Raw genomic sequence first — 57,671 nt, 5'->3', positions numbered from 1 at the left:
CGAAATGAGATTTGACAACTTCCAGACCTTTCTGTTTATATTCCGGAGTGGCGTAAAGCTCGTCAACATGCTGTTTATATTTTGATTCCAGCTGATTGATAATCTCGTTGGCACCTTCCGGATTCTTCTTGTACAGATAGTCGGAAATCTCTACCAATGTATTTGTCGTACCTGCCATAGCCGAAAGGACAACAATCTTTCTTTCACCATCGGTAATCAATTTGGCTACTTCCTTCATCCGCTTTGCAGACCCTACGGAAGTTCCTCCAAACTTTAAAACTTTCATTTTCGTTACTGTGTTAAAATTAGTATGTATATTAATTATTTATCTTTTGAAAATTCATGGGTCACATCTGTAATATGATGCTCGGCACAACGGTAAACACGACCGGGAAATTGATTCAGGATGTGCAGGTTATGTGTGGTCATCACCACAGACGAACCTGATTCACAAATCCCGTGCAAGAGTTCCACGATAGCCCTTCCGGTTTCCACATCGAGATTGCCTGTCGGCTCGTCTGCCAGAATAATAGCAGGAGAATTGAGTACGGCACGTGCTATGACGATGCGTTGCTGTTCACCTCCCGAAAGTTCATTGGGTAGTTTATATCCTTTGTTGCTCATGCCCACCAATTGAAGCACCTCTTCAATCCGGTCTTTGATCTCTTGCTTATTCTTCCAGCCGGTAGCCCGGAGAACGAACTCGAGATTGTTGTATACCGTTCGGTCGGTCAGCAACTGGAAATCCTGGAAAACAATGCCGAGCTTCCGTCTTAATTGCGGGATATACTTGCGTTTGATCGTTCGCATATTATACCCTAACACTTCAGCTTCGCCATCCACCACATCAAGTTCGCCATAGAAGGTTTTCAAAAGGCTCGTTTTGCCGGAACCCACTTTCCCTATCAGATAGACAAATTCTCCCTTTTGCAATTCCAACGTAACATCACTCAACACACAGAGGTCTTGCTGATGAATCTCTACTTTATTATATTTAATCAGTGCTTCGTCCATGAGTCACTATGTCTTATCTGCAATTCACGTGCCAGATCTTCAATGCGATATCCTTTTGATGTCAACAGCACAATGAGATGATATAACAAATCGGATCCTTCATAAATCAGACGTTCGTCCGTACCGTTGGTCGCTTCAATAACTGTTTCTACAGCTTCTTCACCGACTTTCTGGGCAATCTTGTTAATACCGGACTCGAACAGGCTGGTGGTATAAGATTTTTCGGGCATGTCCTGATGACGTTTGTCTATAAAGTCCTGAAGCAATTTAAGAAACATGACCGGTTCTTCGTTCTTTTCCCCCCAGCAAGTATCCGTACCGGTATGGCAAACCGGACCGGCAGGATTCACCTGGATCAATAACGTATCATTGTCACAATCCGCCTTGACAGAAACTACATGAAGAAAATTTCCACTCTCCTCTCCTTTTGTCCAAAGACGGTTCTTTGTACGGCTGAAAAAAGTCACTTTCCCGGTTTCCACGGTCTTTTCATATGCTTCCTTATTCATAAAACCAAGCATCAACACTTTACGGGTGTCGTTATCTTGTATGATGGCGGGAACAAGCCCGTTCATTTTTCTGAAATCCAATTCCATTTATATACTATTTTTCTATTTTTATTCCTCAATCAGATTCTCACCGTTATTCCTTGGGCGCAAAGATACGATTTTAAATCGGGAATTTTAATTTCTCCGAAATGAAAAACGCTGGCTGCCAGTGCCGCATCCGCTTTGCCTGAAGTAAAAGCATCCCGGAAATGCTCCATCGTACCCGCTCCACCGGACGCAATGATAGGTATAGATAATTGACCGGACAATTCCGCAAGTGCTTCATTGGCAAACCCGGCTTTTACCCCGTCGTGGTTCATACTGGTAAAAAGTATCTCTCCCGCTCCACGCTCCTGGGCCTCTTTAGCCCATGCCAGCAGTTCTTTATCGGTCTCGATACGTCCCCCGTTCAGATAACATTTCCAACCTTTCTCCGTTTGTCTGGCATCTACAGCCAGCACACAGACCTGCGAACCGAAATGCTTGGCAATATCGTCTATCAGCCGGGGATTGCGGATGGCAGCGGAATTAATGGAAATCTTATCCGCTCCGGCATTCAAGAGACGATCCACATCGGACAGTTCATTGATTCCACCTCCGACCGTAAAAGGAATGCTGATATTGACAGCAATGCGCCTGACCAATTCCGTAAAAGTCTTCCGGCCTTCATGGCTGGCAGTGATATCGAGAAAGGTCAACTCATCTGCCCCTTGCTCGCTGTATGTTCGTCCCAGTTCGACCGGATCTCCAGCGTGGCGTAGGTTCACGAAATTCATACCTTTCACGGTTTGTCCGTCTTTTATGTCAAGACAGGGTATAATTCTTTTTGCTAACACAATGCACTAGAGTTTACAATTAAAAATCCTATAAAAACGTCCGAAGATCTTTCAGAGTGATATGACCTTCATAAAGAGCTTTGCCAAAAATCACAGCAGGTACACCTGCCTCGTGTAAAGCTTCGATATCATTCACACTGCTCACTCCACCGCTTGCTATCAAATAAAGAGTAGGGTATTGTTCAAGAATCTCCTTATACAATTCAACAGACGGCCCTTTCAACATACCATCACAGCTAATATCCGTACAAATCACCTTCTCAACTCCCTTGGCAATATATTCTTTCAAGAAAGGAGAAAGTTCGCACGCACTTTCATCTTTCCAACCGTTGACCGCAATTTTATGATCCTTCACATCGGCACCGAGAATAATCTTTTGACTCCCGTAACGATCCAACCAACGGGTGAATAAATCGGGATTTTTCACGGCAATGCTTCCCCCGGTCACCATCTGCGCTCCACTCTCAAAAGCAATCAGCAGGTCTTCATCGCTTTTTACTCCTCCACCGAAATCAATAAGTAGGGAAGTACGTGATGCGATCTGTTCCAAAGTACGATAATTCACCACATGGTGTGAAGCAGCCCCATCAAGGTCGACTACATGCAGACGGCGAATCCCGTTGGCTTCAAATTCTTTGGCCACTTCCACAGGATTCTCATTATATACTTTTTTACTGTCATAATCTCCTTGTGAAAGCCTGACACACTTTCCATCAATAATGTCTATAGCCGGAATAAGTTCTATCATTTGCAATATTTTTATTTTGTCAGCTGACTGTTCCTTTACATAACGATTCTGTTTCTTTCGTATCAGAATTTATATAGAACAAACAGTTATACTGAATTTTCCTCAATTTAATCCCCGTCCGGAATACGATCTATTACAATTCCAGAAAGTTCTTTAAAATCCTTTCCCCGGTACTCCCACTCTTTTCCGGATGGAACTGGGTAGCATAAAAATTATCTTTATGCAACGCAGCACTAAAAGGATGGATATAAGCTGTCTCTGCAATAGTAAATTCGCATACAGGCACATAGAAACTATGCACAAAATAAACGAACTCTTCGGCTAAGCACCCTTTAAAAAGATCACTTTTCACATTTCCAATCGTATTCCACCCCATGTGCGGCACTTTATCTTCCTGTTGTCGTGGGACAAAACGTTTCACAGCCGTATCGAAGATACTCAGACAGTCTACCCCTCCTTCTTCCGAATAACGACACATCAGTTGCATTCCCAAACAGATGCCTAATACCGGCTGACGAAGATTCTTGATAAACAAATCCATCCCATTACTTTTCAGATGCTGCATCGTCGTCTCAGCCTCACCCACTCCGGGAAATATAACCTTATCAGCCGATTTCAATATTTCCTTGTCATCCGTGATCACGGCTTCCACTCCCAAGCGTTTCAGCGCGTAGTCCACGGAACGGATATTACCGGCATTGTATTTGATAACTGCTACTTTCAATGTTATGATTCTAATTAACTAAATATTACCGTTTTATTCTTATATGCCAACACTTTCCGTTCAATATGCTTTTGTACGGCACGCGACAGCACAATCTTCTCCAAGTCCTTCCCCTTATTTACCAAATCCTGGATAGAATCTTTATGTGTGATACGCACCACATCCTGCTCGATAATAGGTCCGGCATCCAATTCCGTAGTCACATAATGACTGGTAGCACCGATGATCTTCACCCCACGTTCAAAAGCCGCATGATAGGGTTTTGCCCCTACAAAAGCGGGTAAAAAAGAGTGATGGATATTGATGATTTTATTCGGATAAGCCTGAATCATCTGTTCTGAAATCACCTGCATGTAACGGGCCAATACTATAAAAGTGATCTTATGCTTGGCAAGTAGTTCCATTTCCAACCGTTCCTGTTCCTCCTTTGTTTCTTTTGTAATAGGGAAAAGATAAAATGGAATGCCAAATCGTTCGGCTACATGTTGCAGATCAGGATGGTTACTGACTATAAGCGGTATTTCCACATTCCATTCTCCTGCCGTATAGCGAGCCAGCATATCAAAGAGGCAATGCGACATTTTCGACACAAAAATAGCCATTCGTGGCTTTACGTCCGAAAAATAGAGGCGGAAATGCATATCATACTTCTGTGCATATAGTGTTGCAAAATAATCTTCTATCTTTTCCTTAGGAATCAGAAAACCTTCCAATTCCCACTCGATACGCATGAAGAAAATATCCTCCACATGATCCACATGCTGATCCAGATAGATAATATTTCCCTTGTTTACAGTGATAAAGTCAGTCACCTCGGCAAGAATTCCCGGTTTGTCAGGACAGTGCAATAACAGTTTGGCTGTTGTCATCATTTTATGTTACTAATTTACAAATTCAAACGGCATAGTTTCACCATCTGCGATTTTAGCAGGCAAAAATAGCGAATTATTGCAAAATAGCGAATAATTAGAGCAAAAAGTTTATTTTAAAAGCTAAAATTATAACAGATAGAAAGAATAAAACAGCTTCCGCCCCTTCTCTCCCATCCTACTTCTTCACTTTTCCAACTTTCCTTTCTCCTGATTTTTTTTCATATAGAAATTACTCAGTATGAACAACTAAGCATAATTCACACTTTTTTATTCGCAAAAAATATATCAAAACTATTGCAGATTCCACAAAAACAACTACCTTTGCACCCGCAATCGAGAGAGAAAGCTGATTAAGAAAATGAAATTCTGGTGCGCTAGTTCAGTTGGTTAGAATACATGCCTGTCACGCATGGGGTCACGAGTTCGAGCCTCGTGCGCACCGCTTCTTAAAAGAGGAAAAGAATAAAAGCTTAATCAAAATAAAATTTGGTGCGCTAGTTCAGTTGGTTAGAATACATGCCTGTCACGCATGGGGTCACGAGTTCGAGCCTCGTGCGCACCGCAAATACATTATTGAAAATAAGTAAAACAGTTCTAAATTCTAATTTAGAACTGTTTTTTTGTTGTACCTCATGAATATTGATACCCATAAAAAAGCTCCCGTTTCATGTTCCTTGGAACATGAAACGGGAGCTTTTTATATCTCTAGTATCCGGCAACTTTAAAGCCAATTCATTCCATCATAAAAATATCAGCAAGGTAGTATCAACTATTCTTTTGAGGCTTTAAGAACCTTTTCACCAAATACTTCCGAACAGGAATATCATAGAACTTCAAGCAGATATATGCCAGAATAATACTTCCTATGACAACACCTGCTGCACCCGGAAATGATTGCATAAATGTAAGTTTTTCATTCTTTACCCAAGCATAATATAGGTAGATGAAAGGATAATGAACCATATACAAAGGATAAGAAATCTCACCCAAAAAGTTACATATCCGAATCGTATGCTTGTCGGTGCATTTTCCCGAAGCTCCAAGATAGACAAGTAAAGGGAAAAACATAGCAAAACAGACCGTATCATATAATCCGTTCATCCATAAATGTTCGGCTCCTCCCAAACGCGGTACAGCCAAGAGGATTACGATTGACAAGCTACATATCCAAAAAGCTCCTTTTATATTAACTGGTTTGAAAAGGCGGAAAAGGAGTAATCCGGCAGAAAAGGAAAATAATAGTCTTAGAGATCCTGCCATAAACTCAATGCCGGTCATCGTAAAACCAGCGCATATGTCTCCATACGGTCCCCATATGGCAAATGCCGACAAACCGCATCCCGCAAGGAAAACAAACCATGCAAGCACTTTGGTAGAAAATCTATGAATAAACAAGGCATAGAGAATATTCCCAATATATTCAAAGAACAGAGACCAACTCGGTCCATTCAAAGGATACATCTCCCCCAACCCCCGAATCTCGGTTCCGGGAGTTGCCGGAATCAAAAGCGCATTAATAAATGTAGCAATAAATAAAGCAAGAATAGTCACTTTCGACACATCCCATACGGGACATCCTTGAAAATAGAACATGATTGCTCCTATGATGGCTCCCATTACTACCATCGGCTGCAGACGAATGACTCTTCGCTTAATGAAGTCTTTTATTTTCATTGTTTTCCATCGATCATCATAAGCATAACCTATAACAAATCCCGACAGTATAAAGAAAAAGTCAACAGCCAAATATCCATGATTAATGTTTTGATCTAAATGACTGGTTGCGTATGCTTCGAATATGTGGAAACATACCACCATGATAGCTGCTACTCCGCGCAGTCCGTCAAGAATCTCATAATGTGGTTTTGTGTTTGGTAAAACAGAAATGGGGGTTTGTGTTTTCATTAAAAATAAATTAATATATTAATATTCCGATTAATTCAAAAGGGAGTTGCAAAAATAGGAAATATTTTATAATTAACACCGGAATCGATAGAATCTCTTACAATATATCCAAATGAAATATTTGTGATATGCCTGTCACACTGATCTGAATGCCTATGCAGAATGTAAAAAAAGCTACAAGTTTATTAATAATCTGATTGCCTACAGGACCTATTTTCTGTATAATCCTCTGTCCCTGCGAAAGAAATATGTAAAGTATGGCAGCCATGCAGATAATGACCAACCCTATGACCGCATAATTGACTCCCGTTTGCAGAAGTTTCCCCTTAATACTTGCCGAAGCCATCAAAGTGAAGATAACGGAAATACTACCGGGACCGATGCTTATTGGAAATGTGATAGGATAGAATATTTTCTGTTCTATATTCTTCCATTTGGAACTATCTATTTTCCTGTCAGCTTCCTCATTATCAGAGGAACCGGAATCACCCAATAATTCCATTGCTGTTTTACAAATAAGCATCCCACCCCCCAATTGGATGACAGGTATTGCCAGTCCAAAGATCAACAAAAACAGATGACCTATCACCAAAGTGCCTATACCAATGAGAACATAATTGAAAATCAATTTTTGAATAGCTGTTTTTCGTTGATGGGGATCCAAATCAATAAAAAAGCCATTCACAACGAAACCGTTCCCCAAAGGATTTATCACTGGGAACAAAGCCATAAATGAGGATGAAAATATAATTAAAAGACTACTCAAAGACATGATTCATATTTTTTTAATACTTCAATAATATTCATATACAACGTAACGCAAGAGTTATTGAGTTGAATCGAATCCATGCAAAATTTCCATATACAACTGAACTCAATTCATCCTAACAGTGACATTGATAACGAATTCCAAACAAAATAAGTTCAGCATTTTTAAACCCACTCCTTTTTATTTCTAAACAGACAACTCTGGAAAACATTTGCATATAACTATTGTTATAACGGCAAACAGGAAAAAGCAATGCTTTAAAGTCCTGTCGAATCAAAAAAATCCACTTAAAAAACCTTGATGTATGAAGAAATTTATGTTTTTGGCAATGGTCGCTTCCCTAATGTATGGGTGTAGCTCCGATGAGGACGAATGCAGTCCTCCTACCGATACTTCACGTGTAGAAATCAAATTAAATGCAGATATATTTGAAATAAAAACGAAAGCTCCGGTCAATACCGGACAAGCTATTACTGCAAAGTTTGTAGCTTCTGCAACTACAGGTGATTACAGCACGAATCTATGGAATGCTACTGCCAACTTTACAGCTTCCACAACCGCATCTCCTACCTTCTCTTTCACCCCACAGCAATATTATCCAACAAACGGCAGTACGGTTTATATCAAAGGATACTACCCAGCAGGGACTCTTTCTGGTAACACAGTTACTTTTACTGAAACAGACGGATCGAATGACGTAATGATTACTGCAGAAGCGAGTGGCAGTAAAACCACCAGTAATCCTCTGGCATTTACTTTTAATCACTTACTGACTCAATTGCAATTCACATTCAAGGCAGGTGCAGGTTTTCCTACATCCGGCAAGAATGTCACCAGTATTAGCGTGAAAGACCAACAAACCCCGGCTTCGCTTAATCTCAATGATGGCTCTCTCACTTATAATCCTGTGGGAAGTGGTTTTACACTGACCGGAACTTTTCCTATCAGTGCCGATCCAGGTACCACGGCTACGGTTTATCCGATGGTGAAAAGCGGAGCTACAAGTGTAAAACTGGGCATCATCGCTGATGGCGTGACCTATCCCGATGTAACAGTTACTCTTACTACCGAAACAGGGAAGGCGCACAACATTATATTGACCTTTACACCTAAAGAAATTACAGCTACTGCCATTATCACTGCATGGGTCACCGGTGGTAGTGGAACCGCCACTATCCAGTAAATCTCATTCAAAGTATGAATCGAGGCAATGAAGCTGTCCATCCGATTACTGACAGGCATAGCATTACTGTCGCTGACAAGCTGTGGTAATGATTTGGAAGAGGAGTTTCCCGCTTGCGGGGAACTTCCTGTTCCGGTTCGGCTCGCTGTTGCAGAAATGAATCCAAAGACACGTGCCATCGTCAATACTATAAGCGATATCACAGCCAGTTCATTGGGAATCTACGAAGTAGCGGAAGGGACGACTTCCGGAACATTTCCCTGGACTCCCTCTCCTTTACAAACCAATATTGCTCCCAGTGGCATAAGTGGGAATCAGTTGACTTTTTCACCCAAACTATACTATCCGATGGGAGGAAAAAGAGTCGTCTTCTACGGTTATTATCCACGTACTACCGCTTCTAGCGGAGCCAACTACATCACTGCACCGGGAAACGGAATTGCCCCAACTTATAATTTCACCCTTAGTGGACAGGAAGACATTATGTATGCTGCCAGCACTCCTAATGGCAGTTATACCCCCGGAGGTACTGCTATTCTGACATTCAATCATAAGTTAACGCAAATCCAACTGAATACTTCTCTGTTGGGTTCATTGCTTACAAGCGTGAAAATATTGGGGGTCAGAAACACAGGTTCCATGAATATGGAAACAGGCATCATCACTTATGGCAGCAGTACGATCGATATTACTTTCACCAAAGCAAGTTTGACTGCCACCAATCCTTTGATGGTTCCCGCTGATGTACCAAGTTATATACTGGAAGCATCCATTTTGGGAGCATTGCTTCCACGTAAATATCTGATTAAACCTACATCCGGAAACTTCCTTGCCGGCACAGTCTATACGATATCGATTAATTAAATTATAAAGCAAATCAATTCATTGCAATAGCCAATCCCCTACTCTCCCTTATCTCCTCCGATATTATTTATTCACAAATTTAAATTCAGATTCATTGTAACGATCACCCACATTTGGAAATTTCTTTAGAAGAGATTCGATACATGCCACATCTCCGGGAGATAAATGCATATCGGCAGCCTTAGCATTTTCTTCCAGATATTTGATTCTTTTCGTTCCCGGTATCGGTATGATGTTTTCACTTTTTGCCAATATCCAAGCTAAAGCAAGTTGAGCCGGAGTCATGTTTCTGCTTTCAGCAAGTACGGCAAATTCAGTAGCCAGGTTACGATTATTGTCCCAATGCGCACCTTTATAACGCGGTAATTGTTTTCGGAAATCATCATCCCCTAATGCGTCTACATTTACTGTATTAGTCATCAATCCCCTAGCCAATGGGGAAAAAGGGACAAAAGTAACCCCCAATTCCTTGGTCAATGGCAATATATCATTTTCCACATCACGTGTCAGCAAAGAATATTCACTTTCAACGGTAGCTATCGGATGGACGGCATAAGCCTTTCGCAAGGTTTCGGCAGAACATTCGCTCAAGCCCAAATAGCGCACCTTACCCTCCTTCACCAAATCAGCCATTGCACCAATCGTTTCTTCAATAGGAATTAAGGGATCTATCCGATGGGCATAATACAAATCAATAGTCTCTATTTTCAATCGTTTCAAACTTGCCTCCACAGCTTGCCGGACATATCCGGGAGAGCAGTCTACATAACTTTCCCCACCGGCAAAAACACTCCCCCGGTTCTTTCGTAATCGGAAGCCGAATTTTGTAGCAATAAAAATATCGTTCCGCTTCTCAAGCAATACTTTGGATAATAACTCTTCATTTGCACCGTTTCCATACACATCGGCAGTATCCCAAAAATTGACCCCTATCTCCAATGCACGATACAGTGTAGCCATATTTTCTTTTTCATCGGAATTGCCGTATGCAGCACTCATACCCATACACCCCAAACCGATAGCGGAAAGCCGCACATCCGTTTTACCTAATTTTCTGTACTTCATAATCCTTCTTTTTTATTCGGTACAAAATTAGATGATAGCACACGGGGAGATTGGCACTATTCAAACTATCATTTGAACAAATCAAATAATCATTCGTATCCCACTTCCAATCTAATTTTGGAAGGTGCATTTCCCATCTGTTTACGATAGAACTTACTGAAATAAGAAACTGTTTCAAATCCTAAACCATAAGCGATTTCTGAAATAGAAAGTTTAGTATGCATGAGATATTGGGTAGCTTCCCTGGTTATTCTCTCTGCAATCCAATCGGAGGTCGTTTTTCCCGTTATCTCTTTAACTACTTTATTTAAATGGTTGATATGTATCGACAAACGGCTTGCATAATCAGAAGGTGTACGTAAAACAAGTATGGTATTGGGATAATCGACAGGGAACTGCCTTTCCAACAATTCCATAAACAATTCAACAATACGTTGGGAAGCATTCGGATGGGCTTCATACCGATTAGTATCCTGCATCTTCATTGCCATATGAATCAACAGATGAAGATAACAGCGCAATACATCCTGTTTTCCGAAGTAATCAGAGTTGATTTCTTCTTGCATCCGTGCATAGATATCCAGAATTCCAGAGAGTTGCAGATCATCCAAAAAGAAAACTTTATCCCCCGAAATCTTAAACAATGGGGTTTCGGATAAAGAATTATTCTTTTCTTCCGCCTTGACAAATGGCTCATTAAAGATGCAGAACCTTCCTTCTTGTTCCTCACTTATAGATTCCCAGGCATAAGGGACCAGAGGATTGGAAAACAATAAAGCGGGACGGTCTACCAAAATCCACTTATCAGCATAGTACAATTTCCCTATACCCATTATCACAGTAACTTTGTAAAAATCCCTATAACTAAACTGTACCGTACCGAAATTACATTGCCGGGAGAAAATATTAAAATAGGGTTTCTCCCGTGAATAACCACCATCTAACGTGGGGTCATTACGTTGTATTCTTTTATAAAACTGAGTAATAGTTTCAGGCATGACTTATTATTATGAAGTAGAACATATGAAGGCATATATACTATAACTTCGGAACTCCCCCAAAAGTATTCTTCAGACAATAAAATCTTCTGATTTAAAATTGCTGTAATATCTTCCGGAGAATGCAGTAAACCGCAACACACAATAATCGGGATCGGCCACTCCTTCCTTGTAATACATCTCATCACCTTCCCTCCATACCAATTCTTTACTTTTTGCATCTGTCAGCACTTCCATTTCTCCTTTCAGCATATGTCACTTTCTCGAGATTATAGAGGCGTGAGAAGCACTAAAAACGGATCAAAACCTATTTCGGAAGATATTTTAGAAAAGACTTTAAGCCGAGATCAATAAAAGTATATACTCTTAATATGTAAAATAACTATTTCTTGCATTTAAGGTATCTATATTAACATGTAGTTAAAATACTAGTTTTGCAAGATACAAGAAACATGCATTCCTATCCGTGTCGATCGTTCTTTATTTTGCTAAAAGGCTCTCAACACATGCATGTCATTTTGTTTGTATAAGCTTATCTCTGTCTTCATATGTTCCAGAAACAAGAGAATCTGTCGATGCAATTCACCCGGCAGGTGCAGACAGGAAGAGGACTTTTGCCAATCGAAAAAGGAGAGATGCTGGATAAACAACGTATCTTTGAATACGGAAGAATACATTCCACGGAGCCGCTTCATAATCCCCATACTTCATTTCATAAAAAGTATAGCGAGGAATCCGGCTCTTCATCACTCCGGTCGCTTTAATGTGATGACATTTATTTCCGGCCATGCACCGAAACGGAAAGGAACCGTCCCACCGATACCCAGACTGACATACAACATGTGCTTATCTTCCTGATACGCACCGCCCCATTCACGATAGGCCCATTGAGCCGGAGAAAAGTTTCCGATCATCAACTGCATGGCATGAGTATGTCCCGACAAAGTCAACTGTATATCCGTTTCCGGCAGCACTTCTCGCCTCCAATGGGAAGGGTCATGGCTCAACAATATCTTATAAACATCATCGGACACCCCTTTCATAGCCTTAGGCAGATCAGCAAAAGAAGGGAAAGGTGGCTTCCCCTCATTCTCAACGCCTATGATAGCGATGCTGTCCGTTCCCCGGTGGATAAAGCGGTGTTCATTCAACAATACGTCCCATCCGAATCCCCGTTCACGCCTTATCACTTCGCGCAAATTGCTCCGTGCCCCATCGGGAGTATCATAATGATGGTATTCGCAATAATCGTGATTGCCGAGAATGGAATATACACCATCCTTTGCCCGTAACTGCGGCAGGATTTCCATAAAATTATCCAATTCATCCGCTGAAGAATTTACCAAATCGCCCGTAAAAACAATCAAGTCGGGATGGAGGTCGTTCACTTCCTTCACCAAACGCTGTACAAACTCTTCATTCCCGATGAACGTTCCGATATGAATATCCGACAGTTGTACCAGACGGTAGCCATTGAAAGCTTCCGGCACATCTGCCGATGTTACCGTTATTTCTTTTGTTACCAGTTCCTTCCATCCGGAAGTCAGCCCATAGATAAATATGCCGATGGAAACGAACGACACGGCAACTCCCGTCCAATTACCAATTTTAGCAGCCGCAGGAAGCAACAATCCGACACCGCGTCCCGCAAGCGAAACCACGGTAAAGAGTAATTTAGGAATTGCTATACAAAGCAATAGCATAAAAAAGAGTTTCAACAACAAAGGCTGATGAACTCCCATCAAGGCAAAACCAATGCACATCAACGTAGCGAGCAAAGGTACCCAGTAAAGAATCTTCCAGACCAAACCGACATTTCCACGTACAAAAGAGAACCAAATATAAAGATCCGGCAACGTCAGAATCAAAATGGCCAATACTATAAATTTCATAATTATCTCGTTAAAATAAGCATATTATCCAATGGTATAAATGAACCTACTCAAGTAAAGTTCGCAAAAATAGTAATATCTTTGCACCTTAATCGAAAGCAGGTGATAAATTCATTAAAATCTTTGTCAAAAACAGATAAAGACAAATGACAGGCAAGGATATAGAAAGTAAAATAACGGATAATAACAGGAAGCAAATGATTCGTAACCCTAGCAACAAACTAAAAGGTATCTTATATGCAGCGGTGTCCTCTTCAACTTTCGGACTGGCACCCTTCTTCTCCATCCTGCTTCTCAGCATCGGTTTCTCATCATTCGAGGTGTTGAGTTACCGTTGGGGAGTGGCTTCGGCAACCTTGGTAATCTTCGGTTTGCTGACCGGCTGTAATTTTCGTTTAAGCGGTAAAGCGTTCATCACCGTCTTCTGGCTCAGCCTGTTCCGGGCGGCTACTTCACTGAGTCTGGTGATCGCCTACCAGAACATTTCAAGCGGTGTCGCCTCCATCATCCACTTTATGTATCCGCTGGCGGTAGCCATGACGATGATGATATTCTTCAAAGAAAAAAGATCGGGATGGGTCATCACAGCCATCCTGATGTCCATCATCGGAGCTGTTTTACTTTCTACCGGAAATATCGATCATACAGGTGGTAATTCCACATTAGGCATCCTTACAGCGTGCATCTCCATCTTTGCCTATGCCGGCTATATCATCGGAGTCAGGAAAAGCCGTGCAGTAGAAATCAATTCAACCGTACTGACTTGCTACGTGATGGCGATCGGGGCACTCCTTTTCATTGTCTGCGGATGTTTCACAAGCGGCATCCGGCTAGTAACGGACGGTCATGCCTGGTTGTACATTCTCGGACTGGCTTTACCGGCAACAGCCATCTCGAATATGACATTGGTGAAAGCTGTGAAATACATCGGACCCACACTTACTTCCATATTCGGAGCCATGGAACCTTTAACGGCAGTAGTCATCGGGGCATTGGCATTCAAGGAACGGTTTACCATAGAAGGAATGGTGGGTATCCTGCTGATTGTTTCCGCTGTGAGCATCGTCATACTCAGAGAAAAACGATCCTCTAGATAAAAAGCTGCCAGACTACACCTCCTTATAAATAACAATATATGTAACGCCCCTTCACATCTATTGTTACGGGTCATTACATATATTGATAATGCGGTTAAGATGAAACGGAAATTATTCTACCACCATAATCCGGTCGTTCAGTCCCACTTTCATGTTTTCTTCTACGAAAATCTCTTTCACCACTCCGTCCGTTGTCGAACGGATTTCGTTTTCCATTTTCATGGCCACCAATACACAGAGTGGATCACCTTTCTTCACTTCATCCCCTTTCTTCACATATGTCTTGAGGATCACACCCGGCATAGGGGCTTCCACTACCTGTCTGCCGATGCTATCGGAACCACTGTGGGCATTGTGAATCTTCTCCATCTCACTTTTCAGTTCAATCTGGAAAAGTTCTCCTTTATTCATGATGGTATAGGATGAATGAGAATTGGGAGAAATCTGTACACCGTGCGAATGATTATCTATGATGATGGAATAGATGGAGTCGCCCCCTACATTATAATCCACCTCATAAATCTTCCCATTCACAGCCACTTTCTTGATAGGCCCGTCTTCCAGAATTTCCACCTTGTATTCACTGCCGGGTACATCCTGTATATGGGCATAATAGGTTGCTAATATTGTATTCATAAACATTCCATATTTTAATAGTTATTGGCAGTCATCTGCAACTTGCCATAATATTTCCAAAGAGAATCGCCCACTACGGGAAGCGTGGTTGCCCTCGAAGCCGCCTCCTTCTCTTGCTCGTAATGCTTCAGGGTAGCAGCAATCACCGCCACCGTAGGATCGGTGTTCTGCCTACGCTTTAAATCCTCCTTGTCAAAACGGGTGTCAATAAATGTAGTATCGTACTCCCCTTTCAGGAAAGCGGCATTCTTCAACACACGTTGGTGGAAAGGGATGGTAGTCTTGATGCCGAGAATCTTATACTCCCGAAGGGCACGAGCCATATTCGAGATGGCAGATTCACGGGTACGTCCCCAGCAACAGAGCTTCGCAATCATCGGGTCATAATGGAGCGATACCTCGAAACCGGCATAGGCGGCACTATCCAGACGAAGATTACGTCCTTCGGGAGCCTCGCGTACCGTGATGACACCGGGTGAAGGCATAAAATTATTCTCCGGATCTTCCGCATAAATACGGCATTCGATGGAAGCCCCGCGAAATTCGATGTTTTCCTGTTTGTAAGGCAAAGGATTGCCGGCAGCTACCTGTATCATATCGCGAACCAAGTCCACACCCGTACACGCTTCCGTCACAGGATGTTCCACCTGAAGACGGGTATTCATCTCGAGGAAATAGAAATTCTGATCCTTATCCATCATGAACTCAAGCGTCCCCGCGCTGTAATAACCGATCTTCTTGCAAGCTTCCACGGCTACCTTAAACATCTTGGCACGGGTTTCATCCTTTACAAAAGGCGACGGTGATTCCTCGATAACCTTCTGATTACGCCTCTGAATAGAACATTCGCGTTCATACAGATGGACTACATTTCCATATTTATCTCCTAAAATCTGCACCTCTATATGATGCGGATTCTCAATATACTTCTCGATATAAACGGCATTATTGCCGAACGAACTTCCGGCCTCGGACTGTGACAAGCGCAATGCCTCTTCCACCTCTTCTTCCGAATGTACCAGACGCATCCCTTTTCCTCCACCTCCGGCCAAGGCCTTCAGCATGATCGGGTATCCTACCTCGGCAGCCACTTTCTTTGCTTCCTCGATACCTTTCACGGGATTCTCCGTCCCGGGCACAATGGGCAATCCGGCTTCCCTCATGATCTTTCGTGCCTCCGTCTTAATACCCATTTTGGCAATTATATCGGCACTCGGCCCGATAAAGATCACCCCTTCTTCCTCACAGCGGCGTGCGAAATCCGCATTCTCCGAAAGGAATCCGTATCCCGGATGAATGGCAGCTCCCGTCTTCTTGGCGATGGCAAGTATCTTCTCCGGTTTCAGGTAGGAAGTATCTTCGGGTGAGTCTGAAATGCAATAAGCTTCTTCGGCATACCGTACATGGAGTGCCCCCCGGTCTACACGGGTATATATGGCCACCGTGGCAATATTCATCACCCGGCAAGTACGGAAAATACGCATGGCAATCTCGCCACGGTTAGCAACTAATATCTTTTTTATCATAACGATGTCCTCCTCGGCATTAAAGTGGGATGTTAGAGTGTTTCTTAGGCGGATTGGACTGGCGTTTGTTAGCCAGCATTTCGAAACTGCGTATCAGGCGCAAGCGCGTAATGGCAGGATCGATCACTTCATCCACATAGCCCAGTTCGGCAGCACGGTACGGATTGGCAAATTTACCACGATAATCGTCCTGCAACTCCTTGCGCTTGGTTTCGGCATTCTGCGCCTTGTCTATTTCCTTACGGAAAAGTATATTCACGGCACCGTCCGGTCCCATCACAGCAATTTCGGCAGTCGGGAATGCCAGATTGATATCTCCCCGGATATGTTTGGAACTCATCACGTCATAAGCACCTCCATAAGCCTTACGAGTGATGACGGTCACTTTCGGGACGGTCGCTTCACAATAAGCATACAGCAGTTTGGCTCCATTGCGGATGATGCCTCCGTATTCTTGGTCTACGCCCGGAAGGAATCCCGGCACATCGACCAATGTCAAAAGCGGAATGTTGAAAGCATCGCAGAAACGGACGAAACGAGCAGCTTTCACGGAAGCATTGATATCGAGTGTCCCGGCAAGCACCATAGGCTGGTTTGCCACCACTCCGACCGTCTTTCCGTTCAAACGGATATACCCGATCACAATATTCTTCGCATACTCTTCCTGCAACTCGAAGAAACTGTTGTCATCGGCTACGGAACGGATCATTTCCTTGATGTCGTAAGGTTGGTTCGGATTCGTGGGAACCAAGGCGGAAAGCTCCGGAGTCAGTCGTGTAGGCGAGTCACTGGTTGCTACAAACGGGGGTTCTTCCATGTTGTTGCCGGGAAGGTAAGAAATCAATTCCCGGATGTAATTGATACATTCTATATCGTTCTCAGCGGAAAGATGGGCAACTCCGGATATCGTAGTATGTACCCCTGCTCCTCCCAGGTCATCCTTGCTTACCTCTTCCTGGGTAACGCTCTTTACTACGTCGGGTCCCGTGATAAACATGTAACCGGAGTTCTTCACCATCAGGATAAAATCGGTCAATGCAGGTGAATAAACAGCACCTCCGGCACACGGCCCCATGATGGCACTTATCTGCGGTATCACTCCCGAAGCGAGGGAGTTGCGAAGGAATATCTCCGCGTAACCCGCCAAAGACCGCACACCTTCCTGAATACGGGCACCTCCCGAGTCATTCAGTCCGATGATGGGTGCCCCCATCTGCATTGCCATATCCATTACCTTACATATTTTCTTGGCATACGTTTCGGAAAGTGCCCCTCCGAAAACCGTAAAGTCCTGTGCAAATACATATACCAGCCGTTTGCCGATCATTCCGTATCCGGTCACGACACCGTCTCCGGGTATTTTTTGCTTCTCCATGCCAAAGTCCGTGCAACGATGAGTTACCAGTTTATCAAGTTCGATAAACGACCCCTTTTCCAGAAGCATATCAATGCGTTCGCGTGCTGTCAGCTTACCAGCTGCATGTTGTTTCTCGATGCGTGCGTCTCCGCCGCCTTTTTCAGCTTTCCGGTTCATCTCTTCCAGCCGAGTTATAAGCTCTTTCATAGGCTATAATATTTCTAAATTGTATATTCTGTCCTTTATAATCAGTCTTCTTTTAAATTATAACACATAAGTCCCTTAAAAGTTAACAGTTCTGTCGTTAAACATAAATTTAATAACAAATAGAACTTTGATTCTACGAAAACAAATTTGTCATCGCAAATGTTGTAGCATATCATTAATAGTAAAACCTATACCAAAACGAAAATGAAAAGATTCAGATTATTTTTAGCAGTAGGATTCCTACTCGTTTTTGCTACAGGCGCGTATGCCCAGAGAATGGGAGATCAGACTTATCTACCCAAATTTGCTATCAAGACAAATGCCCTCTATTGGGCTACCAGTACCCCCAACCTCGGAATAGAGCTTGGCTTGGCAAAGAAACTGACACTCGACATTTCGGGCAATTACAACCCTTGGAAGTTCTCCGACAACAAACAATTCAAACATTGGCTCGTACAACCGGAGTTGCGTTACTGGCTCTGCGAACGTTTCAACGGCAGCTTCTTTGGACTCCACGGACATTACGCTGATGTGGATGTCAGCAACCTCGACATGTTCGGCTTGGGACACGACCGTTACGACGGTAAGCTCTATGGTGCCGGCATTTCCTATGGTTATCAATGGATACTGAAACATAGATGGAGCATGGAAGCCACTATCGGCATCGGATACGCCCGTATCAAATACGATAAGTATGAACCGGGCGATAATGGAAAGAAGCTCGGGCATAATACCAAAGATTACTTCGGTCCTACCAAGATAGGTCTTAGCTTCATTTATACTATCAAATAAAAAACAATCTCTAAACCCTCATTAACAATGAAAACAAAAATTGTATATTTATTACTGGCTCTGGTGATTGCGCTACCTGCAGGTGCCCAGAAACTTTACAATGATGCCCTCAGCCTTTCCGACGTGTCGCTTTGGCAACAAGGGAACTCCCTTTATATCGATATGAAAATCGATATGTCGAACCTCGCAGTAAGCCCTCAACGTTCGCTTACGCTTACTCCGCTATTGACGGACGGACAGCACAACGTTGCACTGGAAAATATCATCATTAACGGTCGTCGCCGTCAAAAAGCTTATATTCGCGGCATAGCCATCAAACAGGAACTTCCCGCAGGAATCGTGATCCCTTACGAAAAAAGAGGTGTACTGGACTATACCCAAGTGATCCCTTACGAACCGTGGATGGAAAACGCCTCCCTGAATTTGGTGGAAAACCTATGCGGATGCGGTAACAATGAAGAAATGATTGCTCAGGAACTCATCAGTAACGATGTCTCTACCGAGGCCAAACGTCTTGCAGCTATGGCACCGATAGTAGCCTACATCCAACCGGCCGTGGAAGTGGTTAAGGAACGTAGCGAACAATACGAAGCACATCTGGATTTCCCGGTAAACAAAGCAGTGATCCTCCCTGAATTCATGAACAACCATAAGGAATTGACGAATATCCAAACGATGTTCGACAAAATCCAAAACGATAAGAACCTTACGGTTACGGGTATAAGCATCGAAGGATTCGCTTCACCGGAAGGCCCGCTGAAACTGAATGAAAAACTTTCTCAGAACCGCGCTGAAGCCCTGAAGAAATATCTCACAACCAATGAGAAGATTCCGGCTAACCTTTACAAGGTATCTTTCGGTGGTGAGAACTGGGACGGATTAGTGAAAGCATTGGAAACTTCTTCCATGAAAGATAAAGAAACATTTATCAGTATCATAAAGAATACTTCCGATGATGCTTTGCGCAAAAAAGAGATTATGCGTGTAGGCGGTGGCGCTCCATACCGCACCATGTTGAAGGAGATTTACCCGGGACTTCGTAAAGTGAACTTGAAATTAGAGTATACGGTTGCCAACTTCGATGTTCAACAAGGCCGTATCGTTATCAAGACAAATCCGAAATATCTGAGTTTGAATGAAATGTATCAGGTAGCCAACAGCTATCCGAAAGGCAGTGACGATTTTGTCAATGTATTCGATATCGCTGTGCGCATGTATCCGAATGATCCGGTAGCCAACCTCAACTCGGCAGCTGTAGCATTAAGCAGAAAAGACATAAAGACTGCCATGCGATTCATGGAAAAAGCCAACAAGCAGACAGCTGAATACCTCAACAACAGTGGTGTATACTATTTCCTCAACGGAGACATCAACCAAGCCATCGCTAACTTCAGCCAAGCAGCCCAAATGGGTAATGAAGCGGCTAAAGGAAATATGAAACAGTTACAGAAAATATTGAATGCAAAGAAAAAATAAGAAGAACTGAAGAATAAGCACACTGATCTTTGTGATTAAAATAAATAAGTATATAGGCTGCCCATAATAAAAGATGAGGCAGCCTTACTTATAATTAATCCACCGGATTATAGAAAAAAAATCCTTTCCCAACCATCAAAACCATCGTTAGTTTTGTTATAGAATTACTAACCATAAAAGCTGACGATTATGACACTCTTCCTTGCGATTATTCCAGTTTTGCTCCTGATAGTATTAATGGCATTTTTAAAAATGTCCGGTGATAAAAGTAGTGTCATATCACTGATAGTAACAATGGTCATCGCCTTTTTGGGCTTTCATTTCTCCTTGGGGAACTTAGCCTTCTCTTTCCTTTACGGTGCGCTAAAAGCCATATCACCGATATTGATCATTATCCTGATGGCAATTTTCAGTTACAATGTTTTGCTGAAAACCCAAAAGATGGAAACCATCAAACAGCAATTCTCCTCCATCTCTACCGACAAGAGCATACAGGTGTTACTGTTGACATGGGGGTTCGGTGGACTCCTCGAAGCTATGGCAGGCTTCGGAACAGCCGTTGCCATCCCTGCCGCGATCCTTATCAGCCTGGGATTCAAACCGGTTTTCTCTGCCGTAGTCAGTCTGATAGCCAACAGTGTCGCCACCGCTTTCGGAGCCATCGGCACACCGGTACTGGTACTGGCGAAAGAAACCAATCTCGATGTACTCAACTTAAGTACGAATGTCGTGCTGCAACTTTCAGTACTGATGTTCCTGGTTCCCCTGGCATTGCTCTTCCTCACCGATCCGAAACTGAAATCACTCCCGAAGAATGTTTTTCTAGCATTACTTGTAGGCGGTGTATCCCTTGTAAGCCAATATGCCGCTGCACGTTACATGGGTGCGGAATCACCTGCCATCATCGGTAGTATCCTTTCCATTATCGTCATCGTACTCTATGGAAAGCTTACCTCCCGCAAAAAGGATAAAAAGGAAAAAGAACCTAAGATATCACTTAAAACGAAAGATATTATCAGTGCGTGGAGCATCTATTTACTTATCCTTGCACTGATTATCATCACCAGTCCTCTGTTTCCTACACTAAGAGGCACGCTGGAGAACAATTGGGTGACACGGATCAGCCTTCCCATAAACGGTTCGACCGTACATTATACCATATCCTGGCTTACTCATGCGGGCGTTTTGCTCTTCATCGGCTCATTTATCGGTGGACTGATCCAGGGAGCTACCGTCAAAGAATTATTCACCGTGCTTTGGAGTACTACCAAACAGTTGAAAAAAACTTTCATCACGGTGATCTGCCTCGTAGGTCTTTCCACTATTATGGATACAGCGGGAATGATTTCAGTGATAGCTACTGCCCTTGCCACGGCAACAGGCAGCCTGTATCCTCTCTTTGCACCGGTTATCGGCTGTCTGGGTACGTTCATCACCGGTAGCGATACCTCCTCCAATATCCTTTTCGGAAAGCTGCAAGCCAGTGTGGCAGGTCATATCAACGTAAGTCCCGACTGGCTGTCGGCAGCCAATACCGTAGGTGCAACGGGCGGTAAGATTATCTCTCCACAGAGCATAGCCATCGCAACTTCAGCCAGTAGCCAGCAAGGGAAAGAAGGTGAGATATTGAAATCCGCCATTCCTTATGCACTCGTATATGTGGTAATAACCGGTATCATTGTCTTTATTTTCAGTTGAGGATGGGTAGATTGAACAAAAATCTTTATATTTGAGCCCTAATTATCAGAGTAGAGATACAAACAACATCATAAGACAATAAAACACACTATATAACTAACATTTTTGACATGAAAAAGTATTATCTTTTTGTACTACTATCAGTTTTGATCACAAGCTGTAAACCGGCAAAACAGTTAACCGATTATGTTAATCCCCTTTTGGGAACAGCCACTCTCTGGGAACCGGAAGACCTGGGCTACGTCCGTACCTGGAAACAACGCACATGGGGAGCCGAAGTGTTCCCCGGAGCCTCGCTTCCCAATGCGATGGTACAGTTAAGCCCTGTCACCCAATACCGTAGCGGGGCGGGCTATCAGTACGAAGATTCGGTAATTTATGGTTTCACGCATACCAACAAAGGACATTGGAACCTGTTGCACATACCGTTGCTCCCTGTCACCGGTACTATTTCCCCAAGCAATTTCTGCTCGGGCTACAGCCACCGGAACGAATCGGCACATCCGGGCTACTATCAGGTATTTCTCGACAGATACAACGTCAATGCTGAACTGACCTCTACCCTGCGTTGCGCCTATCATAAATATACCTTCCCCCAAAAAGAGGATAAAAAGCTCCTGGCGGACATGACCCGTACCAACAACCATGTGAGCGATTGGGAAATCAAAAAGGTAAACGACCACACATTTGCCGGATTCCAGCAAGCAGGCGAGAAGATGTATTTCTACGCTACTTCCAATTTCAAAATAAAAGAGATCGGACAAGTCAAGGACGAGAAACACGAAGTATCCCTAATTGACTTCGAGGACAGCAAAAACGCCCAACCGCTCGAACTAAAAATCGGTTTCTCTTTTGTAAGCATCGACAACGCCAAAATGAATCTTGAAAAAGAGATGATCGATAAGAGCTTTGCACAAGTACGTGAAGAGGCCAACGATACGTGGCAACAGCAGTTATCAAAGATACTTGTGTCCGGAGGCAGCGAACGCGAAAAGGGCATCTTTTATTCCTGCCTGTACCGTTCCTTTCTATGGCCAGCCCTGCGGAGCGATGTGAACGGAGAATATACCGATGCCAAAGGGGAAGTGGTCAATAACGGTTTCCGCTATTATACAGACCCTTCTTTCTGGGACGACTATCGCAACAAACTCATTTTACTGGGTATGCTCTCGCCCGATGTTGCCGTCGATGTGATCCAATCCATCACAGACAAAGGAGAGAAAAGAAACGGATACATGCCCACTTTCTTTCATGGGGACCACGCCTCCACCTTCGTTGCCGGAAGTTACCTGCGCGGACTGAAAGGTTTCGACCTAGAACGTGCCTACAAACTATTATTGAAAAACGCCACAGTTCCCGGACACGGTGGCAGACCTTATCTGGACGAATACATCGAAAAAGGATGGATTGCTGAAAAAGATACCACCAATGTCCCCACCTGGGATGAATACAAAGCTGCCGTTACAAAAACCATAGAATACGCTTATGATGATTATGCAACGGCATTGATCGCCAAAACCCTGAATGACCAAAGCAACTACGAACTTCTGATGAAGCGTTCCGGCAACTATAAAAACTTATTCGATCCCAGCACCGGTTTCTGGAGGGGACGCATCGCCAATGGCGAATGGATCGAAGATTTCGATCCTTACTATCCCTATTTCGCCTACATGTACCGGGAAGCCAACGCCTGGCAATCCTTGTTCTTTGCCCCGCACGACCCGGAGGGAATGATTGCACTCTATCCGAGTAAACAAGCTGTGGAGATGAAACTCGATTCACTCTTCTCTGAACCCTGGAGAGGATACGAAGCGCACAACATGACCGGATTCATCGGGAATTACTGCCACGGCAACCAGCCCGACCATAGCGTGCCCTATACCTATTACTTCATCGGCAAACAAGAGAAAGCACAATGTATGCTCGACAGCATCATGGATCGCTTCTATGACATGGGAGCCGATAAACTTGCCTATTCGGGGATGGACGATGCCGGTGAAATGTCTTCCTGGTATGTATTCAATGCCCTCGGACTTTATACCTATTCTCCTGCCGACCCGGAATATATCGTAACTGTTCCCTTGTTCGACAAAGTGAACTTTACTTTGGGTGACGGTACTCAGTTCAGCATCAGCAAACGCGGAACTGGGAAAAAGATAACGGATATTACCTATGACGGAAAACCGTTAAACGGCTGGTTTATCTCCCACGATCTTCTGAAGGAAGGAAAGGAACTAGTCATTACTACGATGGAATAAAAGCTTTCAATCCCCTTTTATATACTATTACACAGATTTCACCGTTGCTATGCAAATCAAAACACATAGCAACGGTGTTCTTCTTTATAATCCTGCGAAATCCGTGTCTAGGAGAAAACATATAGCACCTTTTGCTTGCATTGAGTAATAATTCATGAATTAATAAGTCTAGCTCCGGAACGGCAACCGAAATACTTATAAATTCATGAATTGATAACATCTCTATTTGCGCAACCTCCCCAAAATGCCTAAACTTACCATCCGAAAAAAATCTATTAACGATAAAGTAAATATTTATATTATGAAGAAGATTTACCTAACAGCATTTAGCTTATTATTTGCAACGTCCGGTATATTCGCTCAAACGTCTTGGATAAGCTCATCCAAACAGCCGGCAACCATGAAAACTACCTCCTCCATCCGTCCGATGATGGAATCCGTACCGGCCAGTAAGGCGAAAGCATTAGCAGCCAATGAAATGTATGTCAGTTATTGCCAAAATGCTTCTCCTTTCTTAAGGTTAGGTACAGTGAAGCCTTATGACATTGCCACTTATTTCGACAAGATGATCATCGGGAAATATGTTGGCGATAAAGTAACCAAACTACGGGTTGCCGTTAGCAGTAAACCAAAAGCATTGACCATTTGGTTACGTGAAAAGCTCAATGATGCACCTATCTTCTCGCAGGAAATACCAGAAACCGATTTACCCGAAGAAGGCTGGATCGAAGTTGAACTTCCTGCCGATAAAGTTTATACTATTAAAGAAAGCGGGTACTATGTAGGCTATACCATGACGGAACAGAAAGTAAGCAACAATGATGACACTTACTACCCCATTGCCATCGCCCCGGATGGAGTATTGCCTAAAAACACCTTATTAATATCAGAGGACGGAGGTAAAAGCTGGGCAGATTATACTTATACTTACTATCCAAGTAATAAAATCATAGCTGCGGCAGCTGCCCAAACGGCTATTGCCAGCGATAAACATATGGATTACGATCTTTCCCTAAACTATTTCCAAGGGGATTTTGCCTTTATCAAACGTAACCCCGAAAATGATAAAGCAACTATAGACTTCAATGGATATATTTTCAATGCCGGAAAAAAGCCTATTACCAACTTTGACCTTACCGTTTCCGCTGAAGGAATCGAGCCTGTGACCATACCGCTTAAAGCAGGCACAGGAATCCCCATGTTCAAAGGAACTTCATTCCGCTACTCCATCGACGTTCCCAACAATATGCCATCAATAAAAATAGACGTGCAAACGTCCAATTTAAATAACGGTGATAATGTTGACGGATATGCCGGAAATGATAAAACAAGTACGGAAGACATTGTTTTTTACGAAACAGATACAGTAAAGACCTCTCTGGTGGAAATGTATACCACTACACAGTGTCCGAATTGCCCCTATGGTCATAAAGTAATCAACGCCCTTCCAAAAAGTTGCAATAAAGTGTTGGTAGCCCATCATGTAGGCTATTATACGGATGAATTCACCATGGACGAGAGTTATAATTATATGTACGAATTCGGTGTAACCGGCGCTCCAACCGGAAGTGCCGACCGTACTTTTATTGCGGATGAAAAGAATTCTTCATTCAGCCTCGGTTACACCAATCCGAGTCAGGGAGCTATACAAGTAAACAAATATATTACTTTCACACAAAATGTCCTTCCGGCATTCGCCTCTATTGCCGCATCATCCACTTATGACGAAAACAGTCGTGAACTGACAGTGAAAGTTTATGGTCGTAAGGTCAATGCAGAACTATTTGACAAGGCTGTAAAACTACCTCATGTCAATGTATTCCTGACTGAAGACGGTTTAAAGGCCAAACAATCCGGAGCAATGGGACTCTATACACATGACCATGTGTTGCGCGCCATCCTAGGCGACATCTGGGGAAATGAAATTACCTGGAATGGCGATAATTATACAGTCGAATTCAAAGCCACAGTCAGTGCCGACTGGAATCCAGATAATATGAACATCGTTGCTTTCCTGACAGACGAAGATTACGATAGCCGTTATTATCACCATGCAATGAATGCCACTCAAATCGATCTGAAAGGAGATCTAACATCCATTGAAAACAGTATCCTAGCAGACTTGTCGATTGAAGCTGTGAATGGAACCATTCATGTAACCGGTGATTACGACACTTACCACGTTTACAATATGCAAGGAATACAAATCGAAAATAGTAATCTTACCAAAGGCATCTATCTTGTAAAAGTGCAAACGGGTAGTAAAACAGCAGTACATAAAACCATAGTTGATTAATCCTTTTCGAAAATGAAGAAACCTTTCAATGAATACAAGGTAAGGGTATGTCGTGATGACATGCCCTTTTCGTTTATTGGAAATAAAGAAACCATAACACGCAGAAAGAATGACGGTAGCATTTGCGATGAATGACGGTTGCACTTAGAGCAAATATAACCTCGTCCGATAACAACGACGTCTTCATCCAGTCCTATGAGATAGCCATCGGAAATAGTTACCGGGAAGCTTTCTTTGAAGAACTTGTAAACAGGCTGGTCAAGAAGTCATAAACGGATTTCTCTTAGACACAAATCTTATCTTTGACAAACCAAAATTCCGGAATTTGTTGAATCCATCCCCCGTGATGATCCCAATCTCACCAAATTCATGAATCTAAGCAATATCAATTTGCATAAGAATCACAAAAGCCCTAAACTTACATCGGCAAAACGGTAAATCCCCCGCAAAAGGCCCCGCAATTATACGTTCGAAGTTCGTAAACCGAGATATAATCCAGATAAATTCATATTAATACCAAATTAAACTATTAGGAACATGAAGAAAATCTACCTGACAGCTCTCGTTCTTTGCACAATGACCGGAGCTATGGCACAAAAGCCTTTGATAAGCACACCTGAGCCAACAAGCGTGATGGAGACGACCCTGATGCCCCTCCATGCAGCATCAACCACCGTTGAAGCCAAAGCATTGGCTGCAAACGAAATGTATGTAGGCTATTGCTTAGAACCCACCAACGTCTTTAGATTGACGGTAGACACCTATGACATAGCGACCTACCTCGACAATATGATAGTCGGCAAATATGTAGGTGACAAGGTGACAAAAATACGGGCATTTATCGGAAGCAAGCCCAAGGCAATGACCCTCTGGCTACGTGAAAGACTCACTGAAGAACCTGTATTCTCACAGGAAATTGCCGCAGAGGATTTACCCGAAAATGAATGGATCGAAGTTGAGTTGCCAGCCGACAAAGCGTATACTATTAAAGAAAAAGGTTACTATATAGGCTATACCATTACTCAAAAGAAGATTAATGCCGATGATAAGAAATACAATCCTCTTACTATAAGTACTAACGGAACATTGCTTAAAAACACCGTCCTGATTTCGGACAACGGAGGGAAAAACTGGGTAGATTATACTACAGCTTTCGGTCAAAATGTGGTAGCCGTATTAGGTATGCAAAGTGCCATCGCCAGCGATAAGCACGCTGAATACGACCTTTCCGTATCCAACTTTCACGGAGATATTTCTTTTATCAGACGTGAACCCGGAAGCGATAAAGCTACCGTAGGCATCAACGGCTATATTTTCAATGCCGGAACAAAGCCGATCACAAGCTTTGATATGACCATCTCGGGTGAAGGTATCGAATCCGCCACATCACCCATGGAAATCAAAGGAGGACTTAGTCAATTCAGAGGAGCCGTACTAAGGGCATCTGTTGACATCCCTACCAATGTTCCTTCCGTAAAAATCCACCTGAAAGCATCCAACATGAATAAAGGTAGCAATACCGACGGATATGCAGGAAACGATGAATTGGACACTGAAGATATTTGCATTTTTGAACAGGACACTGTCAAAACATCTTTAGTAGAAATGTATACTACTGCAAAATGTCCGAATTGCCCTTACGGACATAAGGTGATTGAAGCTCTTCCTGAAGATTGTAATAAAGTGTTGGTAGCACATCATGTAGGTTATGGTGAAGATATATACACCATGAACGAAAGCAACGAATACTTGTATGAGTTCGGAGTATACGGTGCCCCTTATGCTACTGCCGACCGCGCTTATATTCAAGATGTTTATGCCGTTGCATTCGGTCTCGGTTACACCAATCCCAAACAGGGAGCTATTGAAGTGAATAAAAGTATCACTTTTGCCCAAAGCGCCCTTCCTGCATTTGCATCCATCCGCATAGCTTCCGACTACGATAAAGACACCCGGGAACTGACTGTCAAAGTTTCAGGACGCAAAATCAATGCGGAACTGTTCGATAAAGCCATGAAACAGCCACGTGTCAACGTATTCCTGACCGAAGACGGTTTGGTTAGCAATCAATCCGGAGGAGGACAGAATTATACCCACGACCATGTGCTACGTGCCATTCTCGGTGATATCTGGGGAAAAGAAGTTACTTGGAACGGTGATGTATATACAGCTGAATTCAAAACAACCATAGATTCCGATTGGGAAGCAGACAATATGAATATCGTTGCTTTCCTGACAGACGAAGATTACGATAGTCGTTATTATCACTATTCAATGAATGCAGCCCAAGTCAAATTGGGAGGGAATACAACGGCCATCGAGACAAATGCCTTTGACGGGTTGCGGATCGATGTTGCCAACGGAACGATAAATGTAGCAGGTGATTACAAAACTTTTAGTGTCTATAATATGCAAGGTGTAGAGGTAGAAAACAGCAATCTCGTAAGTGGCATCTACCTCGTAAAAGTACAAACCAATAAACAAGTGGTAGTGCTTAAGACAATAGTCGATTAGTTTTTTTGATTGTTAAAGGGATTCTCTAATTACATGCTTGAGGAGTATTTCAAAGTGATTTTGAGATACTCCTATTTTTATAAGGTTATCTTCTCTTTCAATATTTCCCACATTCAGGATGAACTTTCCACATACACTTACCTTTACGCTATCAAGTTTCAAAGTCCTTTTCTATAGAAATTTTACTACATAAATCCACCCTCCGACTGAAGGCATCCGACCTCACCGATGAACACCCCTTTCCTCACCGATGAAGAGGCAGTTCATCACCGAGGAAGAGGTCGTTGATCACCGAGGTAGAATTCGGGTATTTTTTATATTGGCTATCAGTCATTTACCTCCAAACACTTGATATTACAACACAAATGTCGAAAACTAAAATTTATTGACATATTCCAACCTGGCATTTGGCTTCTAATCCATCAAACCATCCTTCCCAATATGAAAGCACCTGCCCTTTTAGTTATTTTCACGACAAGTTTCATGCCACTACAATGTGAACAGGGCAAAGCGATATACAACTATCTTTTAAAAGCTAAACAGAATATAACACAAATTCATGAATCCTTTTTTTAGAGTCCGCCAGATAGCTATGAGCTTAATCAAATTCATGAATCTGACTTTATTGCACTTGTTTTTCCCATCTAAATCGCCTAAAATTGCAACGAAAAAATTGTCAAATCTTTAAGTTTATCAAATTATGAAACAAAAACACTCTCTTCTCACTTTAGTCGGAATATTTTCCGCAAGTATGTTATCTGCACAGGTAACTTTCTCTGAGATACAATTCTTCCCAACGGGAGTAAACAATGAAGGAATTGTTGTAGGTCATAAAGATCAGAATACTTCTCAATACTTGTGGGACCCGGTCGCACAAGAAATGACAGAAATCGGTGGCATATCTGCTGGAAATAATGTTGGCGGTGTAGCACAGTTTTCTGATGATGGGAAACGCATCGCTTCTACTATGCCAAGTAATGAAATTGCAGTATCTTCAGCATGGGAAAAAAATGTTATGAATGATTATGATCTCACGTTCAATGGGATTTATCAACCAGCCAGCGAGATGTATGCCATAGGTAGTAGTACGAACGGACAGACAGGAGCAATCCTTAGATCTATGAATAAAGGAAAGACTTGGAGAGTATTTGCAACCAGTAGTCAGGAAAATGGAGGAACACCATTTACCGGCGGCTTTGAAGCGATGGGATGGCTTAATTGGGCACAAGGTCTTGTCGGAGGTCATAATGGTGCTATTTACACAGTTAAGTCAAATGGCACATGCGCTGTTTTCGATCCTCATCCTGAGGGAAACACCAAAGAGGTGAAAACTTATTGGAGCATTGATTTTATTCCTCAAGCAGGTGGAAACGCTGCACTATACGGAGCAATTGGCTTGGAATACAAAGATGGCGGATACGCTGTATGGGTGACTAACGATTCAGGAGATACTTTTCAAGAGGCAACTGGTGTAGCTGGTTGTCCAGTACATATCAGTCATTTTGCAGATGCATTTTATATGGTGACCAGAAATGGGCACATCCAAACTTCCACGGATAATGGACTTACTTGGAAAGATCTATATACCGAAGGTATGACTTTGCACCGAATAAAATTCATAGACGAAGACAATGGTATGGCTCTTGGTCTCAAGTATGTTTATGTAACAACAGACGGAGGCAAAAATTGGACAAAAACGGAGCCAGGTCCGATCGTGGATTGGAATGACCTTTGTTATGTCGATAATACAGTTACCATTGTAGGCAGTAAGGGGAGTGTTTATGAAACCACCGATATGGGAAAAAACTGGAAGAAAATTGTAGTAGAAGAGGGAGATGAAACCGGTTTATATGCTGCAATAGCTTCTGACACTGAAATTAATATAAGTGGGGCACATGGTACTTTCTACCGTCAAGGAAAAGTAAACAATGTGTCTGGCTATGCTGCGGGAATTTATGACGTTGAGGCAGATGAGTGGACTCCATTAGAGAGTCTTGGTTATTTGTCGGGCGAAACAGCTTCCAGCGCTTATAGCATTTCTGGAGACGGAAAAGTAACAGTTGGTAATGTTTATGCATATAAAAAATATAACGATGCAAGTGCAATCCACTCACATGCAGCAGCTTGGAATGAATCCGGTATTATAGACTTAGGTAGTAAGTTTGACGATATAAATCGCAATACCATGGCTTACAAAACCAGTTATGACGGAAGTGTGGTTGTGGGTTGGCAAGATATGTTTGGTCCCTGGTTTGCATCCGTATGGCGTAAAAACGAGACAGGCGGCTATGATCAGTCATTAATGTTCAAAGATCCGAATAAAACAGAAGATGATTTTGACTTCAGCTATGTGACAGATGATGTAAATGGCACACATATGCCATGGAAGGAAGAACTGACAGACAATCTGTTAGGATATTGCAATGCCGTATCTTCTGACGGTAAGTGGATTGGTGGTACTGGTAGCGGTAATTGGTATGCAACAGGAAGCCCGTGGATATGGAGCAAAGAAACCGGTGTCATTATTTTGGATGAAACGGAATCACTGGATGGCACAGTATCAGATATGAACAACGATGCCACTGTTGTAGTTGGCTGGGCAGGTGGCGGTACAAGTCCGTGGATCTGGACAAAAGAAAAAGGCTTTGAAAACCTGAATACTTATGTAACTGAAACATTAAAATATGATTTGGGCGAATATTATTTATGCAGTGTTTATGACATGTCACCTAACGGACGTTACATTGCAGGATGGTGTATGAAGGGAATGGGTAAATACGGTTATGTCATTGACCTCAAGAGCGGAGTGGGCATAGAATCTGCCGCCTTAGACCAATGCAAAGCTGCCGTTTATCCGAATCCGGTATCTACTGAATTGCATATCGACTTCCCGTTCGATAATATAGATACCCAAGTTCGTCTGCTCGATCTGCAAGGTAGAGTCGTCAAAGAAATGAGAACTTCTTCCATCAACAATGTCATGAACCTGAGTGATGTAAATTCAGGGTTTTATATCCTTGATGTTGCAGCAGAAGGCGTACACAAAACCTTTAAGATTGAAGTAGCTCATTAATTGAAAAGACAACGCTTTTCTATTATACAAATAATTTCTCGTAACACGTAATCTTATGTAAATGCCAGAAGCAATCCGGCTTCTGGCATTCGTCAATTAATCATCCTCCTTCATATGAGAAAACTGGCTATTTTAGTAATTCTTCTGGTTAGTTCCATATCTCTTTGCGGGCAGAACAAAACGATGTACAGCCAGTTACGCGAACAGTGGGAAGAGGCTTCATCCGAAGAACTTTACAAACATATCAATCGCATTCAGGAATGGCAAGCAAATGATACGACCATCGTCCTCTATTCCATTTTATACAACCGTAACAAAGAGAATGCCGATGAACAATCCAAACAATACGCTGTCTTAAGTTGTATCCGGATTGGTAAGATCTACTATTACCAGGGAAACTATACCAATGCATTGGATTTCTTCATACGGGGATTGAAAATATGCGAATGCTGTAAGGACCAGAGCTTGATTCGGGAATTTTACCTGAATATGGGCAATATCTATTGTACTTTCCAAGATTATGAAAAAGGAATCAGTTGCTACGAATCAGGTTATAAATGGTGTGCAGAATATCCTGATAACCGATGTGAATATAGCTTGTTGACCAATCTGGTAGGCGCCTATAGCAAATTAGGCAATGCAGAAAAAACCAGGGAATACTATTTCCAGATGCAAAAGAAGATTTCAGCAGATGACCCTGTGAGAACATACATGAACCAGTTAACCTGGGGACTTGTCCTGATCAATGAAAAGAAATACAGGGATGCTATCGCACCTTTCCAAAGAGCAGCCGACATAGCTCGAAATTTTCACTTAGAGCCCAGATACGAATCGGCCTCCTATTCGCAATTGTACCATGCCTATCTGAATATGAACCAAAAGGACTCGACCCTCTATTATTTGAATAAATGCCAAAAAATGGCCAAAGAGCATAATCTGGTGGGTACACAAGTAGAAAATTATCGTGTATATTCGATCCTACATGAAATGTCAGGCGACTCTCAACAAGCCTTACTGTATAAAAGTAAATTTCTGTCACTCTCCGACTCCATCTTCAATGTCAGGGAGTTTCACCGGGTAAAGAATACCCAGTATTTGCTCGAAATAGGTCAGGTAGAAAAAGAGATTTCACAATTGAACCGGGAAAAAGCCAAGAAAGAAACTGAAATCCGGCATCAACAGAAGATGCTCCTGTTCGTCATGGGTATTTCCGTTATCGCTGGCATTTTTCTGATTATTGCTTATCTACAGAAGAAACATCTCTCCGTAGCTTACCAAAAGATATTCAACGTCAACCGTGAGCTGGTCGATATGGGAAAATACAACAAGAACCTACGCATGGAGTTTGAGGAAAAATTGAATGCGGTGGAACAAGTATTAGAGAGCTATCACCAAAAAGAAGCTCAACCGTTCCCGTCCAAGGATGCACCTTCCTCAACTACTGAAATACTCACCTCGAAAAGTTATTCAAGCAAATTGGACGATACACGGAAACAAGCATTGATCGAAGCCATCAATCAAATAATGGAAACCACCCATGAGTATTGCAAAACAGACTTCTCATTGGAAAAGTTAGCTTCGTTGGTCCACTCAAATCATCGATATGTATCGCAGGTGATCAATGAAACCTATAAAAAGAACTTCAGTTCATTTCTTAATGAGTATCGCATACGCGAAGCAAGAAAACTAATGTCCGACATAAATACTTGTAGTAAATATACCATCAAAACGATTGCCGAAAAAGTGGGATATCGATCACATGTAACCTTTGGTATCGCTTTTAAAAGTATTGTAGGACTTACACCTGCCATGTTCCTGCAAATGATAAAGGAAGAACATAACCACACAAAAGTAAATACCGACCTTTCCGATACAGGCTAAAAAAAGGATGAGCGTGTGTCATGTCGATCACACACTCCCTTTGTCCAATAAATAAAAGAATCACCAATATGAAAAGACACTATATATTGGGATTCGCATCCGTCTCATCTTTCGGAATGGCATATAGATAATTAATGCTATTCGGTGTGAAAGGCTTTCCATCAGGAAATACAAGGAACCAGTGACCTAACGGATTGCGTTTTGCAAACCCTCCGCCTTCCTGCCATGCATCAACTTCCTGTTCTTGCACTTCAGTAGAAAGAGCTTCACGTTCCACCGATCCTTGAGTACGCAGAATATCACCGATAGCGAAACCTTCGCCCCAAAGCTCACGACGACGTTCCATCAAGATCTCATTAATGACATCCTCCTGCGATTTGCCTGTCAAATCATAATCACCCAAGCCACGGGCATGACGCAATTCGTTCAAAGGAATTACCGCTTTCTCCGGGAAACCTTCACGAGCAAGTGCTTCAGCTTCGATCAAAAGCATCTCGGAAGCTCTCATCAGTACGATATCAGCGGTATCGTCTGCGCGCATATGAAACTTTTTATAGCCCATATATCCTTCACGCATCCACTGGAAAAGTGGTAACCGGATATCTCCTTCGGAAAATTTATCCTTGAAATGCGGATCGGCCATAAAACTACTGTAGGCACCTACATAGGTAGCATCCAGATAATAGAAGTTATAAGAAGCATCTGACTGGGAAACGAGTTGCGGATGCCCCCATATCCATTCCTGATTGGAGATATTATTAAAGCCCTCATATTCTGCCGTGGTTGTCATCAAAGAATATCCCTGACGGGCTGCGGTGGCGGCTTTGGCAGCTTCTTCCCACTGACCGGTCAGCAAATAGGCACGGGCCAAAAGTCCGTTAACGACATTGGTATCGGGTTTGTATTTCTGACCATCTCCTTTGCGAACATAATCTTTCAAATACTGTTGGGCGAGGTTCAAATCATCGAAAATCAATTTGTAAACCTGGGCAACGGTAGATTTACCTTTCGGGGCGGTTTCTCCTGTAGTAGGTTCCGTATAGATAGGTACGCACGGTGCTTCAGGATCTTTCAAATACGTAAACTGATAATGCTCTGCCAAATGCAAATAGCAGAAAGCCCGTAAAACAAGAGCATGCCCCTGAGCTTGATGCAATTCCTCCGTATCACCCTTGATGGCAATAGCCGCGTTACAGTTATCGATGGTCTTGTACAAAAGATACCATGCAAATGAAGCACGGCTATTATTCGGTATAGACACATCATTGAACTGGTAGGAGGAGTTAAATCCATAAGCAGGACGGGATACTACATCGCTCGCCATCATATCGTCCAAACATTGGAGGGCACGGTATCCGATATTGGCATAGGTAGTGCCATATTCAAAAAGATTGTACCATGCTCCATTGAACAGCCGTTCAGCGTTACCGGGTACTCCTACCTCATCGGAACTAACCGAGTCAGTAGGTTCCTTATCAAGAAAGTCACTGCTACATCCTGTCAGGAGAAGCAAGGAAATGACAAAAGGAAATATATTCTTCATAATCATAATTTTTCATTTAAAACGTTACATTTACTCCGCCAGAAAAGGTTCTCATAGCCGGGTAGCGATAATAAGTCAGACCTGTAATACCTTGTTCAGGATCGAGACCTTGATTCCGGTGGACAGTGAACAGGTTGTCACTTTGTACAAACACCTGTACATTACTCAGTGAGATTCGGCTGATAAGCTGTTTCGGAAGCGTATATGACAAAGTCAGGTTCTTTAATCTCATATAAGAATTATTCTGAAGGAATCGCGTTGAATAAGATGTCCAGTTATTCGTTGTCGTACCCAAAGCCGGAACATCAGTATAACGATTCTCCGGAGTCCAACGATCCAGAATTTCTTTTGACCACGAACGTCCTTCGGCACTACCGTTATGTAAGATCATCGTAATATCCCGGTTCATGATATATCCACCTATGCTATAAGCAAATACAGCCGACAGATCGAATCCTTTATAAGAGAAAGCGGTATTGAATCCACCATAAATCTTAGGCAAAGAAGACTTGTTGACATAATAATCGGAGGCTTCTTTATACACATTGGTCGTTCCACGCCCTACCACGTTATTATTATCATCGAGAATGTCTTTATACCATAGCGGATCGCCATTTTCCGGATCGACGCCTGCCCATTCTTTTGTATAGAAATCGTATACGGAACGGCCTACCTGCAACTTATTTACTCCGGAAGGAGGCATATCTTTCAGAGGCAATTCGGTAACTTCATTCTTATAATGGGTCAGGTTAAGTCCCAGTTTCCAGACAAATCCATTGGTATTTATAACTGTTCCGTTCAATGTCAGCTCAACACCTGTATTTCTCAATGCCCCCACATTCTCGTCTATCGATTTATATCCCATAGAAGGGGCGATAGGACGAGAGTACAGCAAATCTTTGGAACGGCGCTGGAAGAAATCGAACGAACCGGAAACCCGATTGTTCCATAGAGAGAAATCAATACCGACATTGAAGTTAAGATTAGTTTCCCATTTCAGTTTCGGAGTAGCAATACGATCGGAAACCAATGCATTTTCTCCCAAATTGGAAACGATGGCATAAAGTCCTTTACTCGCATAATAGGTTCCCAAGTTATCATTACCCTGTGCGCCATAACTAGCTTTCAGAGTCAATGCAGACAACCAATCGGAAGTGGAAATCATAAAATCTTCCCGGTCTATACGCCATGATGCACCCACCGACCAAAAGTTACCCCAACGCGTTTCCGGAGAGAAACGGGAGGAACCGTCACGACGGTAAGAAGCGGAAAAGAAGTATTTATCCTGAAAATCATACAAAAGTTGTGTGAAATATCCTACCAATGCATAATCGATCCGATAACCGGAACCACCCGTAAGTTGAGAACCGACAACCAGTTCAGGCATATCGGGCTGAGCCATCTTCGAACGTGAAGCTGTGAGTTGGTCATATCTATACGAATAAGCCTCCTGGCCTGCAAGTATATTAAAGTGATGTTCACCGATCGTCTTATCATACGTAGCTATATTATTCCATGTCCACGAGAAAGTCCGGTTGTTGACACGGCTTGAACCGCCTCCCGTAACCACCGACGGACCTATCAAAGAATTGGTAAAGTCGAGAGAATTGTAGTTGATAAGATCGAAGTTGAAACTCGTCTTAAATTTCAATCCGGGCATAAACGTAACTTCCAAAAAGGTACGACCTGAAAACTCATCTTTCATACGCTCCGATTTGTCGAGAGGGAGTGTTGCAGGAAGGTTCCAGTTAGACATGGAACCGGAAGGACGATACGGCCCGAAATCAGGAATACGATCTCCGTTTTCGTCAGTCTTGAATGAACCGTCGGGATTCACCTCATAAATAGGATAAAACCCGGGCATGGTGCGCCCTGCGTTTATCACATTACTGGTATTCGAATCTGATGATAACGGATAATTCTGCATGGAATGGGCAAAACTCATATTAACTCCACCTTTTAGCCAGGATGTCATCTCACTGGTTATGTTAGAACGGAGATTAAACCGTTGATAACCGGATTCAAGCGCAATACCTTTATCGTTCAGGTAACCGGCAGAAAAGAAATATTGGTTCTTTTGACCGCCTCCTGACACATTCAGGTTGAGTTCAGTACGCAAAGCCTGTTGCTCCATAGCGTCACTCCAGTCAAAATCCCAAAGAGGCTCTGCTCCCGCCACCAATTTCCCATCTGTTCCGACCGGTTGCGGATAATTCGTCCCATAAGGATTAGGTCCGGCTCCCATCAATTTGGTCACCAAGTCTTTTGACGCCTGAGAAGCAGCCGTGGCAGGTGTATAATGTTCCGTATCCTTCGCATATTGGTTGCGTAAAGCCTCCCAATACAATTGGAAATAATCGTTTGTTCCGATACGATCGTAGTCCCGCACCGCACGGTTCGATCCACCGAACGATGCCTTTACATTAACAGTCGCTTTCGAATCGGTCTGTCCCTGTTTGGTCGTAATAATAATTACACCATTAGCACCACGTGAACCATAAAGGGCAGCGGAAGCCGCATCTTTCAACACGGTCATCGAAGCAATATCGTCCGGATTGATAGAGTTCACACTCCCATCGAAAGGTACACCGTCCACCACATAAAGCGGTGCGCTGGAAGCATTGATAGAACCGATACCACGGATACGGATTTCAGCATCCGTACCGGGTTGCCCACTGGCCGCACTGGCTTGCACACCCGAAACCGTACCTTCAAGGGCACGGGATACGCTGGATGTTTGCAATTTGGCTATTTCGTCTCCCTTTACGGTAGAAGCAGCTCCGGTAAAACTATATTTTTTGGCGGTAGCGTAGGCAACAACCATGACTTCATCCAGTTGCTTGCTATCCGATTCCATCGTAACATTGATTGTGTTTCGTCCGTTAATGTGTTCTTCCGCACTTCTCAATCCGACAAAACGAAAAATCAGCACTCCATCCGCTGGAGCCGAAATAGAATATTTCCCATCAATATCGGTGATCGTTCCGGTGGAATGACCTTTTACCTGAACAGAAACTCCGGGTAATGGCTCTCCTTCAGAGACCACTGTACCCGTTATGCGCTTCTCCTGCTGCACAGCCGCTTGTATAGAGACTGCAAGGGTTACAAAAAGAAACGCGACTAATAAACGCAGATTGATTCTCATAATTACATGTAGTTTATATTTTATATGCATGATTGAATAAAACATTAGATTATGAGATTTTGTTTAAGAAAAGAAACAATTCTTAGAAGATTATTGGGATTTATGGAGTGTAACTGTTAAATTCGCAGTGTAAATAACAAACTATGCTGAAACGTCTTATTATCGGATTATACTTGCTATTGTATTTACTTCCTTCGTTTGCCTGGAATGGAGGAGACATCATCACATCCGATAGCTTGAAAGCCGAGAAAAAAGAAAACGCATTCATAAAAGTATTCAACTATCTATTTAATCCCGATGATATAGACACGACCTATATCAGCCCGAACCGCTATAACTATGCATTGATGCTGGATCATTTTACGAATTATGAATATTATGCCGTAGGCAGCACTACTCCGAAAGAACAACGAATCCGCTTCTCGCCTCATCCACGCAACAAGATAGGCCCTTATTTCGGTTGGCGGTGGATTTTCCTTGGATGGTCTATCGATACTGACGGGCTTTATGGCAAGCAGAAAGGAAAAAGAAAGGGTACGGAATTCGATTTAAGTCTTTATAGTTCAAAATTGGGTGTTGACGTGTTTTATCGGCGTACGGGTAACGACTACCGCATTCATAAAATAAGTGGTTTTGACGACATTCCTTCCGATTATTCCGAAGACTTTGACGGATTGAAAGTAGACATGAAGGGGTTGAATCTTTTTTATGTTTTCAACTACCGTCGGTTCTCTTATCCAGCAGCATTCAGCCAAAGCACCAATCAACTACGGAGTGCCGGTTCATTGATCGGGGGATTCTCGATCTCAACCCATAATCTTGATTTCGATTATACCCGTTTGCCATTGATAATTCAAGAGAAAATGAACCCTGGCTCAAGAATGGATCATATCAAATATACCAATATAAGCCTCAACTTAGGATATGCTTACAACTGGGTGTTTGCCAAAAACTGGCTTGCATGCATCTCTTTCAGTCCTGCCGTAGCCTATAAAACATCTCGTATAGAGAAAGAAGAAAAGGAGAATAATGAGTGGTATAAGAACTTCAATATCGATTTCATCCTACGGGCAGGTGTAGTATATAACAATAGTAAATACTTTGCGGGAACCTCTTTTGTAGGCCGTACATATGATTATTACAGGGGCAATTTTTCCCTGAACAACGGCTTCGGAACTTTGCAGATATACGCAGGATTCAATTTCTATTTGAAAAAGCAATATAGAAGGAAATGATTCTCCACTTAGATCATTCATTTTCCCCTACTCCACCTGCCAACGATCCTCTTACTCCACCAGCCAACGGCTGATATTACGTGTCTCCGCACAGAATTCAACACCTACTTTGACAATCTCGCGCCCATCTGCCAAATAAGGAATCAGATAACCTTTATCATCAATCTGTTGTAAAGCCTGTTCAGCCGTACCGTTCAGTTTGAATTCAAACACATAGATGTATTTTGGAGTCTTGACCACTGCATCCGCCCTACCACGCGCACTACGTACTTCAGCTTCAGTGAACTCACCCATCAATTTAAATACCAAGTAGAAAACAACTTGATAATACCGCTCTTTATCTTCGCTCAGCTCATAAGAAAAATCTGCAAAGAAAGATTTCAGACGAGTCAGAAAATCAGGAACATCTCCCGAACGTAGCTCCTGGACAAATTTACCTATGTAGAATCTTTTTTCTCCATCCCTGATGGGGGTATAGAACGGTAAGATAAAATTCATAAAACCATATTTCACTTCATCGTTGGGAAAACCAAGCCGATACATCTTAAATTCTTTGTCATACCCCTTGATCGTCAGATAACCACTTTGGTAAATCAATGGTATCGGATTATCAGAATCCGCTCTATATTCGGTAAAAGCTGTCGAAGCTGCCTCCACCCCGTCAATCAAAGTCCGGAGATCGTAATCGCTATCTTTCAGCAACTCGACTAAAAAAGTCGGAGTTCCCGTCTGAAACCAATAATCACTGAATTCTTTCGCTTTCAAGGCATTCAGCACACTGAACGGATTGAATACGCCTTCTCCCGAAGGGTGAAAATGATATCCGTCATATAGACATGCCATTTTATCGACAGTTTCTTCATAAGTCATATCATTTACCTTTCCAAGCAATTCCAATTCCTGCTTGAAAGTAACCTCCAACTCTTCTTTAGTGATACCGCAAACCGTAGCATAATCGTACCACATGCTGATGTCCTGCAACTGGTTGAGATCACTGAATACACTGACTTGTGCAAATTTAGTGACACCTGTCAGAAAAACAAAACGCAGGTAACGATCCGAACTTTTGAGAACCCCGTAAAAAGCCTTCAACGTATCACGATATTCTTTCAACAAATTCTCATTGCATAAGGCTTGCAATAAGGGCTTGTCATATTCATCAATCAGAACTACTACTTTACGCCCCGTCTTCCCGGAAGCACGACGAATTACTCCGGCAAAACGGCTTGACAAAGTTTTTTCATCCTCACCTTCACCATAAATCTGTTCCCACTGGGTCAAGTAGTTACTTAGGATGGATGTTAAGCCTTCCGTCTCATCATACTTCTCCGCATTCAGATCAAGATGCAATACCGGATATTTTATCCATTCTTTTTCCAATCCCTCAATAGCCAGCCCTTTGAACAGTTCTCTTTTCCCTTCAAAATAAGCCTCGAAGGTCGACAGTAACAAACTCTTTCCAAAACGACGCGGACGACTTAAAAAATAAGGTTTTCCGGTAGAAGCTGCTCTCCAAACAAATTTTGTTTTATCAACATAAAGATATTCATCTCTACGAATATCTTCAAAAGTTTGTATCCCGATAGGGAGTTTACGGCTTGACTCAATCATAAGACTATGGTATTAATAGGACATTAGCTGAACGCAAAGATACACTTTTCTGTTCAATCTCACTTCTTCAGGCAAATAAAGTCACCGATAGTTCATCTATAATCTCAAAGTTTCTTTGTACATTTGCCGCCATTCAAGAGATTTAAAAGATGAAAACAAACCGTTATACATATCTTCCAGAAATACGTTTCAGCCAATGGAGCCGGAAAGGATATGCTGCATTCGCCAGTTTAGGCTGCCAGGTAACTATCGGGCAATTGCATTTCAATGTGACGGAATGTTCCCTCTCCAAGCAAAAATCAGCTCAAACTTTACCTTATATTATAAATATGACACTGGAAGAACTGAAAGACCAAGTACTTGCCGGGGTGAATATCACTCCCGAACAAGCGGCTTGGCTCGCCAATACGGCCGACAGGGAAGCACTCTATGCTGCTGCCCACGAAATCACCGTCGCACGCGCGCAGCGCGAATTCGACATGTGTTCTATCATTAATGCCAAGTCCGGCAGATGTCCTGAAAATTGTAAATGGTGTGCGCAATCCGCCCATTACAAAACAAAAGCAGAAGTTTATGATCTCGTCAGCCCCGACGAATGTCTCCGGCAGGCACAATACAACGAAGCACAAGGCATAGCCCGATTCTCTCTCGTCACCAGCGGACGAAAACCATCTCCCAAACAACTTACTCAACTTTGCGATTCAGCCCGTCAGATGAGACGGCACTCTTCCATTCAATTATGCGCCTCCCTGGGACTGCTGGAAGAGAATGAATTACGCACCCTCTACGAAGCGGGTATCACCCGTTACCATTGCAATCTGGAAACTGCCCCTTCTTATTTTCCGAAACTTTGTTCCACCCATACACAAGAACAAAAACTTGCCACCCTTGCCGCTGCCCGAAACGTAGGCATGGATATCTGTTGCGGGGGTATCATCGGCATGGGGGAAACAATGGAGCAACGCATCGAATTTGCATTTACACTGAAAAAGTTAGCCATACAATCCATTCCTATCAATCTGCTCAGTCCCATTCCGGGAACTCCTTTGGAACACGAAAAGCCGTTAAGTGAGGAGGAAATATTAATTACCATCGCCCTGTTCAGGTTCATCAATCCCACCGCTTATCTGCGTTTTGCCGGAGGAAGATCGCAAATCTCACCCGAAACCATAAAAAAGGCATTGCATATCGGGATCAATTCCGCCATTGTAGGAGATTTATTGACCACGCTCGGATCAAAGGTTTCGGAAGACAAACAACTGATAATGGAAACGGGATACACATTGCCCTCCGAGTTCGACCGTGAACACATCTGGCATCCGTATACCTCCACCACCAACCCGCTACCGGTGTATAAAGTAGAAAAAGCGGAAGGAGCAACCATTACACTCAGTGACGGCAGGGTTCTGATCGAAGGCATGTCCTCTTGGTGGTGTGCCGTACATGGCTATAATCATCCGGTACTGAACCAAGCGGCACAGAAGCAACTGGAAAAAATGTCGCACGTCATGTTCGGAGGACTGACCCACGATCCGGCTATCGAATTAGGCAAGCTCCTATTGCCTCTGGTTCCTCCTTCGATGCAAAAGATATTTTATGCGGATTCCGGTTCGGTTGCCGTGGAAGTGGCTCTGAAAATGGCAGTGCAATATTGGTATGCAGCCGGGCAACCTGACAAAAACAATTTTGTAACCATCCGCAGCGGATACCACGGGGATACTTGGAATGCCATGTCGGTATGCGACCCGGTGACGGGAATGCATTCCCTCTTCGGTGCGGCACTTCCGGTACGCCATTTTGTGCCGCAACCTGCCTCCCGTTTCGATGGGGAATGGCATCCGGAGGACATTCTACCCCTAAAAAAAGTCATAGAAACTCATTCCGGCGAACTGGCGGCACTCATACTCGAACCCATCGTGCAGGGAGCGGGAGGCATGTGGTTCTACCATCCCCAATACCTACGGGAAGCAGCGAAACTTTGCCGTGAACATCATCTGTTGCTGATCTTTGACGAGATAGCTACCGGCTTCGGACGCACAGGCAAACTCTTTGCCTGGGAACATGCCGGAATAGAGCCGGATATCATGTGTATCGGCAAAGCCCTGACCGGAGGATATATGACATTATCCGCCGTACTGGCGAGCAACCGGGTGGCTGACATGATATCCAATCATGCACCGGGAGCGTTCATGCACGGACCTACGTTCATGGGAAATCCGCTGGCATGTGCCGTAGCATGTGCCTCTGTCAACTTACTGATAAGCTCCGGTTGGCAAGAAAAAGTACAGAGTATCGAGAAGCAGCTTAAACAGGAATTGGCTCCCGCACGGTCTTTGGCTACCGTTGCAGATGTTCGGATACTCGGTGCCATCGGAGTAATCGAGATGAAAGAACCGGTCGATATGGCAGATATGCAACGCCGTTTTGTAGAAAAAGGAATCTGGGTACGTCCTTTCGGACGATTGGTTTACTTGATGCCTCCGTTCGTTATCACCCCCGGACAGTTGAGCAAATTGACGAAAGGCGTAATTGACATACTTAGCTAAAACAGATATATCCTATGACAAACCTTCATACACCCACTCCTCAACAAACGGAAGAAAATTTAGAGGAAAGACTTCGATCCCAACTCGCTTCTCTGAACGATCACAGCAATTTGCGGCAACTTCCCTCCATCCTGCATGAGGAAAGGGATATCATCGTGAACGGACAACGGATGCTGAATCTTTCTTCCAATGACTATCTGGGATTGGCAAGCGATATTGAATTGCACCGGGAATTTCTGGACACACTGACACCGGAAACTTTCCTCCCTTCCTCTTCTTCCTCCCGGCTGTTAACAGGAAATTTCACTGTTTACGACCGGCTGGAACAGCAACTAGCCGAGGCCTTCGGCACTGAAGCCGCTTTGGTATTCAACAGCGGTTATCATGCCAATACAGGTATCTTACCGGCCATCTGCGATGCGCGTACATTGATACTGGCGGACAAATTGGTACATGCCAGCCTGATTGACGGCATCCGGCTGTCCGGTGCGAAATGCATCCGCTTCCGCCATAACGAATACTGCCAATTGGAGCGTTTGGTGGAAGAACAGCATTCCAACTGGAACAGTATTATCATCGTCACCGAAAGCATATTCAGCATGGATGGCGATGCAGCCGACTTGGAAGAACTGGTTCACCTGAAAAAAAGATTTCCGAATGTATACTTATATGTAGACGAAGCCCATGCATTTGGCATACGGGGCGACAATGGACTCGGTTGTGCCGAAGAACAAGGCTGCATCCCCGATATAGACTTTCTGGTAGGCACTTTCGGCAAATCACTTGCCTCAACAGGAGCCTATATAGTATGTAAGCAGGTCATTCGCGACTATCTGATTAATAAAATGCGTACATTTATCTTCACCACTGCGCTCCCACCCGTAAACATTCAATGGACATCGTTTCTATTGCAACGGCTGCCCGACTTCCGGTCAAAACGTGATACATTGAAACAAACCAGCCAATTACTCAGAGAGGCGTTGAAGCAAAAAGGATATGATTGTCCGTCCGTAAGCCACATCGTACCCATGGTAACGGGTACAAGCAGTGCTTCCCTTCTGAAAGCGGAAGAACTTCAACGTAAAGGTTTTTATGTACTGCCCGTACGGCCACCCACAGTGCCCGAAGGGACTTCACGCATCCGTTTCTCACTGACAGCCGCCATCCGGATGGAAGAAATCAGTGCATTAATAAATTCAGTTATAATCTCCTGAAACAATGATACAGAAATACATCACACATAAAAGGAACGAGAACCTCATTCTCTTTTTTGCCGGCTGGGGAATGGATACCCACCCTTTCCTATCCTATGATCCCGATACTAGCGATCTTATGGTCTGCTACGACTACCGGACAATGGATTTCAATCTTTCAACCTTGAGTCCATACACTTCCATCGATGTAATAGCCTGGTCAATGGGTGTCTGGACAGCGTCACAGGTGCTTTCCGGCTTATCGCTTCCCTACCGGAACACGATTGCCGTCAACGGCACTCCTTTTCCCATTGACGAATTCAAAGGAATCCCTCCCTCGATTTATCAGGGTACATTGGAAAACCTGGACAAAACCACTCTTCAGAAATTCTTTCACCGTATGTGCAAAGACAACGCTACTTTCAAATGTTTCCTACAAAAGATGCCTCAACGCCCAGTGGAAGAATTAAAAGAGGAATTGGAAATGATTAGGCTGAACTATACCCGCGTACCGTCTGGTAATTTCACTTGGCAAAAAGCCTTTATCGGAAAGAACGACCGTATCTTCCCTCCCGTCAACCAACAGAGAGCTTGGGAAGAAACCAATACCTGCATCTTTGAAAACGAGGAAGCACATTACAACGAATTACTATTTTCCGAACTTCTGACGAATCCGACCGTTCAACCAATTTTATAATAAAATGAATAAACGACTCATAGCCGAACGCTTTTCAAAAGCCATACACACCTATCCACAAGAGTCTGGTGTGCAGCAGCAGATAGCTGAACGAATGATCGATCTGTTGAAAAGATACCTCCCCCATCCGTCACCGAAACAAGTGGTTGAATTCGGATGTGGCACAGCACATTATTCCCGTTTGCTTTACCAAACGTTCCAACCCGAAAAGTTGATTCTTAACGACCTTTGCAGCGATATGCAGAGTTGCTGCATAGACCTTATCGACAAGGGGGCTACCTTCATATCCGGTGATGCCGAAAAGCTTCATTTTCCGGAAGACACAGACCTGCTTACCTCTTGCTCCACACTGCAATGGTTCGAGGATCCGGAAAATTTCTTCCGGCATAGCATCCACTACCTAAAGCAAAACGGCTATTTTGCTTTTACCACTTTCGGGGAAGAGAATATGAAGGAAATACGTTCCATTACAGATAAAGGACTCCCCTACCGTCCACTACAAAATCTCGAAGCATCCCTCACACCATTTTACACAATCGTACACTCCGAGGAAACCATTTGCTCGCGTTCTTTCAAGAGTCCACTTCATGTACTTCGCCACCTGAAGGAAACAGGAGTAACGGGTACAGGTCTACAACGATGGACACGACGCGAACTAAATCATTTTTGTGAAGAATACATTGCCCGATTCGGAAACCATGCTTCCGTGTCATTGACTTATCATCCAATTTATATTATTGCAAAAAAGAAAAAATCATGAAAGAGAATGTTTTATTTGTTTCCGGCATTGACACCGATGCCGGAAAGAGTTATGCCACAGGCTTTCTTGCCCGTGAACTGAATCGACAAGGGAACCGGACGATCACCCAAAAATTTATCCAGACCGGGAATATAGGCTATTCGGAAGACATAGACCTGCACCGCCGTATCATGGGCATTCCCCATACTGAAGAAGATCGGCTCGGATTAACGATGCCGGAAATATTTTCATACCCCGCATCCCCACATCTTGCTGCACGATTGGACAGAAGGGAGATCGATTTTAATAAAATGGAACAAGCAACTGAAGAACTGAGCCAACGATACGACACCGTTCTCCTTGAAGGAGCAGGTGGTCTGATGGTTCCTCTGACCGAAGAATTGCTCACGATCGATTACATAGCACAAAAAAACTATCCTCTTATCTTTGTAACTTCTGGTAAATTGGGAAGCATAAACCACACATTGTTAAGTTTCGAAGCCATAAAAAACAGGAATATTCATCTGCACACTGTGATGTATAATCTCTATCCTACGGTAAAAGATAAAACCATACAAGAAGACACACAGGCATTTATTGAAAATTATATCAGAAAACATTTCCCAGAAACACAATTTATGCTTGTACCAGAGATTAAATAAGTGTGATTCTTCATACTAGTTTCTATAATAAAAGAATGCCAGAAAGCTAAGCAATAAGCCAAGTAGAAAGCCAAAATAAACCAAGTAGCAAGCAGAGAAGAAAACAAACATAGTATAGAAGAGAAGAGGAGAGAAGAGTTAAACTCAAATAATATAAGAAAAAAACTCATCTTCCTCTTCTTCACACGATTATTTAAAGGAAGTATTAATATAACTTTCACAGTAAACATTCCTGAAAAGTATAGGTTATAGCTGTTTTTCTGTATTTATTAAGTCTACGGGAAGAATTGACAATTCATTCAGCTATATTGCTATTTTGAACGTCCTCCAAAGCCTCTATCTTTGCAACATCAATCAAATAAAAAAAATATGTATATGAAACTAATCAAAACGACTCTTACTATTGTTAGTCTTATGCTGGCACTCAGTGCCTGTGCCAGTAATGCAAATGAGAATAATGAAAACATAAATAATAACAAAAAAGAAACGAATATGAGTGTAATACATTTAACCAAAGCTGAGTTTTTAAAGAAAGTATATAACTTCGAAGCCAATCCGAACGAGTGGAAATACGAAGGTGACAAACCCGCCATCATCGACTTCTATGCCACTTGGTGCGGTCCTTGCAAAGCAATCTCACCCGTATTGGAGGAATTGGCAAAAGAGTATGACGGTAAGATATATATCTATAAAATAGACGTAGACCAGGAAAAGGATCTTGCCTCAGCCTTCGGCATACGCAGCATACCGACTCTGATTTTTGCTCCGATGGGTAAAGACCCACAGGTAATTCAAGGTGCATTGCCCAAAGACCAATTGAAAAAAGCAATCAATGATGTTTTGTTAAGCAAGTAATTTGCAGAAAAACAAAAGAACTTTCATTGGCGTTTTATGTTTATATTTTCTATTAAACATGAAACGCCAATGAGCATTAAAGAACAATACTGGAAATATTCTCTAATCACCATCATTCTGGGTGTAGGTTTTATCCTCTTCCGGCAAATCACCCCTTTTCTGGGAGGATTGTTAGGAGCATTGACCATCTATATTCTTGTCAGGAAACAGATGATACACCTCACCGAAAAACGAAAAATGAAACGTAGCTTCGCTGCTACGCTCATTACAGCCGAAGCCATATTCTGTTTCCTGATTCCTTTGGCACTTACCGTATGGCTGGTGGTGAGCAAATTACAGAACTTCAATCTCGACCCACAATCAATCATCACCCCTATCGAAGAAACGGCAAAAATCATTAAGGAAAGAACAGGTTATGACGTATTGGGTAGCGACACTTTATCATTCATCGCTTCCGTACTTCCCCGCATCGGACAGGCAGTAATGGGAGGCATCAGCAGTTTTGCAGTCAACCTTTTTGTATTGGTATTCGTTCTTTATTTCATGCTGATAGGCGGTACGAAAATGGAAGCATACATCAACGAGATTTTACCGTTCAATGCAACAAACACCCAGCATGTGATCCATGAAATAAATATGATTGTCCGTTCCAACGCTATCGGTATTCCGTTATTAGCCGTCATACAAGGCGGGGTAGCCATGATCGGCTATTTCATTTTCGGTACACCGAACGCATTGTTACTCGGATTCCTGACCTGTTTTGCCACGGTCATCCCGATGGTAGGTACAGCCCTCATATGGTTCCCCACAGCTGTATATATGGCACTCACCGGTGACTTATTCAACGGGATCGGATTGGTTGCCTACGGTGCCATCGTCGTATCCCAACTCGACAATCTGATCCGCTTTATCCTGCAAAAGAGAATGGCGGACATCCATCCGTTGATCACTATTTTCGGAGTCGTCATCGGACTTTCCTTATTCGGCTTTATGGGGGTGATCTTCGGCCCGTTGCTTCTTTCCCTCTTCTTCCTGTTCGTAGACATGTTCAAAAGAGAATACCTGGACGGGAAAAAATAACCCTTCCCCCAGGCAGTGATTCTCTCAAAAATTGCGTATCTTTGTAGTCACAAATAACGATGTCAAATCAATGGAAGCATTTACATTCAACACCATCGACACGATTCTACTAGCTGCGACAGGTGTTCTTCTGATTATCCAACTCATCTACTATCTGGGGCTTTACAACCGGATACACATACGAAACACTGCCGACCGGAAAGGCGAAATACATTTCACTCAGGAGCTTCCTCCCCTCTCCGTCATCATCTGCGCCCGTAACGAATCGGAAAACCTGCGTTGCTTCCTGCCTGCCATACTCGAACAGGATTATCCACAATTCGAAGTGATCGTCATCAATGACGGCTCGACAGACGAAAGCGAAGAGGTGCTGACTCTATTGGAAGAAAAATACCGCCATTTGTATCATAGTTTCACACCGGACAGCGCACGTTACATCAGTCGTAAGAAACTAGCTTTGACACTGGGCATTAAAGCTAGCAAACACGATTGGCTGGTATTTACGGAAGCAAATTGCAAACCGGCAAGCAATCAGTGGTTGTGCCTGATGGCACGTAACTTCACGCCACGGACACAGGTCGTATTAGGCTATAGCGGATACGAACCTTGTAAAGGATGGTTGCACAAGCGGATTGCGTTCGATTCGCTATTCACCTCTTTACGATATCTGGGATTCGCACTTGCAGGAAAGCCTTATATGGCAATCGGCAGGAACCTGGCTTATCGCAAAGAATTATTCTTCTCGCAAAAGGGATACTCCACCCACCTGAACTTACAACGGGGTGAAGATGATTTATTCATCAACCAAGTGGCAAACGGAGAAAATACACGGGTAGAAACAGACAGCAATGCCATTGTAAGGATGCAACCGGTAGAAAGATATAAAGACTGGAAAGAAGAGAAAATCAGTTATCTGGCTACTGCACGTTACTATCAAGGCTCACAAAGATACTTTCTGGGGTTTGAAACTTTCAGCCGTCTCTTATTTTATGCAGCATTCCTGACCGCTATTGTGCTGGGAGTGTTGCATTTTCACTGGATTGTTGCCTCCATCGCTCTCTTTGCGTGGCTATTGCGCTTCACGGTACAAGCATTTATTATCAATAAGACAGCGACAGAGCAAAAAGAACAAAGACATTATTATTTTTCCTTGCCCTTATTCGATATTTTACAACCGCTACAAACACTGAAATTCAGGTTGTACCGTGTCTATCGCGGCAAGGGAGATTTTATGAGAAGATAAGAAGCTATTATTAAACACTAAAATTATCAACATGAGGAACAAACTCTTAATTTTTTCCATCCTACTGATAGGATTATTCAGTTGTCAGAATCAACAACCCGTAAAACACGGTTCTTTTACAGCAGCATCTTACAATCTTCGCAATGCCAATGCCGGTGACTCGGCAGCAGGGAACGGTTGGGGACAGCGTTTCCCAGTAATCGCCCAAATGGTGCAATACCATGATTTCGACATCTTCGGAACACAAGAGGGATTCATCTGGCAATTGGAAGACCTGAAAGCATCGCTTCCGGATTACGCTTACATCGGTGTAGGACGCGATGACGGTAAACTGAAAGGTGAACATTCCGCAATCTTCTACCGCACGGATAAATTCGATGTGATCGACAAGGGAGACTTCTGGCTTTCGACTACCCCGGATACACCGAGCATCGGATGGGATGCCGTACTGCCCCGCATTTGCAGTTGGGGACATTTCAAGTGCAAAGACACCGGCTTTGAATTCCTCTTTTTTAACCTGCACATGGATCATATCGGCAAACAAGCGCGCGTGGAAAGTGCTTTCCTGGTACAGGACAAAATGAAAGAATTGGGAAGCGACCTGCCTGCCATCCTTACCGGAGACTTTAACGTTGACCAGAGTCATGATTCATACAAGGCATTCGTCAGCAAAGGTGTATTGAAAGATTCGTATGAGGCAGCCGAATTCCGCTATGCCACCAACGGAACGTTCAACAGTTACGATCCGGCAAACTTTACGGAAAGTCGCATCGACCACGTATTCGTATCACCGATGTTTGAAGTCAAGAAGTACGGAGTATTGACCGATACCTATCGAAGCATGAAAGAAACAGGAGCGGAAAAAGCCGATATCAAAGATGCTCCAACAGGAATTGAAGTTGAAAGCTACGAAGCTCGCGTACCGTCCGACCACTTCCCGGTAGCAGTAAAATTGCAATATTAATCATTCATACCGCATTGAACTCGCAGGATTGATTTTCGTAATCAGAAATGAAGGTCCTACGAGCATCAATACGGAAGCCAACAGCGTTGCGGCATTAATGAGCAGAAACAACCAGATATTAAAATCAACCGGAACCGAATCCACATAATAACTCTCAGGATCGAGTTTGAAAAGATGAAACCGGGATTGCAAAACACAGAACGCCAATCCGATGGCATTTCCCCAAATCATTCCCTTCCCTATAAGGAAAACGGAAAACCAAAGAAAGACTTTACGGATCATAAAATTATCGGCTCCTAATGCCTTTAGAATCCCAATCATATTCGTCCTTTCGATGATGATGATCAACAGTCCGGATATCATCGTAAATCCGGCAACACCCACCATAAGAATCAAAATAACCCACACATTGAGATCGAGTAGTCCCAACCATTCGAAGATCTGAGGATTCATCTGTTCGATGTTTTGCACGAAATATACCCCACCGTATTCATCCGGACGGTTATCCGTATTTTCGGCTATCTCATACGTCACCTCTTCCAGCTTGTCATACTCCCGTATTTCAATCTCCGCGCCACTTACCTGACCGGGCTTCCACTTATTCAGCCGGTTCACGGTATACAGGTCTGTCAGCAAAAACAGGTTGTCATATTCGGAAAAGTTAGTTTGGTAAATCCCTTTAATGGTCAAAGGACGGACACGTACATCCCCTTGAATATAGTAGGTATAGATTTTATCACCCAAATTCAATTGCAACTTATCCGCCATGGCTTTCGAAACAATAACCTGATTCGTGGCAACCGAATCACTGAAAACCGGAATCTCACCCTCTATCAAATGTTTTCCAAAAAATGAAGCATCAAATTCCGGTCCTACGCCTTTCAGCACCATGCCCTGAAAAGCCTCATCTGTCTTAATTATTCCCGGCTTTGTGGAATAACGTTGCACATGCTTTACTTCGGGATAAGCGGAAAGCATGGCCATCAAGCTGTCGTTTACTACAATGGGATGCGTCTCGTACGACCGGACTGCATCGAAATTACTGATTTGTATGTGCGAACCGAAACCGGTCACTTTTTCACGCACCTCTTTCTTAAAGCCGATCACTACCGCCACGGTGATAATCATCACGGCAAGACCGATGGCGATTCCCACCATAGCAATGAGAACTGCGGGTCGTGATACCTGTTTGCCACCATCAGTATCACGATAAAGTCGACGGGCGATGAAAAGGGAAAGACTCATTCCGTTCGTCCCGGATAAGCTTCCAGTGCCTTTTGCAAAACAAAAAGGGCACGGGTCAAATCTTCTTTCTTCAACACATAAGCGATACGGACTTCATTGCGCCCCGAACCCGGAGTGGTATAGAAGCCAGAAGCAGGTGCCATAAAGACAGTCTGACCTTCATAGTTAAATTCAGAAAGACACCATGCACAGAACTTATCAGAATCGTCCACCGGCAATTTGGCTACGGTATAGAACGCTCCCATAGGAATCGGAGAATATACGCCTGGAATACGGTTCAAACCATCAATGAGGCATTTACGCCGTTCCACATACTCATCGTACGTATCCCGCAAATATTCCTCACCCGCATCCAATGAAGCTTCGGCAGCGATCTGACCGATCAAAGGAGGACTTAACCGCGCCTGGCAAAACTTCATGACGGCATCCCGCACTTCCTTATTCTTGGTGATCAGGGCACCGACGCGGATGCCACATTCCGAATACCGTTTGGAAACGGAGTCAATCAACACGACATTCTGTTCAATGCCTTCCAAATGGCAGGCAGAGATATAAGGGGAACCTGTATATATGAATTCACGATACACTTCATCCGAGAAAAGAAACAAATCGTATTTCTTCACCAGATCACGAATCTGGTTCATTTCCCTACGGGTGTAAAGATAACCAGTCGGGTTGTTCGGATTGCATATCAGGATAGCTTTGGTACGTTCGTTAATCAGTTCCTCAAACTTCTCGACCTTTGGCAAAGAGAAACCCTCTTCGATGGTAGTGGCAATGGTACGTATCTTTGCCCCGGCAGAAATGGCGAATGCCATATAATTGGCATAAGCAGGTTCCGGAACAATAATCTCATCGCCCGGATTGAGGCAAGACATGAACGAAAACAATACCGCTTCCGAACCACCGGAAGTAATGATGATATCGTCCGCAGAGAGATGGATGTTGAACTTCTCATAATAGCCTACCAATTTTTCACGATAACTGCGGTAGCCAGCGCTCGGGCTATACTCCAATACTTTACGATCGATATTCCGTATCGCATCAATCGCGACCTGTGGTGTGGGCAGATCAGGCTGTCCGATGTTCAGGTGGAACACATGCACTCCTCTTTGTTTGGCAGCATCGGCAAGAGGAGCCAGTTTTCTGATAGGCGAAGCAGGCATTTCGTTTCCGCGAATGGATATGATTGGCATAAGGCGTTTTACTATTTTCTATTTACAATTTATAATTTGGAGGGCAAATGTACGCAATAAATCGGAGACAGAGACATAAAAACTTTAAAATCCTTATCAAGGGTAAAAAGGTTATGGCATTTTGAAAAGAAAGCTATACATTTGTCATATACAAAACCTAAAACAATACCAAAATGACCATAAACCTCATTGCCTTCGCTTCATTGCTTCATAAGCAGGCTTCCATCCGCAATTCCCACGAAGCTGTATTAAGTGAATTGGAGAAATACTTCACTGTCAAATTTATAGATCATCAGGATATTGACAAACTTGGCAGCAATGATTTCAAAATCATATTCATCGCGACCGGAGGAGTGGAAAGGTTAGTTATCCAACATTTTGAATCACTCCCCCGCCCTGCCATTATCCTGGCGGACGGAATGCAGAATTCGCTTGCCGCTGCACTAGAAGTATCATCCTGGCTTCGAAACCGCGGGATGAAGAGCGAAATTCTTCATGGTGAACTCCCTTCCATAGTGGCACGTGTACACATTTTATATAATAATTTCCAGGCGCAACGCTCCATAGCCGGCTTGCGGATCGGGGTCATCGGTGCCCCCTCTTCGTGGCTCGTTGCCAGCAATGTGGACTACTTGCTTGCCAAGCGCCGCTGGGGAGTTGAATATTTTGACATTCCCCTTGAACGGGTGTACGAGAAATTCAATCGTATCACAGACAATGAAGTAGGTGCTTCCTGCGCTGCTGTCGCTTCGCAAGCATTGGCTTGCCGTGAAGGGACACCCGAGGATATGCTGAAGGCTATGCGACTCTACCGGGCTGTGAAACGAATTTGTAAAGAAGAGAAACTGAGTGCCGTCACCTTGAGTTGCTTTAAGCTGATAGAAGAAATCGGCACGACAGGCTGTCTGGCTTTATCCATGCTGAACGATGAAGGCATATTGGCGGGATGTGAAGGTGATTTACAATCCATATTCACCCTGCTGGCTATTAAATCCCTGACCGGAAAAGTTGGCTTCATGGCCAATCCTTCCATGATAAATACAAGAACAAATGAACTCATTCTTGCCCACTGCACCGTGGGACTGAAACAAACCGAAAAATACATCATCCGCAACCATTTCGAAACAGAAAGCGGTATCGGCATTCAGGGACTATTGCCTACGGGAGATGTGACCATCGTCAAATGTGGCGGGGAATGCCTGGATGAATATTACCTTTCAACCGGCACGCTGACGGAAAACACAAACTACATCAACATGTGCCGAACACAAGTCAGGATAAAGATGAATACCCCCGCAGACTATTTCCTGAAAACCCCTTTGGGCAACCATCATATTATGGTACATGGCAACTACGAAATAGCATTAAACGAATTTATGCAAGCAAACGGCTGCAAACGAACGGAATAAAAAAGAAGAGAATAGAGTAATTGGATAAAAAGGAGAGGGTTTTATTTGCAACAGCCAAATTAAACCCTATTTTTGTTGTGCAAAACATTATCAATGACCACACACTAATTATCAAAATCTATGCACCACAATCAATCGGACACTCCTATCAGGACAAAGCCACCCTTATTCTTGATAAAAGCTCCACTCCTTTGGACTATTCTCATTTTTCACGCTACCGCGATTTTCTCGCAAGATAAAGAAGCCTACGCCAACTTCCGCGAACAAACCAGCCATCTCTCCCTACAAGAAATCATAACACAAGGAGACAAATATGCTGAAAAAGAAGCAAATGATACAGCCATCATACTTTATTCGGTTGCTATCAACCATTTTTATACCGACATGCCCGATGCCGATAAAAAGCTTTGCGCAACCGCCCATCTCAAAGCAGGCAACATTTATTATGCACAAGGCAGCTACACCAATGCCATGGATGTATACATAAAAGGATTAAAAATCAGCGAATCCTGCGATTTCCATACCAACATCATTAAGCTCTATAACAATATAGGCAACATTTACTGGCTATTTCAAGATTTGGAAAAGGCCGCAACTTATTATGAAAAAGGGTATAAGCTCTGTTTGGAACATGATTATTTCGCTGCAAAAGTGCAAATGCTAAATAATCTGACAACCACTTATGTCTATATCCCCAATCCGGAAAAAGCCAAATACTATTTTAATCAGCAAAAGCAACTCAATATCACCGACAGTACCTTCTATGAAATGTATTATTATAATATGCTGTTGGACGAAGGACTGATCCTATCTTTAGACGGAAAATACAAAGAGGCTGCCAGAAGTATAAAAAGCTCCGTTGATTTCGCAAAGACAAACCAAATGGGTCCCTGGTTCGAATGTGCTTCCTATGAAGATCTTTATAAAATGTATCAGAAATTGAACGAACGGGATTCTACCATGCATTATCTGCATCTCTTCTACGCAACAGCCAAAGAAAACGGATTTACAGACAAATTAAAGGAAGCTTTGAAAGTTCTCCCGGTCCTGTACGAGAAAGTAAATGACAGAAAAAACGCACAATTATATAAGAATGAATATCTGGTACTTACCGACTCCATATTCAATTTTCGGGAATTCAGCCGTATCAAGAACCTCCAGTTCCTGTATGAGACAGAGAAGTACAACAAAGAGATCAATAACCTGATAGCTTTGCAACTTATCAAAGAGAAAGAAATAAAAAGCCAAAGAAAGATAATGACCGGGATTTTGATCAGCGCACTCATCTTCTCGTTTTTATGAGGAGTTCTATAAATTAAAATATTGTAGTACAGTTGTTTATATGGTTCCAAGAGCGTAAATTTGCAGAAAATAAGAATTTTATAATGAACAAGTTATCCCGATACCGTAAGCTTCGTTATAATCAACTATTTGAGTCAGAGAATCGTGAATTGCGTTTGAATGAAATGGGCAATCCTCTTGAAGTGTTGTCTCAGTATGTTGATTTTGAGATCTTTCGTCCTACTCTTGAATCAGCCCTTTTTACCGGAGAGCGCAAAAGTAATGCCGGTCGTCCGCCGATAGACTGTGTGCTGATGTTCAAGGTCTTGTTTCTTCAGCGTTATTATGGTTTGAGTGACCATCAGATAGAGTATCAGATAGTTGACCGTACGAGTTTCCGCAAGTTTCTTGGTATTGAATGTGTTGACGATGTTCCTGACGAGAAGACGGTGTGGAAGTATCGCGAACTCCTGACAAATACAGGCGTTTATGACAAGCTTTTTTCGGAATTTCATAGTTTCATGGAAAGTAAGGGTCTGCAATTCAATGAGGGTCGCATCATTGATGCCAGTTTTGTTATTGCCCCTCGCCAACGTAACACCCGTGATGAAAATGAGCAGATAAAACAGGGAGCGGGTGATAAGTTGTGGAATGACAATCCCCACAAGAAGTGCCACAAGGATGTAGATGCCCGCTGGACAAAGAAGCGTGATGAGACTTTTTACGGCTACAAGCAGCATACTAAAGTTGAGAAACGCAATAAGATCATACTTTCTTATGATACCACGTCGGCAGAAG

Annotated in this window: 45 protein-coding genes, 2 tRNA genes and 2 pseudogenes (2 of these 49 only partly in view); 28 read left to right on the top strand and 21 right to left on the bottom strand. The window is 43.1% G+C overall.

Annotated elements, in window-relative coordinates; translation table 11 throughout:
- From H8744_RS12545 to purU, 7 genes are all read right to left on the bottom strand, one after another.
- Positions 1 to 286: the 5' end (the start) of an aspartate kinase gene (locus tag H8744_RS12545; protein WP_262435156.1), read on the bottom strand. The gene continues 1,034 nt to the left of window position 1, outside the view; only the first 286 of its 1,320 coding nucleotides appear in the window; the start codon lies at positions 284 to 286; its stop codon lies off the left edge, out of view.
- Between the two features lie 35 nt (positions 287 to 321).
- Positions 322 to 1,014, bottom strand: a complete 693-nt coding sequence (locus tag H8744_RS12540; protein ID WP_262435155.1) for a cell division ATP-binding protein FtsE — start codon at positions 1,012 to 1,014, stop codon at positions 322 to 324.
- Entirely contained in the window at positions 999 to 1,610 is a 612-nt protein-coding gene (gene hisIE / locus H8744_RS12535; RefSeq protein WP_262435154.1) for a bifunctional phosphoribosyl-AMP cyclohydrolase/phosphoribosyl-ATP diphosphatase HisIE, read from the bottom strand. The genes H8744_RS12540 and hisIE overlap by 16 nt, the downstream gene beginning before the upstream one ends.
- A gap of 32 nt (positions 1,611 to 1,642) precedes the next feature.
- Positions 1,643 to 2,398, bottom strand: a complete 756-nt coding sequence (hisF, locus tag H8744_RS12530) for an imidazole glycerol phosphate synthase subunit HisF (RefSeq protein ID WP_262435153.1) — start codon at positions 2,396 to 2,398, stop codon at positions 1,643 to 1,645.
- A 28-nt stretch (positions 2,399 to 2,426) separates the two neighbouring features.
- Positions 2,427 to 3,146, bottom strand: a complete 720-nt coding sequence (gene hisA, locus H8744_RS12525; protein WP_262435152.1) for a 1-(5-phosphoribosyl)-5-[(5-phosphoribosylamino)methylideneamino]imidazole-4-carboxamide isomerase — start codon at positions 3,144 to 3,146, stop codon at positions 2,427 to 2,429.
- A gap of 133 nt (positions 3,147 to 3,279) precedes the next feature.
- Positions 3,280 to 3,870: an imidazole glycerol phosphate synthase subunit HisH gene (hisH, locus tag H8744_RS12520; RefSeq protein ID WP_262435151.1), complete on the bottom strand. Its 591-nt coding sequence runs from the start codon at positions 3,868 to 3,870 to the stop codon at positions 3,280 to 3,282.
- A 14-nt stretch (positions 3,871 to 3,884) separates the two neighbouring features.
- The gene (gene purU, locus H8744_RS12515) at positions 3,885 to 4,742 is read right to left on the bottom strand and encodes a formyltetrahydrofolate deformylase (protein WP_262435150.1); all 858 of its coding nucleotides are present in this window, start codon (positions 4,740 to 4,742) and stop codon (positions 3,885 to 3,887) included.
- 368 nt (positions 4,743 to 5,110) lie between these two features.
- Between purU and H8744_RS12510 the strand changes: the two genes are divergently transcribed.
- Together H8744_RS12510 and H8744_RS12505 are read left to right on the top strand one after the other, a co-directional pair.
- Positions 5,111 to 5,184: transfer RNA gene (locus H8744_RS12510), tRNA-Asp, on the top strand.
- 46 nt (positions 5,185 to 5,230) lie between these two features.
- Positions 5,231 to 5,304 (top strand) — tRNA-Asp (locus tag H8744_RS12505).
- 203 nt (positions 5,305 to 5,507) lie between these two features.
- Here H8744_RS12505 and H8744_RS12500 read toward each other — a convergent pair.
- The gene (locus H8744_RS12500) at positions 5,508 to 6,647 is read right to left on the bottom strand and encodes an acyltransferase family protein (RefSeq protein ID WP_262435149.1); all 1,140 of its coding nucleotides are present in this window, start codon (positions 6,645 to 6,647) and stop codon (positions 5,508 to 5,510) included.
- A 97-nt stretch (positions 6,648 to 6,744) separates the two neighbouring features.
- Positions 6,745 to 7,419, bottom strand: coding sequence for a MarC family protein (locus H8744_RS12495; protein ID WP_262435148.1), 675 nt, complete (start codon positions 7,417 to 7,419; stop codon positions 6,745 to 6,747).
- 301 nt (positions 7,420 to 7,720) lie between these two features.
- Between H8744_RS12495 and H8744_RS12490 the strand changes: the two genes are divergently transcribed.
- Together H8744_RS12490 and H8744_RS12485 are read left to right on the top strand one after the other, a co-directional pair.
- Complete coding sequence (locus H8744_RS12490) at positions 7,721 to 8,599, top strand: fimbrillin family protein (RefSeq protein ID WP_262435147.1); 879 nt, start codon at positions 7,721 to 7,723, stop codon at positions 8,597 to 8,599.
- A 27-nt stretch (positions 8,600 to 8,626) separates the two neighbouring features.
- Positions 8,627 to 9,463 (top strand): fimbrillin family protein, encoded by an 837-nt coding sequence (locus H8744_RS12485; protein WP_262435146.1) that lies wholly within the window; start codon positions 8,627 to 8,629, stop codon positions 9,461 to 9,463.
- 63 nt (positions 9,464 to 9,526) lie between these two features.
- Here H8744_RS12485 and H8744_RS12480 read toward each other — a convergent pair whose 3' ends face one another.
- The 3 genes and pseudogenes from H8744_RS12480 to H8744_RS12470 form a co-directional block, all read right to left on the bottom strand.
- A complete protein-coding gene (locus H8744_RS12480; RefSeq protein WP_262435145.1) occupies positions 9,527 to 10,528 on the bottom strand; it encodes an aldo/keto reductase in 1,002 nt (333 codons plus the stop codon).
- An 89-nt stretch (positions 10,529 to 10,617) separates the two neighbouring features.
- A complete protein-coding gene (locus H8744_RS12475) occupies positions 10,618 to 11,526 on the bottom strand; it encodes a helix-turn-helix domain-containing protein (protein WP_262435144.1) in 909 nt (302 codons plus the stop codon).
- Between the two features lie 72 nt (positions 11,527 to 11,598).
- Positions 11,599 to 11,778 (bottom strand): annotated as a pseudogene (locus H8744_RS12470) (pyridoxamine 5'-phosphate oxidase family protein); the annotation flags it as partial.
- A gap of 296 nt (positions 11,779 to 12,074) precedes the next feature.
- Here H8744_RS12470 and H8744_RS12465 point away from each other — a divergent pair.
- The gene (locus H8744_RS12465) at positions 12,075 to 12,290 is read left to right on the top strand and encodes a hypothetical protein (protein WP_262435143.1); all 216 of its coding nucleotides are present in this window, start codon (positions 12,075 to 12,077) and stop codon (positions 12,288 to 12,290) included.
- Here H8744_RS12465 and H8744_RS12460 read toward each other — a convergent pair.
- Positions 12,273 to 13,418: a metallophosphoesterase gene (locus tag H8744_RS12460; RefSeq protein ID WP_262435142.1), complete on the bottom strand. Its 1,146-nt coding sequence runs from the start codon at positions 13,416 to 13,418 to the stop codon at positions 12,273 to 12,275. The two genes, H8744_RS12465 and H8744_RS12460, sit on opposite strands and share 18 nt — an antisense overlap.
- Positions 13,419 to 13,615: 197 nt before the next feature.
- Between H8744_RS12460 and H8744_RS12455 the strand changes: the two genes are divergently transcribed.
- Positions 13,616 to 14,515 (top strand): DMT family transporter, encoded by a 900-nt coding sequence (locus H8744_RS12455; RefSeq protein ID WP_305067498.1) that lies wholly within the window; start codon positions 13,616 to 13,618, stop codon positions 14,513 to 14,515.
- 111 nt (positions 14,516 to 14,626) lie between these two features.
- On the opposite strand, the gene H8744_RS12450 is transcribed toward H8744_RS12455, so the two are convergent.
- From H8744_RS12450 to H8744_RS12440, 3 genes are read right to left on the bottom strand one after another with little or no spacing between them, the layout of a single operon-like run.
- Positions 14,627 to 15,151, bottom strand: coding sequence for a biotin/lipoyl-containing protein (locus H8744_RS12450; RefSeq protein ID WP_262435140.1), 525 nt, complete (start codon positions 15,149 to 15,151; stop codon positions 14,627 to 14,629).
- A 14-nt stretch (positions 15,152 to 15,165) separates the two neighbouring features.
- Positions 15,166 to 16,677, bottom strand: a complete 1,512-nt coding sequence (gene accC, locus H8744_RS12445) for an acetyl-CoA carboxylase biotin carboxylase subunit (RefSeq protein WP_262435139.1) — start codon at positions 16,675 to 16,677, stop codon at positions 15,166 to 15,168.
- Between the two features lie 19 nt (positions 16,678 to 16,696).
- Positions 16,697 to 18,241 (bottom strand): acyl-CoA carboxylase subunit beta, encoded by a 1,545-nt coding sequence (locus H8744_RS12440; RefSeq protein ID WP_262435138.1) that lies wholly within the window; start codon positions 18,239 to 18,241, stop codon positions 16,697 to 16,699.
- Positions 18,242 to 18,445: 204 nt separating this feature from the next.
- Here H8744_RS12440 and H8744_RS12435 point away from each other — a divergent pair, with 204 nt between their 5' ends.
- From H8744_RS12435 to H8744_RS12400, 9 genes and pseudogenes are all read left to right on the top strand, one after another.
- Positions 18,446 to 19,033 (top strand): DUF3575 domain-containing protein, encoded by a 588-nt coding sequence (locus tag H8744_RS12435; protein WP_262435137.1) that lies wholly within the window; start codon positions 18,446 to 18,448, stop codon positions 19,031 to 19,033.
- A 27-nt stretch (positions 19,034 to 19,060) separates the two neighbouring features.
- Positions 19,061 to 20,509, top strand: a complete 1,449-nt coding sequence (locus tag H8744_RS12430; RefSeq protein ID WP_262435136.1) for a DUF3868 domain-containing protein — start codon at positions 19,061 to 19,063, stop codon at positions 20,507 to 20,509.
- 189 nt (positions 20,510 to 20,698) lie between these two features.
- On the top strand, positions 20,699 to 22,207 hold the full coding sequence (locus H8744_RS12425; RefSeq protein ID WP_262435135.1) for an L-lactate permease: 1,509 nt from the start codon (positions 20,699 to 20,701) through the stop codon (positions 22,205 to 22,207).
- Positions 22,208 to 22,317: 110 nt separating this feature from the next.
- The gene (locus H8744_RS12420) at positions 22,318 to 24,465 is read left to right on the top strand and encodes a GH92 family glycosyl hydrolase (RefSeq protein ID WP_262435134.1); all 2,148 of its coding nucleotides are present in this window, start codon (positions 22,318 to 22,320) and stop codon (positions 24,463 to 24,465) included.
- 301 nt (positions 24,466 to 24,766) lie between these two features.
- Positions 24,767 to 26,761 carry an Omp28-related outer membrane protein gene (locus tag H8744_RS12415; protein ID WP_262435133.1) on the top strand — a complete coding sequence of 665 codons (1,995 nt, stop codon included), beginning with the start codon at positions 24,767 to 24,769 and terminating at the stop codon, positions 26,759 to 26,761.
- Positions 26,762 to 26,913: 152 nt separating this feature from the next.
- Positions 26,914 to 27,033, top strand: a pseudogene (locus H8744_RS18910) (LytR/AlgR family response regulator transcription factor); the annotation flags it as partial.
- 265 nt (positions 27,034 to 27,298) lie between these two features.
- Positions 27,299 to 29,275, top strand: a complete 1,977-nt coding sequence (locus tag H8744_RS12410; RefSeq protein WP_262435132.1) for an Omp28-related outer membrane protein — start codon at positions 27,299 to 27,301, stop codon at positions 29,273 to 29,275.
- A gap of 700 nt (positions 29,276 to 29,975) precedes the next feature.
- Positions 29,976 to 32,348 carry a T9SS type A sorting domain-containing protein gene (locus H8744_RS12405; RefSeq protein ID WP_262435131.1) on the top strand — a complete coding sequence of 791 codons (2,373 nt, stop codon included), beginning with the start codon at positions 29,976 to 29,978 and terminating at the stop codon, positions 32,346 to 32,348.
- A gap of 114 nt (positions 32,349 to 32,462) precedes the next feature.
- On the top strand, positions 32,463 to 34,229 hold the full coding sequence (locus H8744_RS12400; protein ID WP_262435130.1) for a helix-turn-helix domain-containing protein: 1,767 nt from the start codon (positions 32,463 to 32,465) through the stop codon (positions 34,227 to 34,229).
- A gap of 79 nt (positions 34,230 to 34,308) precedes the next feature.
- Here the strand turns inward: H8744_RS12400 and H8744_RS12395 are convergent, their stop codons facing one another.
- Together H8744_RS12395 and H8744_RS12390 are read right to left on the bottom strand one after the other, a co-directional pair.
- Positions 34,309 to 35,778, bottom strand: a complete 1,470-nt coding sequence (locus tag H8744_RS12395) for a RagB/SusD family nutrient uptake outer membrane protein (RefSeq protein ID WP_439649359.1) — start codon at positions 35,776 to 35,778, stop codon at positions 34,309 to 34,311.
- A gap of 10 nt (positions 35,779 to 35,788) precedes the next feature.
- Complete coding sequence (locus H8744_RS12390) at positions 35,789 to 38,917, bottom strand: SusC/RagA family TonB-linked outer membrane protein (RefSeq protein ID WP_262435128.1); 3,129 nt, start codon at positions 38,915 to 38,917, stop codon at positions 35,789 to 35,791.
- Positions 38,918 to 39,060: 143 nt separating this feature from the next.
- Between H8744_RS12390 and H8744_RS12385 the strand changes: the two genes are divergently transcribed.
- Positions 39,061 to 40,152: a DUF4421 domain-containing protein gene (locus tag H8744_RS12385; protein WP_262435127.1), complete on the top strand. Its 1,092-nt coding sequence runs from the start codon at positions 39,061 to 39,063 to the stop codon at positions 40,150 to 40,152.
- 51 nt (positions 40,153 to 40,203) lie between these two features.
- On the opposite strand, the gene H8744_RS12380 is transcribed toward H8744_RS12385, so the two are convergent.
- Entirely contained in the window at positions 40,204 to 41,763 is a 1,560-nt protein-coding gene (locus tag H8744_RS12380) for an ATP-binding protein (protein ID WP_262435126.1), read from the bottom strand.
- A 149-nt stretch (positions 41,764 to 41,912) separates the two neighbouring features.
- On the opposite strand from H8744_RS12380, the gene bioA reads away from it, so the two are divergent.
- The 9 genes from bioA (at position 41,913) to H8744_RS12335 (ending at position 51,742) form a co-directional block, all read left to right on the top strand.
- Complete coding sequence (gene bioA, locus H8744_RS12375; protein ID WP_262435125.1) at positions 41,913 to 44,309, top strand: adenosylmethionine--8-amino-7-oxononanoate transaminase; 2,397 nt, start codon at positions 41,913 to 41,915, stop codon at positions 44,307 to 44,309.
- A 14-nt stretch (positions 44,310 to 44,323) separates the two neighbouring features.
- Positions 44,324 to 45,523, top strand: coding sequence for an 8-amino-7-oxononanoate synthase (locus H8744_RS12370; RefSeq protein WP_262435124.1), 1,200 nt, complete (start codon positions 44,324 to 44,326; stop codon positions 45,521 to 45,523).
- 4 nt (positions 45,524 to 45,527) lie between these two features.
- Positions 45,528 to 46,199 carry a DUF452 family protein gene (locus tag H8744_RS12365; RefSeq protein WP_262435123.1) on the top strand — a complete coding sequence of 224 codons (672 nt, stop codon included), beginning with the start codon at positions 45,528 to 45,530 and terminating at the stop codon, positions 46,197 to 46,199.
- Between the two features lie 4 nt (positions 46,200 to 46,203).
- The gene (gene bioC / locus H8744_RS12360) at positions 46,204 to 46,959 is read left to right on the top strand and encodes a malonyl-ACP O-methyltransferase BioC (protein ID WP_262435122.1); all 756 of its coding nucleotides are present in this window, start codon (positions 46,204 to 46,206) and stop codon (positions 46,957 to 46,959) included.
- A complete protein-coding gene (gene bioD, locus H8744_RS12355) occupies positions 46,956 to 47,600 on the top strand; it encodes a dethiobiotin synthase (RefSeq protein WP_262435121.1) in 645 nt (214 codons plus the stop codon). Before bioC ends, bioD begins: the two co-directional genes overlap by 4 nt.
- A gap of 375 nt (positions 47,601 to 47,975) precedes the next feature.
- Positions 47,976 to 48,455: a thioredoxin gene (trxA, locus tag H8744_RS12350; protein WP_262435120.1), complete on the top strand. Its 480-nt coding sequence runs from the start codon at positions 47,976 to 47,978 to the stop codon at positions 48,453 to 48,455.
- Positions 48,456 to 48,524: 69 nt separating this feature from the next.
- Entirely contained in the window at positions 48,525 to 49,535 is a 1,011-nt protein-coding gene (locus tag H8744_RS12345) for an AI-2E family transporter (protein ID WP_262435119.1), read from the top strand.
- Between the two features lie 70 nt (positions 49,536 to 49,605).
- Positions 49,606 to 50,778, top strand: coding sequence for a glycosyltransferase (locus H8744_RS12340; protein WP_262435118.1), 1,173 nt, complete (start codon positions 49,606 to 49,608; stop codon positions 50,776 to 50,778).
- A 31-nt stretch (positions 50,779 to 50,809) separates the two neighbouring features.
- A complete protein-coding gene (locus H8744_RS12335) occupies positions 50,810 to 51,742 on the top strand; it encodes an endonuclease/exonuclease/phosphatase family protein (protein WP_262435117.1) in 933 nt (310 codons plus the stop codon).
- On the opposite strand, the gene H8744_RS12330 is transcribed toward H8744_RS12335, so the two are convergent.
- Together H8744_RS12330 and H8744_RS12325 are read right to left on the bottom strand one after the other, a co-directional pair.
- Positions 51,743 to 52,987, bottom strand: a complete 1,245-nt coding sequence (locus H8744_RS12330; RefSeq protein WP_262435116.1) for an ABC transporter permease — start codon at positions 52,985 to 52,987, stop codon at positions 51,743 to 51,745.
- Positions 52,984 to 54,183: a pyridoxal phosphate-dependent aminotransferase gene (locus H8744_RS12325; RefSeq protein ID WP_262435115.1), complete on the bottom strand. Its 1,200-nt coding sequence runs from the start codon at positions 54,181 to 54,183 to the stop codon at positions 52,984 to 52,986. The genes H8744_RS12330 and H8744_RS12325 overlap by 4 nt, the downstream gene beginning before the upstream one ends.
- 173 nt (positions 54,184 to 54,356) lie before the next feature.
- Between H8744_RS12325 and H8744_RS12320 the strand changes: the two genes are divergently transcribed.
- The 3 genes from H8744_RS12320 to H8744_RS12310 all read left to right on the top strand — a co-directional run.
- Positions 54,357 to 55,592 carry a hypothetical protein gene (locus H8744_RS12320; RefSeq protein ID WP_262435114.1) on the top strand — a complete coding sequence of 412 codons (1,236 nt, stop codon included), beginning with the start codon at positions 54,357 to 54,359 and terminating at the stop codon, positions 55,590 to 55,592.
- A gap of 120 nt (positions 55,593 to 55,712) precedes the next feature.
- Positions 55,713 to 56,894, top strand: a complete 1,182-nt coding sequence (locus H8744_RS12315) for a tetratricopeptide repeat protein (RefSeq protein WP_262435113.1) — start codon at positions 55,713 to 55,715, stop codon at positions 56,892 to 56,894.
- An 83-nt stretch (positions 56,895 to 56,977) separates the two neighbouring features.
- On the top strand, positions 56,978 to 57,671 hold the 5' portion of the coding sequence (locus H8744_RS12310) for an IS5-like element IS1169 family transposase (RefSeq protein ID WP_008777670.1). The gene runs 368 nt beyond the window's last position; 694 of the gene's 1,062 nt are visible here — the first part of the coding sequence; the start codon lies at positions 56,978 to 56,980; its stop codon lies off the right edge, out of view.

Origin of the sequence: Jilunia laotingensis (assembly GCF_014385165.1) — a bacterium.
Classification (GTDB): domain Bacteria; phylum Bacteroidota; class Bacteroidia; order Bacteroidales; family Bacteroidaceae; genus Bacteroides; species Bacteroides laotingensis.
Note: the sequence above shows the minus strand (reverse complement) of the source record. Positions and strands in the feature narration are given on the sequence as shown.

What these genes read in the sequence shown, in the direction of transcription:
- H8744_RS12540 (WP_262435155.1), bottom strand. Translation starts at nt 1,014, where the DNA reads ATGGACGAAGCACTGATTAAATATAATAAAGTAGAGATTCATCAGCAA.
- hisIE (WP_262435154.1), bottom strand. Translation starts at nt 1,610, where the DNA reads ATGGAATTGGATTTCAGAAAAATGAACGGGCTTGTTCCCGCCATCATA.
- hisA (WP_262435152.1), bottom strand. Translation starts at nt 3,146, where the DNA reads ATGATAGAACTTATTCCGGCTATAGACATTATTGATGGAAAGTGTGTC.
- purU (WP_262435150.1), bottom strand. Translation starts at nt 4,742, where the DNA reads ATGATGACAACAGCCAAACTGTTATTGCACTGTCCTGACAAACCGGGA.
- H8744_RS12500 (WP_262435149.1), bottom strand. Translation starts at nt 6,647, where the DNA reads ATGAAAACACAAACCCCCATTTCTGTTTTACCAAACACAAAACCACAT.
- H8744_RS12495 (WP_262435148.1), bottom strand. Translation starts at nt 7,419, where the DNA reads ATGTCTTTGAGTAGTCTTTTAATTATATTTTCATCCTCATTTATGGCT.
- H8744_RS12490 (WP_262435147.1), top strand. Translation starts at nt 7,721, where the DNA reads ATGAAGAAATTTATGTTTTTGGCAATGGTCGCTTCCCTAATGTATGGG.
- H8744_RS12485 (WP_262435146.1), top strand. Translation starts at nt 8,627, where the DNA reads ATGAAGCTGTCCATCCGATTACTGACAGGCATAGCATTACTGTCGCTG.
- H8744_RS12480 (WP_262435145.1), bottom strand. Translation starts at nt 10,528, where the DNA reads ATGAAGTACAGAAAATTAGGTAAAACGGATGTGCGGCTTTCCGCTATC.
- H8744_RS12475 (WP_262435144.1), bottom strand. Translation starts at nt 11,526, where the DNA reads ATGCCTGAAACTATTACTCAGTTTTATAAAAGAATACAACGTAATGAC.
- H8744_RS12465 (WP_262435143.1), top strand. Translation starts at nt 12,075, where the DNA reads ATGTTCCAGAAACAAGAGAATCTGTCGATGCAATTCACCCGGCAGGTG.
- H8744_RS12460 (WP_262435142.1), bottom strand. Translation starts at nt 13,418, where the DNA reads ATGAAATTTATAGTATTGGCCATTTTGATTCTGACGTTGCCGGATCTT.
- H8744_RS12455 (WP_305067498.1), top strand. Translation starts at nt 13,616, where the DNA reads ATGATTCGTAACCCTAGCAACAAACTAAAAGGTATCTTATATGCAGCG.
- H8744_RS12450 (WP_262435140.1), bottom strand. Translation starts at nt 15,151, where the DNA reads ATGAATACAATATTAGCAACCTATTATGCCCATATACAGGATGTACCC.
- accC (WP_262435139.1), bottom strand. Translation starts at nt 16,677, where the DNA reads ATGATAAAAAAGATATTAGTTGCTAACCGTGGCGAGATTGCCATGCGT.
- H8744_RS12440 (WP_262435138.1), bottom strand. Translation starts at nt 18,241, where the DNA reads ATGAAAGAGCTTATAACTCGGCTGGAAGAGATGAACCGGAAAGCTGAA.
- H8744_RS12435 (WP_262435137.1), top strand. Translation starts at nt 18,446, where the DNA reads ATGAAAAGATTCAGATTATTTTTAGCAGTAGGATTCCTACTCGTTTTT.
- H8744_RS12430 (WP_262435136.1), top strand. Translation starts at nt 19,061, where the DNA reads ATGAAAACAAAAATTGTATATTTATTACTGGCTCTGGTGATTGCGCTA.
- H8744_RS12425 (WP_262435135.1), top strand. Translation starts at nt 20,699, where the DNA reads ATGACACTCTTCCTTGCGATTATTCCAGTTTTGCTCCTGATAGTATTA.
- H8744_RS12420 (WP_262435134.1), top strand. Translation starts at nt 22,318, where the DNA reads ATGAAAAAGTATTATCTTTTTGTACTACTATCAGTTTTGATCACAAGC.
- H8744_RS12415 (WP_262435133.1), top strand. Translation starts at nt 24,767, where the DNA reads ATGAAGAAGATTTACCTAACAGCATTTAGCTTATTATTTGCAACGTCC.
- H8744_RS12410 (WP_262435132.1), top strand. Translation starts at nt 27,299, where the DNA reads ATGAAGAAAATCTACCTGACAGCTCTCGTTCTTTGCACAATGACCGGA.
- H8744_RS12405 (WP_262435131.1), top strand. Translation starts at nt 29,976, where the DNA reads ATGAAACAAAAACACTCTCTTCTCACTTTAGTCGGAATATTTTCCGCA.
- H8744_RS12400 (WP_262435130.1), top strand. Translation starts at nt 32,463, where the DNA reads ATGAGAAAACTGGCTATTTTAGTAATTCTTCTGGTTAGTTCCATATCT.
- H8744_RS12395 (WP_439649359.1), bottom strand. Translation starts at nt 35,778, where the DNA reads ATGATTATGAAGAATATATTTCCTTTTGTCATTTCCTTGCTTCTCCTG.
- H8744_RS12390 (WP_262435128.1), bottom strand. Translation starts at nt 38,917, where the DNA reads ATGAGAATCAATCTGCGTTTATTAGTCGCGTTTCTTTTTGTAACCCTT.
- H8744_RS12385 (WP_262435127.1), top strand. Translation starts at nt 39,061, where the DNA reads ATGCTGAAACGTCTTATTATCGGATTATACTTGCTATTGTATTTACTT.
- H8744_RS12380 (WP_262435126.1), bottom strand. Translation starts at nt 41,763, where the DNA reads ATGATTGAGTCAAGCCGTAAACTCCCTATCGGGATACAAACTTTTGAA.
- bioA (WP_262435125.1), top strand. Translation starts at nt 41,913, where the DNA reads ATGAAAACAAACCGTTATACATATCTTCCAGAAATACGTTTCAGCCAA.
- H8744_RS12370 (WP_262435124.1), top strand. Translation starts at nt 44,324, where the DNA reads ATGACAAACCTTCATACACCCACTCCTCAACAAACGGAAGAAAATTTA.
- H8744_RS12365 (WP_262435123.1), top strand. Translation starts at nt 45,528, where the DNA reads ATGATACAGAAATACATCACACATAAAAGGAACGAGAACCTCATTCTC.
- bioC (WP_262435122.1), top strand. Translation starts at nt 46,204, where the DNA reads ATGAATAAACGACTCATAGCCGAACGCTTTTCAAAAGCCATACACACC.
- bioD (WP_262435121.1), top strand. Translation starts at nt 46,956, where the DNA reads ATGAAAGAGAATGTTTTATTTGTTTCCGGCATTGACACCGATGCCGGA.
- trxA (WP_262435120.1), top strand. Translation starts at nt 47,976, where the DNA reads ATGAAACTAATCAAAACGACTCTTACTATTGTTAGTCTTATGCTGGCA.
- H8744_RS12345 (WP_262435119.1), top strand. Translation starts at nt 48,525, where the DNA reads ATGAGCATTAAAGAACAATACTGGAAATATTCTCTAATCACCATCATT.
- H8744_RS12340 (WP_262435118.1), top strand. Translation starts at nt 49,606, where the DNA reads ATGGAAGCATTTACATTCAACACCATCGACACGATTCTACTAGCTGCG.
- H8744_RS12335 (WP_262435117.1), top strand. Translation starts at nt 50,810, where the DNA reads ATGAGGAACAAACTCTTAATTTTTTCCATCCTACTGATAGGATTATTC.
- H8744_RS12330 (WP_262435116.1), bottom strand. Translation starts at nt 52,987, where the DNA reads ATGAGTCTTTCCCTTTTCATCGCCCGTCGACTTTATCGTGATACTGAT.
- H8744_RS12325 (WP_262435115.1), bottom strand. Translation starts at nt 54,183, where the DNA reads ATGCCAATCATATCCATTCGCGGAAACGAAATGCCTGCTTCGCCTATC.
- H8744_RS12320 (WP_262435114.1), top strand. Translation starts at nt 54,357, where the DNA reads ATGACCATAAACCTCATTGCCTTCGCTTCATTGCTTCATAAGCAGGCT.
- H8744_RS12315 (WP_262435113.1), top strand. Translation starts at nt 55,713, where the DNA reads ATGCACCACAATCAATCGGACACTCCTATCAGGACAAAGCCACCCTTA.